This window comes from Pseudolactococcus yaeyamensis (assembly GCF_054658615.1).
The window spans coordinates 1-57,671 of record NZ_BAAGGP010000004.1 but is presented as its reverse complement, the minus strand read 5'-3'; the positions used below and the strand labels follow the sequence as shown (position 1 = coordinate 57,671).

Sequence of the window (57,671 nt, the reverse complement as noted above, 5' to 3'; positions counted from 1 at the left end):
TAATCGAATTTGATATTTTTCGCTGCAAAACCCACCCCAAGCTCAGTAATGCCGATTTCACCAGCACGTGTCAAGGGGGTATCAGACCAACCTTGGGCACGGCCGATTGTATTAAACATGGTCTTGCCATGTCTGACTAAATAGATATTTACCATCTCTGTTCACTCCATTTTTAAAAACATTTGTTTGTTTTCTTGATTGATAGCTGGCTGAATCGCTAGGCAAAATCACACGGCACAAAAACCGTCTGACTATTCTTATGTAAGCGCTCATCAAAATCATTTATAATCATTTTAACAAAAAAAAGCAGATTTCTCTACTTCTAATCAACACTTGGTATGTATTTTCTCCTATCTGATAATATTTGAACTAAAATCACAACCCTATATTATATCCAGAAAAGATTAATAAAATCGAAATGATTTGAAATCAAAGTCAGATCCTGGTAAAAAAACGAAAGCAATCTCTTGCTTACCAAACAGCTTAGGGATAGTAAATTCTTGCCACGCTAAATCGGTGGTTTCTAAAAATTCGATAAATGTTTTTTGTGTGTTGCCATTTTCTTGATAACTCAATTGAATTGTGTTTTTTCTACTAATTGAACTACCTTGAATTTGGAGTTTATTGACACCATTCTCACCAAAGTCCATATCTTTAAACTGAATCGTGACATTATTGCCTATTTCTGTAATTATGTCTTTATGCTCTTGATAAGAATCACCATAAATCAAATCGTAGTCTGTAATATTAAGCTCACTCAGCGCTTTATTTAACAAATTAAACTCAAATGCTTTCACATGAACTTTTTGCTTAAAAATGAATGAAATAGTTTGCAGTCCTCGAAATCGTTTCGGTAAAACAAATAGTTGTTCTTGATAGGTATTCCAAATACTTCCCTTATCATAAGTTACCACACTTATCTGTTCACTTGTTTCTTCGTAGGGATAACCTTGCCAAATTTCAATCTCAAAGGGATTATTCTCAAGCGGAAATAAAGACAACATTAATTCATTTGATCCAAAATCACCGAAATTAACCTTGTCAAATACAACATAGCTTGTTTCTCCTCGTAATGTTGCGATGCCCCGTTCATTGCCATTAGTTAATGCTACATTACTCCTAGACACAAGTCCACCTGAAATCGTTTGATACGGATTTAAAACCAATTCTACCATACCCTCTATCTGAAACGATTTTTGCGTATAAAGTTGAATCTTCTCACCATGATTCTTAACACCAGCCCTAAGATAAAATGTCCCATTTGCAATTGGTGTGACTTCAATTTCAGTATTACTAAGTTTAACCATTTTTGCAATTTGCGTCTCAATACCTTTGACATCTGTCAATCGCCAAAAAATTTCTTGCGCATCTGCATTGCTAGGATAAGTTATCGCCTTTATTTTGAGTATGTTCTGTTCACTTGTCAATCGTTCAAGTTTTGATAAGTTGTGTAACTCAATTTTTCTGATTGGCATTTCTGGCTCATATTTCGAGGGGGGATTTTGCTCGTATGCGTTTGCTAAGCCTTGTTCAGTATCTCCATTTATTGCTTTCAAACATAAATGACTATCTGGCATACCTTTTGAACTTACTGTAACTTTTATATCACCGATTTGGTTCGTTGCTGCAATAATAGCAAGCAATTTACCACTAAACAAACGCTTACTTGTCCCTTTATACTCATCAAAATCAGTTGAATCACCATTATCTAACCCAATTAATCTTCCTGCCCCTTGAACATCTACACATACTCTATTGTTTGCGTTGGAGACAGCCGTTCCTTGAATATCCTTGGCTTGTATTTCGATAAAAATTAAGTCTTTCGAACGAGCAGTAAGGGTTGACTGACTAGCTGTCAGTGAAAGTTCACTTGCATCACTAAAACTTCTTATGATTTTTTCTTGCAAAATATGTCCCTGATTATCCAAAGCTCTCGCCATCAACTTCCCTTTTTGGTAAGGTATCTTAAAATTTTGAATATAAGTCTCACCTTGTTCTAAGTTAATATCTCTTTCAGCAATCAGTTTGTCATTCAAATAAAGTTGCATTTTCGGTGCATTGGTAACAACACGTATGTCAATCTCATCATCATCTGAAAAATCCCAATAGGGGAAAATATGAATCATCGGCCTTTCTTTATAGTCTGTCCACATGGCTTGAATTATGAAGAAAGCATCTTTGGGAAAACCTGCTGTATCCACTTGTCCAAAATAAGCATTTTTCGTATGATAAGGCGTTGGCTCTCCAATGTAATCCATTCCTGTCCATAAGAACTGCCCCATAGAATATGGCGTATTTCGGTCATTTGTCAAAGCCCACTCAATACTTTTAGCTCCCCAACTCGTCGCACTATTGCCTAAAGAAGAACACTGAAAATCATCATCTGTCAATACGCTTTGTTCCAATGGAAAATGATAGATACCACGACTTGCCACAGTTGCGAGTGTTTCGCTCCCATAAATCAACCAATCTGGATATTTTTCATGATGTTGTGCATACAACTGCTCACCGTAATTATAGCCAACAAGTTTTAATCTGTCAGCCGCCTCTTGTGTTTTTTCCCATAATAGATAATTGGAGCATATCGTGATTTTTGCATTTTGATAAGGGTCAAATTGTTGGACTAAATCAGCTAAATAAGTCAAGGTTACTAGTCCGTCGTTTCTGCCATGTGTATCATAAATTTCATTTCCAATTGACCACATGACAACACTCGGATGATTTCTATCTCGACTAATCCAACTTTTGACATCTTTACTAACATTTGCTTCAAAATATCTTGCATAATCAAAAGTTGTTTTTTTATGTTTCCAAACATCTGTCAATTCAGATTGGACAAGAAAACCCATCTCATCTGCCAACTCAAGCAATTCTTCAGCTGCTGGATTATGAGCTGTTCGAATGGCGTTAGCACCCATTTCTTTCATCAATTTCAAGTTTCTTTTTTGTGCCGTCCGATTAAAGGCAGCCCCCAAAGCACCTAAATCATGATGTAAACAGACACCTTTAAATTTCACTGGTTTGTCATTAAGTAAGAAGCCTTTTTGGACATCAAACAGAATCGTTCGAAAACCAATTTTTGTCACATGTATATCAACACCGTCTGCTGTTACCAAAACCGTTTTAAGCATATATAAATTTGGACTGTCAAGTGTCCAAACTTCTGGAGAAACTACTTTTGCTTTGATCTCACTTATAGACGACAATTTTTTTGTTGTTTTTGAAAGTAAGTTTTCTTCTTCACCCTTTATCAGATAATGACTCAACTCACCTTCTATGTTAGTTTCACTTAGCGACAAGCTCGTTTGAATTTCTAGTTCCCACTCATCTTGCTTGATTTTTTCAGAATGACAATAAATACCATCCGTTTCAATAAATGTATTTGGACGTTGGATTAACCAGCAATTTCGATAAATACCAGCACCACTGTACCATCTTGTATTAGGTGATTGATTTCGAACCCGAACCAAAATCTCGTTTTCTTCCTTTAATAGATGAGATAAGTCAACTTCAAAAGCCGTATAGCCATATCGCCAATTTCCAGCTAAAACACCATTAACATAAACTTCTGAATCTTGATACACACCGTCAAAACGCAAGGTCACCGTTTCATCTTTAGGATGCCATTCAAAAATTTTTCTATACCACCCCTCGCTGTTTCTATATAAATTATGCACATCTGAAATGAGCCAGTCATGAGGTACATCAACCTGTTGCCACCTGATTTGACTTTCCTGTACTTGTTTATAGTCAAATATCTCCAAAAGTGGTTGCTCTGTAAAAAACCAATCATCATTAAATTTTAATTTCATACCTGTTCCCTATTTCTTTTACAAATGAAAAATGACCACTACATTCAAATTTTCTTCTAAAATAGTTGAGAATAAAGTGAATTTATTGAGTAATCATTTTCAAACATTATCTGACTTATTTACCTTTGAATTTGTGGTTTCTTGATATCATTTGCCTAAATTATATGTTTTTTTCAAATGTTCCAGTTTACCTTTTATGCCATTATATAAAGTGTCAGCTCCTTCATCTACTGACATACCTTTTAGTTCAATACTTTCTAAAACATCACCCAAAATTGACTGAATTGCAGAATCTTCAAAGAAGATAGTTTCGTTTAAAACGTCTACATTTTGCGAATAGTCATAAGCTTCTTTTACAGCACCTTGAATCGCATTTTTTTCAACCAACACTTCTGCTGCTTTTTTAGAGGCAGGTACACCACGACTCACCCCTAAAATTTCATTCGCTTTACTGCCGTTTAAGAAATCGTTCAAGAATTCTCCTGCTGCCTCTGGATTTTTTTCAAATTGACTGATACTAAATAGGAATGTTGCTTTAGCAATTGAATAAGTACCTTTAGCGTCAGGATTTTTCAACATATCAGCCACCAATAATTCCTGACCTGTCTCTTTTAATGACTGCTCATTCGCCATAACGCCACCAGTCCACTCCAAAACACCAGCATATTCACCTTTGATAAATTTTGTGGTATTGGCAAGAGAGGCTGGCTCTGAACCAACATTTTCTAAATAATCTTTTCGACTGTTAAAGGCACCAACATTGACCATATCCATGTACCAAGCAATGGCTTCTTTATAATCAGCCTTACTATAATTCATATTCCCCTTATCATCAAACTCTGTTTTACCTGTTTTTTGTTGCAAATAAATGCCCGTCGCTAAGTGAGGTTGCGGCACAGCTAATGGAAATGAGCCATCGGGGAATTTTTTAGCTGCTTCCTTTAAATCATCCCATGTTTTAGGAATAGCTACACCATTTTTTTCAAATGCTGTTTTATTAAATAAGACAGCTACAACATTTTTCCCTAGCGGAATACCATTTTGAACACCAGCAAATTCGCCCAGTTTCAAGAACTCTTTATCATATCCAGATAAATCAAGTGACTTAATTTTGCTCAAATCATAGAAACCTTTTCCATCTGTTGAAAATCGTGCAACTTGATTTCTATCTAATTGGATAATATCTGGTGTCGTTTGTTCCCCTCCTGCAAGCATAGTTGTTACTTTCTCTTCCAACGATCCAAATCCAACATATTCGCCTTTAACTTTAATCGTTGGATTTTCAGCTTCAAAATTCTTTATCATCTTTAATGTCGCTTGATTTCTATCATCATTTCCCCACCACCAAAAACGCAGAGTTGTTGTAGCATCTTGATTACTTTTTGAAGTACTTTTTTTGCCCAAATTTGAGCAAGCAGCTAAACTAGCCCCAACTATTAAAATTACAGCTAATCTTATACAGTTTTTCATCGTTTTTCTCATGTTCTTCTCCTCGTCCTTTTACAACTTGTCTTGTCATTTCGCAGTTGAAATATGTTACGTTTTTTGATAGTATTATGACTAATAAAATATTTCTTATCAATCAAATGCATAATTTAAAATTGATATACCCTATCAGATAAAATAAGAAAGCGCTTTCTTATTTTTATTGTAATAGAAGTTTTTGAAAAAAGATATAAAAAAACGATTCTTTTATATCAAAAAACGAAACTATTATTTTTTGATTTAAAACGCTTAATTTTAAATAAATTACTAGTTAAACTAAGGAAAATAATATGAGATATTACAACTTACCGAATGAAAAATTACCTTTTGGCTTTGAACACATTGGGAATCATTGGCAACAACCACCGATTTCAAGGCCTCAAGGTCATCCTAAGTACCATTGGTTACATACTGAAAGTGGACAAGGAATTTTTTCAATTAAAAATGAAAAAACATTTATACTCCAAAAAAATCAAGGCATTTTGATGCGACCTTTTCTATCCCATCATTACGAACCACATGACAAGACCTCTTGGATAACTTCTTTCGTAACTTTTAATGGCTTTTTATCAGATAGTTTAGATAAAATATTAGGTACTAGTGACTATATTATTTTTGAAGAACCCTTAATTTCCGAATTACAAGACATAATAGATGAATTTCTAGATACTTTTGACTTGATTCATGCCAATGAGTTACTCTATTCAGAAAAGTGTTACCATTTTTTATTAAAATTGGGTCAAAGTCATCTTGATACACTTCAGATAGAAGATAGAAATCATGACTATATCAAACAAGTTTTGGAATATATCCATACACATGAATTTTCAGAATTCACAGTGGAAACATTGGCAAAGGAACTTTTCGTCTCTCCTCAATATTTATCGAAGATTTTTCATAGATTTACAGGGAAATCCACGATTAAATTTTTGACAGATCTCAAAATTGATAAAGCCAAAAAAATTCTGACACTACAGCCCAACCTATCCATCACAGAGTTGGCTAATACATTAGGATTTTCTTCCAGTAGTCATTTTATTGCTACATTTAAAAAATATACAACTATCACACCTAAAGCCTTTCGCCAGTTATTTTTTGGTGACAATCATGGCAATAAATTGGAAGATTGAATTTACTAGAATGTTTAAAAGAGACTGGAAAAATTCCTCAAATTTAATAGCTTATAGTCAATTCTAAAATAGAAAAACTGTATGAAATCAACGTTTTGAAAATGAATTTCATACAGTTTTTTAGTTTTAATGCCTTTGTCACATCCTCAATGATTTAATGTTACCTTTTCATCAAATCTTAGTTTTTAAAACTATGAATCGGTGCTGGAATATGACCACCACGCGCGATGAAGGCTGCGGAAGATTCTTTGTGAACTGGCATGACAGGCGCTGTCCCAAGTAAACCACCAAACTCAATCTGCTCGCCGACTTTACCTTTAGGAATGACCCGAACAGCTGTCGTCTTCATGTTAATCACGCCAATCGCAGCTTCATCTGCAATCATAGCCGAAATCGTCGTCGCAGGTGTATCTCCTGGCACAGCGATCATGTCCAATCCGACACTACAAATCGCAGTCATGGCTTCAAGTTTTTCAAGATTGAGCACGCCAGCATTAACCGCCGCAATCATGCCTTCATCTTCGGAAACTGGGATGAAGGCGCCTGAGAGACCACCGACTTGGTTACAGGCCATGACACCACCTTTTTTAACTTGGTCATTGAGCAAAGCAAGTGCCGCAGTCGTCCCATGTGTCCCGACCATTTCGAGACCCATTTCTTCTAGGATACGCGCGACAGAATCGCCAACGGCAGGTGTCGGCGCAAGCGATAAATCGACGATGCCAAACTCTACGCCTAAGCGTTCAGATGCCATTTTTCCGACCAGTTGTCCCATGCGTGTGACTTTGAAAGCCGTTTTCTTAACCACTTCAGCGACAACATCAAAGGACTCACCCCGAACTTTTTCAAGGGCACGTTTCACGACACCGGGACCTGAAACCCCAACGTTGATGACCACATCTGCTTCGCCAACACCGTGGAAAGCGCCCGCCATGAAAGGATTGTCCTCAACAGCATTGGCAAAGACAACAAGTTTCGCACAGCTCATATCGTCTAGTTTGGCAGCTTCTACAATGATTTCTCCGATGTCACGGACAGCATCCATATTAATTCCGGTTTTCGTAGAGCCAACATTGACTGAGCTACAAACATAGTCAGTCGCTGCGAGGGCCTTAGGTAAGGAATTAATCAAAATTTTATCGCCTTTTTGATAGCCTTTTTGGGCAAGTGCTGTGAACCCACCGATAAAGTCAATACCGATTTCCTTGGCTGCACGATCAAGTGCCAAGGCAAACGGTGTGTAATCAGTCGCATCAGTTGCGGCACCGATAATTGCGATTGGTGTTACGCTAACGCGTTTATTGATAATCGGAATACCGAGTTCGTCGCCAATTTCATCGCCAATTTTAACGAGATTTTTTGCCTTGCTTGTAATTTTTTGATAAATTTTTTCACAGGCCCGATCACTATCGCTATCAATACAATCCAGAAGGGAAATCCCCATTGTAATCGTCCGAATATCGAGATTTTCTTCTTCAATCATGCGAATTGTTTCAAGAATTTGATTTTGTTTCACTTCATTAACCTTTCTGCCTTTCTGAGATTTCAAACATTTAATACGACTGAAAATTAAAGTTGGTGCATGGCCTCAAAAATGGCTTCATTCATGATTTTAATATCAACTTTTAAACTTTCGCCTAGTGATTCAAGATTTGTCTTCACTTCTGGGAAACGCTCCGTTGCTTCAATTTCAACCACCATGTTCATGGTAAAAAAGCCGTCCATGATCGTTTGTGAAATGTCGATGATGTTCACATCAAGTTCTGTCAAACGTGTTGATACCCCTGCTACGATACCTGTTTTGTCTTTTCCGATAACTGTCACAATTGCGCGCATTAGATTCTCCTTTTAAGCTAGTGAGACGACTATTTGGGTAGGCGGAAAATTTCCATTCAGCCAATCAAGTAGTCAATACTCTGTTCCTATCTATTTTTTGATATAATAGTTAGTAATATTATATCACAAAATCGCCATAATTTTTAGAAAATTTTGTCTTTTAGGCTTTTAGGATAGAGGAAAACAATGACCTTCAAAATATTTCTTAATTTCACGCGCATTCAGACCTTACCTGCTGCGCTTTTATCACCGATTGCCGGTGTCATTTTCGCACTTTATACCTTCAATAGCTTTCATTTTCTACCAACGCTGCTATTTTTCATCGGTCTGATTGCCATTAATTTATTTGTTAGCGCTTGGAATAATCTCATGGATTACAAAAAAGCGCTCGACCCAGACTACAAATCTCACGAAAATATCCTGTCAACACGCAACATTGCACCTAGTCTGGCATTCAAAATTTGTTTAACGCTACTTGCTATTGACCTGATTGTTGGCATTGCTGTTGTCCTAACGACCAATATCGCGATTTTACCCATTGGCGCGCTATGTTTCATTATCGCCATTTTCTACACGTTCGGTCCTTTTGCCTTCTCTCGTTTCCCGCTGGGTGAGGTGCTTGCTGGCTTTGCTGAAGGCCTATGTGGTTTCTTCTTCGGCCTCTACATCAACGCTTTCGATACTAATTTCTTCACGGCTCATTTTCAGCAATGGTTGCTGATTTTCAACATCAATTTCGCGACGCTCATACCCATTGGCCTGGTGGGGATGATGTGCTTCTGTATGAATTTCAACGTCATGTTGGCTGATAACATCTGCGATTTGGCGCAAGATGAAAAAAATGGTCGTTTGACTCTGCCGCATTTTATTGGTGTTCATAACGCTTTGAAATTATTTGTTAGTATGTACGGCTTGGCTTGTATCGCTGTTTTGACAGGCGTGTTGACTGGTGTCCTACCGAAGACAGTTCTGCTCATGAGTTTGGTGTCACCTTTGATTATCCGAAATGTCAATCAATTCCTGAACAAACAGGATAAAAGAGAAACTTTCATCCTGTCTGTTCATAATTTGATGCTTTACAATGGTGCCTTGGCGATTACGATTGCTCTAGGATTGATTTGGGGATAAAATATTTTAGTGAAAAGCATTTGTTTGGTGACATGCTTTTTATTTTGGTTTGCATTTCATTTGTAGATTAATTTTTTGGGAATTACGTTAAAAATCAACTTGTAAGTGAAATTTGATAGAAAATAAGACTAAAATCAATTTGTAAGTGAAATTTGATTAAAAATCATGCTATAATGAACTTATAAATGAAATTGGAGGTAGACAGAATGATTTCTAGACCAAAATACTTAAGTAAAATTGTTCCCTTTATCGATATAGAATTAATAAAAGTCATCTCAGGTGTTAGACGTTCTGGTAAATCTTTCTTACTTGAAGCGATTCGTGATCATATTCTCGCTCAAAATCCAGAACATCATATTATTGAGATAAATTTTGAAAAACTAGAATTTGAACCACTTCTTGACTACCACGCCTTAAATAACTATCTAACTGATAAAATAGACGCTGCATCGCCCAAAAAATCTTACATATTTTTGGATGAAATTCAAGAAGTAACTGGCTTTGAAAAAGTCATCAATTCATTGCGGGCGACATATTGCGAGCAAGTTGACATTTTCGTAACTGGTAGTAATGCCAAACTACTCTCTAGCGAGCTATCTACCCTGATTGCTGGCAGATACGTTGAATTCGATGTCTATCCCTTTACTTTTGATGAATATCTAAGTGCTAAAAAACTTCACTATCCCGAAATTTCAAATACAGAAGCTTTCATGACCTACATTAATGATGGTGGCATGCCATTTATCGTGGCTCAAAATCTTTTGCCAGAACAACGGGATAATTATTTATCTGATGTTTATAACTCAATTATTTTGAAAGACGTCATTGAACGCAATCAAATTCGTGATGCTGACTTACTCAAACGAATTTATCGTTTTGCCATTGGCAATGTCGGTAGAGTATTTTCTTCGCTTTCTGTTGTCAAATTCCTAAAAAACGAGCACATCAACACTTCAGTCGCAACAGTTAATAATTATATTGATGCTGGTGTAGATGCTTATTTCTATATCCCTGTTCGTAAATTTAACATGGAAGGTAAGAAATTACTCAAGACACAAGAAAAAATCTATACTGTTGATCACGGTTTAAGACAAGCTATTTTAGGACGAAATGAACAGGATATTGATCTTATTCTTGAGAATATTGTATTGCTTGAACTGAAATCTCGCGGTTATCAAGTGACTGTTGGCAGTTCAAATCATCTTGAAATTGATTTTATTGCCGAAAAAGTCGTGAATCATCAGATGGAGAAACTCTATATCCAAGTCAGCTATCTGCTTGCCAGTGCTGAAACTGCTAAGCGTGAGTTTGCATCTTTAGAAGCTATCTCTGATAGTTTTCCTAAGTATGTTTTGTCGCTCGATCCGCTACTGCGTGGTAATGATAAGGGGGTTCGGCATTTGAATTTGGTGGATTGGTTGTTGGGGGAATAAAATAAAATCGCGTGAAATTCCATTTTCTCAAATGTTAATTTCACGCGATTTTTATATTGTTGCATTTAGGCTAGAATTTGAATTTTATCTCAGGCTCTTTTCACTATCTAAAACTTTGAGAGCCTGTTGAGACATATACCACATTAAAACAGGTGGAATTGCATTTCCAATCTGTATGTATGCTTGATGATCACTAACTGGAAACTTGAAATTATCCGGAAAAGACTGTATTCTCGCTGCTTCGCGTACTGTAAATCTTCTATAAAGTTCCTTTTCTTTATCAACGAGTAAAACAGGGTCTCTTGAATTCAGACTTACTTTTGCTAAATGCGAAGTTAATGTCAAGCTAGGTTCGTTTAAGTCCTGAGCTAATCCACGCTTCATATTATTCTTGGCATTTTTAAGTCCTTGAACTGCACGTTCGCTAAAGTAGTATTTTTTATCGTCTATTGCTAACTCATCTATAACTTTTGACAACGGAATCCAAGGCTTTCCAAAGAGCCCACCTTCAGAGTGAGTTGCTTCTGGAAATACAAACTCCGTTTCAACATCATTCCGAACACCAACAATAAATAACCGATGTCTTTTTTGTGGTACACCATAATCAGCTGCATTTAGTATGGTGTATTGTACACGATAACCTAGTGCTTCAAATTCTTTAACTATTTTTTTTAAAATCTCACCTTTTTGTAACAGTGCTAAGCCCTTGACATTTTCCCCAATGACTACTTTAGGTTTTACCTGTTCAACTAGTCTTAACATCTGTTTATATAATTGAGCGCGGTCATCATAAGGATCTTTAGTAGGATTAACTGTGCTAAATGATTGACAAGGAAATCCCCCTAAAATGATATCAGCTTTGTACCCTGTTAAGTCCAGTTCTTTAATATCAATATTTTGAGCGAGAGGTCCAAAGTTTTCTCTTAATGTCTCAACTGCAAATTTGTTTATATCAGAAATATGAGTGAATTCAATATTATTTTTTTTATAGTTTTTACCTAAATATTTAAAACCGCCTCTAAATCCGAGGTCTCCACCCCCACCTCCAGCAAAAAGTGATATTGCTTTATACTTCTTATTCAAACTCTCTCCTATCATCTATTGCTAAACCATTAAATTCAAGTCGATAATTTACTGGAAAAACTGAAATGCTTTCTTCTTTGAATTTTTTGAATGGATTTTTAATTATAATCATCATTGGACCATCTTGGGTGAAATATACTCTGTATATTTCATACGATTTTCCCCACTGTTGAGCAGCAACCCATTCGTTACGAGTAATATTTAATATATCTTGCCACTCATTGTCTTCAATGTTAGGCTTTGTTACTCGTTTAGTAGATTTTACTTCTATATATTTTACGAACTCAGGACTATCTGATTCGTTTGCAAAAATTGATTGAATGTCGTATCCAAGTCCCTTAGTTTTTCCGAACATATGGATTTTATTTGTTAATCGTTTGTTAAACTCGCTGACCCGATCAAGTTCATATTGATATACAAGCTTTTCTCCCTCATCTCCCAACTCAATAGTAGTTAACTTTCGGAGATAATTGAATACAGAAGAATCATTTGTTGGAATTTTATACTCTAAAGCACTTATAGTTGTTGTAAAATCAATATCATTAGGTGTAAGTGATTGATAAAATATATCCCAATCATGGTAAAACTTAATTTTAGAATCAGAATCTGAAAGATTATATTTGTAAGGATCGACACCAAGAATCATTGAATATTCACTGAATTTTAAGAGGAGGTTCTTTTCCAAAAGATTTGGATAAATATCCCCACCGCTTCGTTTTATTAAGTTTGCAAGTTCAAGATAATTAAGCTGTTCCCTAATATGTTGCGTAAATCTACTTCCAGATTCTAGTCTTTTACTTATAGCATTAAATCTATCACAAATAATTGTATCTATAACTTCTGTTGATGTAGCAATACCTTGTAAGACATCCAGGTTATTAAGGATATAGTATCCAATTTCATTCTGAGTTAATACAACTTTCCGCTCGTTTGCTTCTAGTAGAACTTTCACAACAAAACATAGCGGACGAATTTTGATTTTGTTCTCTACATTTCTTTGTAATGTTTGAAGTTTATCCATACCATTTGGAAATTGTAATTTAAAGCACATTTCTTTGAAAAAAGAAGGTTGGTCTCCATCTTCTAAAAATTTTTTACCCCTATCAGAAAAATAAATAACTCCGTTCTTATTGTAAAATAAACCAAAAAGCTTTCCGGCAATCTCTGTACGATGATTATCTAAAGTTTTTTTAGAATTAATTGTAAGAACTCTTTTTAATCGTTCATTAAATTGAACTTTAAATACATCCTTTTCGATAGGAGCTATTTCATTGATTATCTGTGCATATGCAGGTAACAGGTCGTCTAATGAATTTATTGCTTTTCCACGAATGATTGTACAGCGATATTGATTTTCAGAATTATAAGTCATCTAAACACCTCTTTACTTCACCAGCTAAACTCTTAGCTAATAAGGGCGGAACAGCATTTCCTACTTGCTTTAACTGGCTAGTTTTACCACCGTAAAAAATGAATGTATCCGGAAATGATTGAAGACGAGCAGACTCTCTTACAGTCGGAACACGATTAAATTTATAGTGGAAGTGATGGTTATGTCCAGTGTCAATTGTCATACTAGGTTTGCTGCTATCTATTCTTGTCCAAGCAATGTTAACTTTTCTGGTCTGTTGTAGTTCGATAGGAAGACTTTTATAGTTGCCACCATCAGGAACTAGAGATATAATCCGTTGAGTTCGTTCAGTGTGTGCAGTTATTACATGATTATAGACACCCAAAGATGATTTTCGAATACTCTTTTGATATTCAGACTGTGGTTCATAAGGATAAAGAGAACCATTTTTGAGTGAAATTTCTGGTAAGTCTGAAATTGCTTCAAGACTGGTGACTGGAGAGGTGATACTTGTTTTTACTGGGTATACAAAATTTTTAATACCTTTTTGAGTTCCAACAAAAAAGACACGTTTTCTATTTTGAGGTACTCCATAGTCGCTAGCAAGTAAAACTTGGTATTGAACATTATACCCTATAGCTGAAAATTCTTCAATTATAGTATCTTTAACTAGCCCATTCGCCATTGCCAATAAATTTGGAACATTTTCCATTAAAAAGACCTTAGGTCTAAAATACTCTACTGCAGAAACAAATCCTTGATATAATTTATTTCTTGAATCATCTGGATTTCTTTTTCCAGAAATTGAAAAACCTTGACAAGGAGGGCCACCGATGATTACATCGAAATTATTTCCCGCTTTTTCTTCAATTTGTTCAGGTGAAAAATTACCTAAATCTAACTCTATAGCTAGGGAATTTGAATGATTTTTTTCAAAAGTATTTAGTGCATCTTTCCAACTATCTATACCAGCAACGATTTCAAATCCTACTTGTTCAAATCCAGAGGATAAGCCCCCGCATCCACAAAATAGATCTAAGACTCTATTATTCATACAGTTATTACTTCCAATCAGTTAACTTTTTTCGTACATATTATTATATCAAAATATATTATTATTATTTCCTTGAACATCTTAAATCATAAATTGTAATATCTATGAGTATCAAAAAAATGATTCTTCCAATTTTTTAACTCACCCCTCAAAACCCTCATACTCACCAATCAAAGCCTCAGCACATTTCAAGCCGTCAATGGCAGCTGAAACAATCCCACCTGCAAAGCCTGCACCTTCACCACTTGGATAAATACCTTTAGTTGAGACAGATTGGAAACTGTCTTCATCTCGATTAATTCGCAACGGTGATGACGAGCGTGATTCAACGCCTGTCATTACGGCATCTGCCATGGCAAAGCCGTGGAGTTTCTTATCCAATCCTGTCAGAGCTTCTCTCAAGGCATCTGTAATATAATCTGGGAATAAGGCTGACAAATCCGTTGGCTTAACGCCTAAAGAATAGCTTGGTGTGACACTTGCCATTGCAGTTGATGGTTGTTTCTTAAGGAAATCCCCGACTAATTGGGCTGGTGCTTGATAGGTGCTACCGCCTAACTCGAAGGCTTTCTGCTCTAACTCTCTTTGGAAGGCAATGCCTGCCAGAGGATGATCGCTACCAAAATCTTCCGGGAAGACTTGGACTAAAAGCCCGCTATTGGCATTGTTTTGATTCCTTGCGTGTTCACTCATACCATTGGTCACGAGGTGGCCTGCCTCAGATGCTGATGCGACGACAAGACCACCTGGACACATGCAAAAAGTATAAACGCCTCGACCGTTGCTGGCCTTGTAGGTCAAGCGATATTCCGCAGCGCCAAGTCTGGGATGCCCAGCGAATTCTTTATACTGGGCGCGATTGACGACTTCTTGCGGGTGCTCCACGCGAACACCAACCGCAAAGGGTTTAGCCGTCATCTTCACGCCATCTGCATAGAGCTCACTAAACGTATCGCGCGCGCTATGCCCAATCGCCAAAATCGCCTGTTCAGCCAAAATTTCTTCCCCCGTCGTCAGAACCAAGCCTTGCAGCTGACCGTCCGAAATCTTGAAATTTTTAACCTGCGTATTAAACCGCACCTCGCCACCCAGCGCGATAATCTCCTTGCGGATATTTTTCACGATATCACGCAACAAATCCGTTCCAACATGCGGATGCGCCTTGTAGAGAATCTCCTCCGGCGCGCCAGCATTGACGAACTCCGTCAGCACCTTGCGACCACGCAAATCTTTGACACGGCTGGTCAACTTCCCATCCGAAAACGTCCCTGCGCCACCCTCGCCAAACTGCACGTTCGACTGAGGATTCAACTCTCCTTTGGTCCAAAATGCGTCTATGGATTTAACACGGTCATCGACGGCTTCGCCGCGTTCCAGAACGAGTGGCTTGTAGCCCATTTGCGCAAGGAGGAGTGCAGCATACATACCAGCCGGTCCAAAACCGATAACGACTGGTCGGTGTGACATTTTCTTAGTCCCAATTTTGGGATTTTTGTAAGTCAAATCCGGTGAGGGTGCCACATTTTTATACTTGCCGGTCAAAAATTTGCTTTCGTCTTTGAGCTTTACATCTACCGTATAGATAAAGTTGATTTCGCCACGTTTTCTAGCATCAATCGATTCCTTGTAAATTCTAAAATCCAAAATGTCAGTCGGGCGAATTTTCAATTTTTTAGCCACTTGATTTTTAACCGCTGACAGCTCGTCATGGATTGAAATTTTGATTTGTGTAATTCTTAGCATAGGTCTCCGTTATTTGCTTAATTCGAAAGTCATGACCACTGGATTGTGGTCACTTGATTTAAAGTCATTTTGAGTGGTTTTGATGTTCAAGCTCTTGATATTTTCCGATACCAGAAAGCCATCAATCACGCCCAATGTGGAATGGTCGCCATAAGCTGTCCCATTGCTGCGGACTGAAGGCGCATTTGTCGGTGCAACAACCCGCATATTTTTGGACAATTTATCCGTCGGAAAAGGTTTCATCCAAGTCAGCTCGGGATGTGCCTTGCCCGATAAGACATGGTTATAGTCCCCACCGCAGATGACATAATCTCCCGCATCCGCGTGTGCTTTCATGTTATCGAAAAGCTTGGTCAACTGCCCAGATTGAATGACTTCATCTTTGATAAAAGCTGATAAATGGACATTATAGATAAAAAGTTTCTTGCCATTTTGCACAGCCACTTCATTGACACTAAAGGCACGGTCAAGGTCGAAAAATTTATTGAAATTCGTCTCTATCGGTAGGCGATAACGTGTAGCTTCCATTATCTGACCTTTGGATAAGGTCAGCAGACCTGACTTGGCCTTGCCAATCGGCTGGGTAACAGGGTAAAACAAATAGGCTGAATGATAATTATTAGCAAAACTACTATCATAATCTGGATTTTTCTCAGTGAAAAAGTCAGGTTGATTGACTTTAAAGGAACGGTCGCCCTCGTAGTCCACTTCTTGCAGATTGATAAAGTCTGGATTTTCAGTCGTCAACAGCCGATTATCCTCTGTCAAATTTGCTAGGACATCTGCCTTTGAGCGTGCACGGACTTCCTTACCACCGTCCATGAAAAAGGTATAATCAGCGGGATAAGCACCATAACCAATGTTAAAGGTCATGATTTTGTAGGGCTGATTAGCCAAAATATGTTTTGCGTGTTGCGCTTTTTTAATGGGCAAGGTCTGCTTGTCAGGTAGGCGATTATATTGCAGATAGACATAAGCAATGTAGCTACCGACGATTAAAATCAGTAGCATAAGCAAGCCTAAAATAATTTTTATCATGTTTCTCATCTCTTTATTGTATCAAAAAAACGCTAAATTCGCGCTTTTTTTAATATTTTCTAAATCGTTGATAGCGGGCTTCAACCAGCTCGTCAGTTGTCAAATTAAACAAGCTATCGAGTTCTGTGATTAAAGCTGCTTTCAAGATGTCAATGGTGTTCTCTTCTGGAATAACCTTGTCAATCACACCGTTGTCAAGCAAATCTTTAGAGGTAATCTTCAAAAGCTCAGCCGCCTCAGGCGCACGTGATGAATCTTTCCAGAGAATCGTTGCAAAACCTTCTGGCGACAAAATGCTATACATGGCGTTTTCTAACATCCAAACACGATCCGCAACTGCCAAAGCCAGCGCCCCACCAGAGCCACCCTCGCCATTGATAATAGCAATAATCGGCACTTTAAGATCACTCATCTCTAGCAAATTGCGCGCAATCGCTTCGCCCTGACCACGTTCTTCTGCGCCAGATCCGGGAAAGGCACCTGCCGTATTAATAAAAGTGATGACTGGCCGACCAAATTTTTCAGCCTGCTTCATCAAGCGCAAAGCCTTGCGATAACCTTCCGGATGCGGTTGACCGAAATTCCGATCAAGATTATCCTGCAAACTCTTGCCCTTTTGAATCCCGACAATGGTGACAGGGCGTCCAGCAAGACTGGCAATGCCGCCAAGGATAGCCCCGTCATCTCTGAAATTGCGGTCACCGTGAAATTCAATAAAGTCATCGAAAATCTGTGTCGCATAGTCAAGCGTCGTCAAACGATCTTGACTTCGAGCTAACTGGACAATTTTATTTGCACTATCAGTCATTTTAAATCCATTCCTTTCATGAATTGTTCTACCTTACTTAAGTTCTGCTAAATGATATTGAAAAAACTGAGAACAAACATAAGCACCGTTAAACCAAGAAAAACAAAATTTGAAATACCTTTTTGACCTTTTGTCAGACTCCAATTCCAAATCAAACCAAAAATAATACCACCAACAAAACAATTGAAAAACGAAATAATTTGATTATCACGTAATACCGGTTTGTCCCGAAATAAAGAGGGGAAAATCCATAGCGCATAGATAATTGAAAAAACTAGCATCGCTAACATTACAATTAGGTATAACTGCCAGAAAAATAAAGGCATTCTACTAACAACTCTGTTTAAGACAACACCAATGACACTCAGAGGAATATTCGTTTTCCATACTGTCAAGGCGGGCGCTTTCACTTCTTCATTCATTCCCTATTCTCCATATAAGTCAATTACCATTTTACACGCTCTTGTTAAATCATACCGAAACCTCTAGTAAAGCAAGCACGAGCATCAATATGACATAAATGATATTTGAAATACCTTTTTCTCCTTGCGTCAAGCTAGTATTCCAAACCCAAAATTCAAAAACGAAATCACTTTAGAAACACGAAAGACTGGCTTATCACTAAATAAAGAAGGAAAGATCCACAAGGCATAAATAATTGAAAAAACAATGCTTACAATGAGGTTTATTTGCCAATGAAATATCGTCAATTTAATCATAATTCGGTTCAATATAAACCCAACCACACTTGCACCAACACTCATTTTCCATACTGCCAAAGTGGGCACTTTCACTTCTTCAGTCATCTCAATTCCCTTTAGTATGCCATTTCAAAATCTGACCGATTGTCGTCGCCAGTTCTGTGCGTTTGACAATCTTATCAACAAACCCATGGGATTGCAAAAATTCAGCCTTTTGGAAATCATCTGGTAAATTTTCGCGCACCGTTTGCTCAATCACACGTCGACCAGCAAAACCAATAAGCGTCTGTGGCTCAGCTAAGATAATATCCCCTAGCATGGCAAAAGATGCCGTCACACCACCCGTTGTGGGGTCAGTCAAGACTGTCAGGTATAACAAGCCCGCATTAGAATGGCGCTTAACGGCTGCAGATATTTTAGCCATTTGCATCAGGCTCAAAATCCCCTCTTGCATGCGCGCGCCACCAGAGGCTGCAAAAATGACAACGGGTAATTTTTCAGTTGTCGCGTATTCAAACAAGCGAGTAATTTTCTCACCAACAACCATGCCCATCGATGCCATGATAAAGTTGGCATCCATGATGGCAAGAGCTATTTTTTGATCTTTAATCATGGCAGTACCAGTCAAGACAGCTTCATCAAGTTCTGTTTTAGCTTTAACAGCTGCTAATTTATCCAGATAACCCGGAAAATTAAGTGGGTCAGTCGTTTCAATGCCTATAAACAATTCAGAAAATGTCTCTGCATCAACGACAAGGTTCAAGCGTTCCTGAGCTGAAATTCTAAAATTATAGCAACAAAACGGGCAAACTTTCTCTTGTCCTAAATCCTTAGTATAAATCATGTGCTTACAACTCGGACATTTGGCGAAAAGTTCATCTGGTACTTCTGGTGTACTATTCTGCTCATTAAGACGCGATCGGTTAGGATTGATGCGAATGTATTTACTTTTTTTCTTAAATAAAGCCATAGTCTTCTATCAATCCTCTTTTTTTAAGTAATTAGGTAAAAATGTTTCACCCAGAAAAGCTGTGTCGTAATCACCTGCAATGACATGACGGTCAGAAATCAAATCGAGTTGGAATTCAGCATTGGTCTTAACGCCTTCAACTTCAAGCTCAAAAAGCGCACGTTGCATTTTCATCAAGGCTTCGAAACGGTTCTCGCCATGAACAATGATTTTCGCAATCATGCTATCATAATATGGTGGAATCGTATAGCCTTGATACATGGCAGAGTCAACCCGTAAGCCAACGCCACCAGAGGGCAAATACAAGTCCGTAATTTTACCCGGACTTGGCGCAAAATTGAACTTAGGATTTTCAGCGTTAATCCGACACTCAATGGCGTGACCTGTGATTTTGATGTCCTCTTGCGTGATATCAAGTACTTCACCTGCTGCAATCTTGATTTGGTTCTTAACGATATCAACATTGGTCACAAATTCAGTAACTGGGTGCTCTACCTGAATCCGTGTATTCATTTCCATGAAATAGAACTCGCCAGTTGATTCATCTAATAAGAATTCAATCGTCCCAGCATTTTCATAACCTACGTGTTTGGCAGCAGCCACTGCCGCAGCACCAATTTTGTCACGTAAGGTATGGCCAATTGCAATTGACGGTGCTTCTTCAAGCACTTTTTGGTTGTTACGTTGCAATGAGCAATCTCGCTCACCCAAATGGACAACATGACCTTGCTCATCAGCTAAAATTTGAACCTCGATATGGCGTGCAGGATAAATCACGCGCTCCATATACATAGCACCATTGCCAAAAGCAGCTTGGGCTTCAGCTTGAGCAGATGAAAAGTTCGGTAGTAATTCTTCTTGCGAATTAACTTTACGAATCCCTTTACCACCACCACCAGCAGATGCTTTAAGCATCACCGGATAGCCAATTTTTTGTGCGACTTCAAGGGCTTGCGTAGCATCATAAACTTCACCATCAGAACCTGGAATGACTGGCACATTGGCAGCAATCATTTGCGCACGCGCATTGATTTTATCGCCCATTGTATCCATGACTTGAGCAGATGGCCCGATAAATTTAACGCCAACTTCTTCACAAAGATTGGCAAATTTTGAGTTTTCACTCAAAAAGCCAAAGCCCGGATGAATAGCTTCTGCTTGTAAAGTCACGGCAGCCGAAATAATCTGGTGCATATTAAGATAAGAATCGGCCGCTTTAGCAGAACCAATACAAACCGCTTCATCTGCTAACAGAGTATGCAAGGCTTCACGGTCAGCCTCAGAATAAACAGCGACAGTTTGAATACCTAATTCGCGTGCCGCACGGATAATCCGTACCGCAATTTCACCACGATTGGCGATTAATATTTTTTTAAACATATCATTTCTCTTTTTATTATGGCTGATTTAATCAGTGTTTGAATGGTCGTAGTGTGCCTTACGAAAAGTTTGGTGCGCAACATCCAAAAAAATACGAAAAGGTTCACCCGCTTCATATTCCCATAGGACAATAGTTTCAGGTGAAATTTCAACGACACGATTTGATGCCATATGTGAATAGGCATCAAATGACCCTTGATGTTTTTCTTGAAATAGAGCACGAAATTTTTCATGTGTCAACACTTGCCCAGACTGAATTTGCGCCTTGCCTTGAATGTTAATATTAATAAAATTCAAAGCAACAGCTGAATTATTTTCAATCTGAACATATTTTTCAAGTTTCTTACTCGTTTGAAAGGCAATTTTGTCGTCATAAACAACACAACTAACCATTCTTGTCATCGGCACATTTTGATTAGCAGTCGCAAGGACACCGACACCTTTTTTAGCAATGTGTGTCATGACCTTAGCGTAATAGTCTTGGAAATTACCCATCTTACTCTTTACTCTCCAATTGCGAAGGTCAAAGTGCCTTTAGCTGCCAACTTACCGTCAACCGTTGCTTTTGCTTCGACAACTGCGATTGGTCCACGGCGTTTGATGAATTTAGCATTCAAAATCAACTGATCTCCTGGGACCACTTGTTTCTTGAATTTCACACCATCCATGCCGGCGTAAAAGACCAATTTACCCTTGTTTTCAGGTTTAGACAATTCCAAAACACCAGCAGCTTGTGCCAAGGCCTCCATAATCAGGACACCCGGCATAACTGGATAGTCAGGAAAATGACCGTTGAAAAAAGGTTCATTAATGGTCACATTTTTAAGCGCCGTAATCTCGTCATCAGAGTGCTCAATCACGCGGTCAACCAATAACATCGGATAACGATGTGGCAAGGCTTCTTTAATCTGATTAATATCAATCATTTGATGCGTACCAGTTCCTCTCCGTACTCGACCATGGCCTCAGCTTGAACCAAAATTTCAGTCACGACACCATCACGCGGCGCAGGAATCTCATTCATGACTTTCATCGCCTCAATAATCAGCAAAGTCTGACCTTTTTTAACTGTGTCTCCGACAGCGACAAAGTCCGATTTGTCAGGTGCCGGCTTAAGATAAGCCACACCCACTAAAGGACTTGTTACGACATCGCCTTCGGCAATGGTAGCAGATGATGCTTCAGGTGCTGAAACGGCTACAGGTACAGGCACTTCAGCGCTCTGAGTTGCCATCACTTCTGTTGCAACAAGAGGTGCTGTACCATTATTCTTAGAAAATGCCAAGGTAAACTCATTAGTTGCGTAAGAAAATTCACGTAAAGATGAGCCATCAAATTGGCTGATTAAATCTTTAACTTCATTAATTTGAATCGACATATGTGTTATTCACCCTCCCATTTTTTAAGGGCAATAACGGCATTATGACCACCGAAACCGAGTGAGTTTGAGATGGCATATTTGATGTCGTGTTTTTTCCCTTGACCCAAGACGACATTGATAACTGATGTATTGTCATCCAATTCAGTCGTACCAGCGTTAACTGGTGCGTATTGGTTGAGGATGGCTTGTAGGGTCGCAACGGCTTCGATACCGCCAGCGCCACCAAGGGCGTGACCTGTCAAGGCTTTAGTTGACGAAACCAAAACATTTTCATCATCACCGAAGACCGTATGAATGGCAAGTGCTTCGCCTTTTTCATTAGCTTGCGTTGATGTCCCATGTGCATTGATGTAGCCGACTTCACTTGGTTGGATACCTGCTTCATCAAGCGCAAGTTGCATGGCTTTAGCAGCACCAGAACCGTCAGGAAGTGGTGTCGTCATATGGTGCGCATCATTTGTTGAGCCATAACCCACAATTTCAGCCAAGATATTAGCGCCGCGCGCCTGTGCGTGTTCTAAACTTTCAAGTACCAAAATACCAGAACCTTCACCCAATACAAAGCCAGAACGGTCTTTGTCAAAAGGAATTGAGGCACGTTTAGGGTCTGTTTCAGTTGTCAAGGCTGTCAAGTTTGCAAAACCAGCGACACCAAATTCACAAATCGCTGCCTCAGTACCACCCGCTAGCATGATATCCGCATAACCATGTTTGATTTCACGGAAAGCCGAACCAATGGCGTTTGTACCTGCTGCGCAGGCTGTCACTTCTGAACGGCTCACACCATTTGCTTTGACGCGCAAGGCCACATTACCTGTCGCCATATTCGCGATTGAAAGTGGGACGAAAAGTGGTGCCACACGTTTTGGACCACGTGTCGCAAGACGCGCACCCTGTTCTTGAATGACTGGTAAACCACCGATACCAGACCCGATAATCGCACCAAAACGATCATGGTTAAAGGTTGTATCTTCTGGTTCAATGCCAGCCATATGCAAGGCTTCAAGTGCTGTATAAATAGCATAGAGACTAAAAGTATCCATGCGTTTTTTATCTTTGTGCACGAAGTATTTATCAAAAGGAAAATCTTTAACCTCGCCAGCAACGCTAATCCCAGTCGCTGTCGCATCAAATTTTTTGATGGTATCAATTCCGCTGTTACCAGCTTCAAGATTTGCCCAAAATGCTTCTGGGGTGTTACCAATCGGCGATGTAATGCCATAACCTGTAATAACGACACGATTTGTCATGTGACTTACTCCTCATTTATATGTAGATAAGCACTCCGGATGCGGGTATTAAATAGCCGTATTCCAAAGCCCTTTTTATGCTTAAATTTATTGCATAACCATGCCACCGTCAATGGCAATGGTTTGACCTGTGATGTATTCTTGCGTCGCGACAAACAAAGCAGCCGTTGCGATTTCCTCTACACTACCAAAACGTTTCATCGGAATTTGTGCTTTCATCGCATCTTTCACTTTATCAGATAAGACAGCGGTCATATCACTTTCGATAAAACCTGGGGCAATGGCATTGACCCGAATATTACGGCTTGCGACTTCGCGCGCAACGGATTTGGTCAGGCCAATTAACCCTGCTTTTGAGGCAGCGTAGTTGGCTTGTCCGATATTACCAATTAAACCAACAACAGAGGTCATATTGATAATCGCACCTTGGCGTGCTTTTGTCATTGGTTTCAAGACAGCCTGTGTCATGTTAAAAGCCCCCGTCAGGTTAATTTTAAGCACGCGCTCAAAATCATCTGCTGTCATTTTTAACATCAATTTATCTGCTGTGATACCTGCATTATTAATCAAGACATCAACACTACCAAGTGCCTCTGTCGCTTCTTGAATCATGCGTTTCGCATCTTCAGCCTCACTGACATCGCCAGAAACACCGACAACTTGCACATCATACTGGTCAAATTCGCCAATCAGTTCTGAAGAAATCTCAGAACGACCGTTGAGCACGAGATTTGCACCATGTGCGGCAAAGTGGTGGGCGATAGCAAGACCAATCCCACGTGTTGAGCCTGTGATAAAGACATTTTTATTTGTAATTTCCACTATTTATTTCTCCAAAATTGCCTGTAATGTTGCTAAATCTTCGATATGTGTAATACCGACTGTCTTATCAATTTTCTTCACAAAACCTGATAAAATTTTACCTGGTCCGATTTCGATAAAGTCTGTCACGCCCATGTTAATCATCGTTTCAACAGACTCGTAAAACTTAACGGGTTCCATGACTTGACGCGTCAGCAGTGTTTTGATATCCTCAAAAGCCATAACTTGTGCCGTTGTGTTAGAAATCAATGGTTTGTCAAAAGGTTTGAAGGCCACTGTTTCAAGTGCAACTGCGAGTTTTTCAGATGTTGGTTGAAGCAAGGCTGTATGGAAAGGACCTGAAACCTTCAGAGGAATCATCCGTTTCACACCTGCAGCTGTTAAGAGTTCTACCGCTGCATCAACCGCTGCGACTTCGCCACCGATGACGATTTGTCCCGGCGTGTTGTAGTTAGCAGGACTCACAATCCCCTTACTCTTGACTGAGGCTTGTTGACAAGCCGTCTCAATCACGTCAGCCGCTGTATTCATGACTGCAACCATTTTACCCGAACCTGTCGGTGCTGCTTCTGCCATGTACTGACCGCGTTTTGCGATAAGTTTCACGGCGTCGGCAAATGGTAAGCTGCCACTTGCGACAAGTGCTGAATACTCACCCAAGGAAAGGCCTGCAACCACATCATAAGCGATATGGTGCGCTTCTAGTAAGCGTAAAATGGCGACAGAGGTCGTCAAAATCGCTGGCTGTGTATATTTGGTTTCACCTAATTTGTCGGCATCGGCATCAATCAGCTCACGTAAATCGTAGCCAAGAATTTCAGACGCTTCATCATAAGTTGCTTTGACACTATCAAAATTGTCATATAAATCGCGTGCCATACCTAATTTTTGGGCACCTTGTCCCGCAAATAAAAGCCCCGTTTTTGTCATGCTAGTCTCCAATAAATACTATATTTTAATCCAACCATTTCGCAGCCGCTTTAATTTCTGCTTGGAAGCCATTGTACAAGTCCAAAATAATTTCTTCAACGGTTTCTTCTTTACGAATAAGACCGGCGATTTGACCTGCCATGACTGACCCATTGTCAACGTCTCCATGAATCACCGAGGCTGGTAATTTTCCAGCGCCCATTTCTTCAAAGACACTCAAATCAGGGTTGACTTGTTTGAAGGCGGCCATTTCTGCTGCATCAAAGTCTTTTGTCAACTGATTTTTAATGGCGCGAACGGCATGACCAAAATGACTAGCCGAAACGACCGTCGAAATATCTTTGGCTTTCAAAACTTTATCTTTATAGTTTTGGTGGGCATTTGACTCTTTGGCTACGATAAAACGTGTACCGACTTGGACTGCCTCAGCCCCCAACATAAAGCCTGCTGCCATCCCTTTTCCGTCAGCGATACCACCTGCCGCAATAACAGGCAAATCAACAGCGTCAGAGACCTGACGAACAAGCGTCATCGTCGTTAATTGACCGATATGACCACCTGCTTCCATACCTTCAGCGACAATGGCATCTACGCCAATCCGTGACATTGATTTGGCTTGAGCGACGCTTGCTACGACAGGAATGACAATCATGCCTGCTGCTTTGAAGCGCTCCATGTATTTTTTAGGAGAGCCTGCGCCAGTTGTCACGACTTTAACGCCTTCTTCGATGACTAGGTCTACAATGTCATCCACAAAAGGCGAGTGCAACATAATATTCACGGCAAATGGTTTGTCCGTAATTTCTCGGATACGTTGGATATGACCTTTGACCACATCTTTAGGGGCATTGCCACCACCGATGATGCCAAAGCCACCTGCTTTTGAAACAGCACCAGCTAAGTCGCCATCCGCGATCCAAGCCATACCACCTTGGAAGATTGGATAGTCAATATTCAATAGTTCAGTAATTTTAGTTTTCATCTTATTATTTGTATTTGTTCTTAGTTTTCAAAGTAGTTTGATAATCAAACTATAGGGATAAAAATTTTGAGAACGTGTGACACGCTCTCAGAATTTTTATGGATTATTCAGCGATTTTAGCCTCTACGAATTTGACCAAGTCACCAACAGTGTTAAGGCCATCTTCAGTTTCGATTGCGATATCGTATTCATCTTCAATTTCGTTGATGATTTGGAAGATGTCAAGTGAATCAGCATCAAGTGATTCAAATGATGTTTCAAGCGTGATTTCGCTTGCGTCTTTACCGAGTTCTTCAACGATAATTTCTTGAACTTTTTCAAATACTGCCATGATTAAATCTCCAATTTTCTATATTATTAATGAGCGATGGGAAACGTCACGCCTAAGCGAACGTCACCCTTGCAATAAGATTACCTAAATTTTAACAACAAGTGTGCCCCATGTCAAGCCACCACCAAAACCAGTTAAAACAAGTTTTTGTGAGCTGCCTAATTTAATGGTACCAGCATCAACCGCTTCAGATAAAAGAATTGGAATACTGGCTGCACTTGTGTTACCGTATTCCTGCATATTTTGCAAGAATTTACAACGCTCAGTTTTGATTTTGCGTGCCATTTTATCTAAGATTCTTGAATTAGCCTGATGTAAAAGTAGATAATCAATATCATCTGGATTTAATTCGGCTTTTTCAAGACTTTCTAAAATATTTTTAGGCACATCTCGGACGGCAAAATCAAAAATCGCACGACCATCCATTTTCAAAAACAAGTCATCTTCTGACTCTGATTTTGAAAATGGTGAGTTAGCATGTGTTAGATTACTAGTCAAACTCATACCACGATTACCGTCAGATTTCAAAGACTCTGCTAAAATTAACGGCGTATCTGATGATGCTTGGAGTAAAACACCTCCTGCACCATCACCGAACAAAACGCTTGTCGAACGGTCTGACCAGTCGACGACTTTTGACAAGACTTCAGCACCGATGACAATGCCATTACGATAAGCACCACTCGCAATCAACTTGTCAGCAACCGATAAGGCATAGACAAAACCACTACATGCTGCTGTTAAATCAAAAGCAAAGGCTTTAATTGCCCCTATTTTAGCCTGAACAAGGCTAGCAGTACTAGGCATATTACCATCAGGTGAAACTGTTGCGACGATGATAAAGTCAAGGTCTTCGGATGCTAGTGATGCTTTTTCAAGCAATTGTTGCGCAACATTAGCGGCTAAATCGGATGTATTTTCATCTTGAACGATATGGCGTTGTCGAATCCCTGTTCGGGATACAATCCATTCATCAGACGTTGCCATGATGTGGCTTAAATCATCATTTGTCACGACTTGCTTCGGTGCATAGTGTGCAGTTGCCGTTACTTTGGCAAAAGTCATTTAATTTCCTCCAAAAATGTGTGAAGATTTTCCAGACCTGTTTGTAAAATTTTCACGGCATCATCTGGTAGGTCTGCAACAAAGCGTTTGACCATTTCACGGTGAAACTTACGATGCAAGCGATAGAGCAAGCGACCGCGACCAGATAAGGACACATTGACCACACGCCGATCATGTTCACTGCGGTAACGCTTAACATAACCTTTCTTCTCCAGTCGATTAAGCGACACGGTAACCGTGCCTACCGTCAACATCAAATCTTTAGCAATATCACTTGGTGTCGTCATCTTAGCTTCACCAATGCTGTCAATCGTATGCATCTCCTTAATAGACACATCTGAGAAACGAGATGTCCGTAAGGTTGCCTCCTCAATAATCAAAACATTGTTGAAAATATGAGTGAGATATTTATTTATTTTTGTATAATCTACCACCAACCATAGTCCCTTTCACGAATATCGTTTTGATTGTCAAGTTGTTTGACTATCAAATTATATCAGGATATGTTTTGACTGTCAAGATAAATTTTTTTTGAATAAATAGTTTGACAATCAAGCAAGTTTTGTTAAAATAAGTTATATGGTTTAGATTATCTAGTTATCGAAACCATGAAAAAATATAATGATGATTATATCTATAAGAGGAAGAATAATGAAACTACCAGAACTTAAAATAGGCGACTTGACAGCGAAAATCCCTGTCATTCAAGGTGGTATGGGGATCGGTATTTCCCTAAATAGATTGGCAGGAACTGTTGCTGCTGAGGGCGGGATTGGTATCTTGTCAACTGCTCAAATTGGTTTCCAAGAAGACAAATTTCAACGCGCTTCTGTTAGAACTAACCTGCAAACCATCAAAAAACAATTGGATAAAGCACGTAGCTTTGCTAAAGGTGGGATTCTTGGTTTCAACGTCATGGTGGCGAGTTTTCGTTATGATGATATTGTCAGAGCGACAGTTGAGGCTGGTGCTGATGTGATTATCTCTGGCGCTGGTTTACCAATGAACTTACCTGACTTGGTTGGTGATGCTAAAACAAAGATTGCACCGATTGTCTCATCTGTTAAGGCTGCCAAACTCATCTTACGAAATTGGGCTAAAAAATATAACAGAACGGCTGACTTTGTCGTGATTGAAGGCCCTAAAGCTGGCGGTCACCTCGGTTTTAAAGCGGATCAAATTGACGAAGCGATTCTCGGCATGGACGACGAGGTTGTTAAAATCATCGCACACGTTAAAGAATACGAAGAAAAATTTGATATGAAAATCCCTGTGATTTTCGCTGGTGGGGTTTGGGATCGTTCAGACATTGACCATTATATGGGGCTTGGGTGTTCTGGTGTTCAAATGGCAACGCGTTTCATTGGAACTCAGGAATGTGATGCACCAGATGACTTTAAAGACCGTTTCTTAAAAGCTACCGAAGATGATATTCATTTGACAACATCTCCTGTCGGCTTACCGGGTCGAGCTATCGATAATCAATTCACTGAAACCATTACCAAAAATGTTGCGGCCTACAAGGCGCAAGAAGCGCCTAAAACGCCGATTATTCCGATTGCTGGCTGTTTGAATTGCTTGCAGCACAAGCTGTGTGACCGCAAGACAATTCCTTACTGTATTAGTGAAGCTTTGCTCAATTCTGTCGAGCATAACACGGACATGGGCTTGATTTTCTCTGGAACTAACGGTTACCGGATTAATGAAATCACGACGGTTAAAGCGATTTTTGATGAGATTGCTGTGTAAATGATAACCCGACAAGTTTGTTCGCAGACTTGTCTTCTTTGCCCTTTGTCTAAAGCCTGAAAATTTGCTAAAATAAGAACAACACTAATCTACACAAAATTATAGAAGAATAGATGGAGATACTCATGCCAACTTTACAAGCCACTTTCTACGGTCACACTTATGCCAATCCGTTTATGAACGCTTCAGGCGTGCATTGTATGACGACGACAGAACTCGATGCGCTCGCAAACTCAGCAGCGGGTTCCTTTGTGACCAAGTCTGCGACGGCAGAGGCGCGCGAGGGTAACCCTGAGCCACGCTATGTCAATGTTGACCTCGGTAGTATCAATTCAATGGGATTGCCAAATCTAGGCTTGGATTACTATCTTGATGATGCGATTAAGCGTCAAGCCAGTCATCCAGACCAACCTTTTGTGATGAGCGTAGCCTCTTATCAAGGCTTCGATGAATACGTGGCCAACATGCGCAAAATTCAAGAGAGTGACTATACTGGACTGGTCGAGTTGAATTTGTCTTGTCCTAATGTCCCCGGTAAGCCACAAATGGCTTATGATTTTGAAGATACGGATAGACTTTTGACTGAAATCTTTGCCTTCTACACCAAACCTTTTGGGGTGAAATTACCGCCTTATTTTGACATCATGCACTTTGATAAAATTGCGGCTGTCCTCAATCAGTTTGACCTTAAATTTGTCAATTGTATCAATTCTATCGGTAATGGCTTGTATATTGATGAAGCCACTGATACAGTGGTCATTAAACCTAAAGGTGGCTTTGGTGGTATCGGTGGCGAATATGTCAAACCAACTGCTCTTGCCAATGTACGTGCTTTGAAACAACGCTTAAATCCAAGCATCGAAATCATCGGAACTGGTGGCATATTGACTGGGCGTGATGCCTATGAACATTTGCTTTGTGGGACCTCTATGCTCCAAGTTGGGACGCAGCTTGAAAAAGAAGGCCTTGGGGTTTTTGACCGTTTAAATAAGGAATTGTTAGATATTTTAGAAGCGAAAGGCTATGCGTCGATTGCTGAATTTAAAGGGAAACTTGGAACTTTGGATTAAGTATTATAAAATAACTTGGGGGCTTAGATAAACATCCTCCAAAAAATAGGTTATGAATGGCTTTCCGTATGAGTTGGAGTCATTCATAGCCTATTTTTTTATTTTATGATAACTTATCAAGTAATATGAGTAATCAAATATTTTGGGGAAACAATGCCAAATTGGTAAAAAATCGTTGATTTTGCGGAAAATTGGTATTCTTTCAAAAATAAAATAAGACTGAGGACTTTTGTCCCAGCCTTATTTTATTTTGTCTGAACTTTACGTTTCAGAGCTATTTTCTTCTATAGATTAAATATGAATTGGCACACCGTCAGCCAGCTCACTCGTGTCCATAATTGCCTCCCCAAGTGTTGGATGAGGGTGGACGGTCATTGAGATGTCTTCTGTTGTCAGACCATTTTCAATGGCAAGGGCAAACTCACTAATCAAGTCACTGGCACCGGGGCCAGCGATTTGAGCGCCAATTACGACGCGTGTTGCTTTATCACTCAAAATTCGGATAAAGCCTTTCGTCGCATTCATCGTAATGGCACGACCATTAGCTGCAAATGGGAATTTGCTGACCATGAAGTCTAAGTTTTTCTCCTTAGCTGTATCAATGGTTTCACCCATTGTCGCCAATTCTGGATCACAGTAAGCAACTGCAGGAATTGAAATCGCACAGTTTCTCATATCTTCGCCAGCAACGTTTGCTGCAGCGACTTTAGCTTCATAGCTAGCTTTGTGCGCAAGCATTGGGCCTTCAACGATATCACCGATGGCATAAATGTGCGGTACGCTTGTTTGTTGACGGTCATTAACCATGATTTGTCCACGATCTGTCAATTTAACGTCAGTTGTATTCAAACCAAGTTCATCTGTATTGGGTTTTCTGCCGACTGAAACGAGACAGTAGTCTGCTTCAATTTCAACTTCTTGACCGTCAACTTCGTAAGTGATTTTCACAGAGCTGTCATCTTGAAGCGCTGCTTTTGCTTTAGCATTGGTAATGATTTCAACACCTTTTTCTTTAAAGTCGTCAACAACAAAGCTATACATTTCTTTATCAAAACCATTTAAGATATGTGGTAAACCTTCTAAAATCGTTACTTTTGAACCAAGGTTGGCATAAGCACCTGCTAACTCACTACCGATGACACCCCCACCGATGACAACGAGGTGTTTTGGTACTTCAGGCAAGCTAAGCGCACCAGTCGAGTTGACCACGCGCCCTTTAAAAGCAAAGCCCGGAATTTCAATCGGACGACTACCTGTCGCGATGATACATTTTTCAAATTCCAAAAGATGACTATCATCTTCTGAAATGACATTCACGACTTGATTGTCATTGAAACGGGCTTCGCCACGGATAATGTCAATTTTATGTTTTTTCAAAAGCATGGCAACACCACCTGTTAAAGTATTGACAACTTTTTCATTTTTCCATTTTTGTGTTGCTGCCCAGTCCAAAGTGGCGCCTTTAGATTGCACACCCATGATGCTATCGGTTTGATGATTCTGGCTATAATAAGCGTGACCGGCATTAATCAGCGCTTTAGATGGAATACAGCCGATATTGAGACAGACACCGCCAATGGCATCACGTTCAATAATCGTCACTTTCTGCCCCAATTCAGCAGCCCGAATGGCTGCGACATAGCCGCCAGGTCCACTTCCGATAACGATTGTTTCAACACTTGTTGCTTGACTTCCTACAACCATTTCATTAAACCTCCATCAGCATATATGCTGGATCATGCAGCATTTTGTTCAAGTCATTCATGGCATTTTGTGCCAACATACCGTCGATGAGACGGTGGTCGAATGACAAGGATAATTTCATCATGTTGCCAACGACGATTTCGCCTTCTTCATTAACGATTGGCTCTTTGGCAATGGTACCCAAGCCTAGGATTGCTGCTTCATTAACATTGATAACAGGGGTAAACCAGTTCCCTCTTGCGCTACCGATGTTTGAAATGGTAATCGTTGAACCTGATGCGACGTCTGGTGTTAATTTGCCGTCATGCGCACGTTCTGCCAATTCTGCGATTTCTTTGGCAATGGCAAGGATTGATTTTTGATCCGCATGTTTAACAACTGGTACAAACAAACCGTTTGGTGTGTCAACTGCAATCCCAACATGGATACCCTCTGGGTAAACGATTTCTGATTGCGCCATGTCTACATGGGCATTCAAATCAGGGAAACGTTTCACTAATGATGCCAAAGCTTTGGCAACATAGGCCATGTAAGTCAATTTAACATCTTGTTGCAAAGCCACATCTTTAAATGTCGCACGGTGTGCCATCAATTTAGAGACTTCAACTTGCTCAAACAAGGTCACGTGTGGCACATTTTGTTTTTGACTTGTCATGTTACGCGCAATCGCTTTTCTGATTGGCGTCATTGGCACGCGACCTGCTTTTTCAGCTGGTGCGCTGGCTGGTGCTGCTTCAGATTCGACTGGCGCAATAGGTGCACCAGTACCGTTCAAGGCATTCTTCACATCATCTAAAGTCAAGTTGCCGTGACGACCTGTTGCCGCAACGGTAGTCAAATCAATATTATTTTGACGTGCAAAACGACGAACTGTTGGCATGGCACGGACTTTACCCGCAATGACTGGTGCTGTCTTGCCTTCAACTGGCGCTGCTGCTTCTTGAACAACTGCTTCGTTGATTGCCGCAATTGGGGCAGGTACAGCTGGTGCTACTTCTGCTACGGGTTCGCTTGCTGCTGGTGCCGGTGCTGCATCCCCTGCAACGGAACCAGAGCCATCGCCATCAAATTCAATCAGCGGTGCGCCAACTTCAACGACTGTTCCCGCTTCAACGAATAATTTCGTAATTTTACCACTGTAAGGTGACAAAATTTCTTGTAGCAATTTATCATTTTGAATTTCTGCTATGGCATCATCTACCTTAATCGTATCGCCAACTTTTACTAACCAGCTAGCAATCTCCCCTTCGTGCATGCCCTCGCCAACGTCTGGCATCCGAAAAATTTCTGTCATTTTACTACTCCCTTTTTACTCGTAAGATAAAACAGTCTTAACTGAGTTAATCACATCATCAACTTGTGGCAACCAGTCATTTTCAGCTGCACCGAATGGATACACACTGTCTGGTGCTGAAATGCGACCGATTGGCGCTTCTAAGCTCATGATGAAACGCTCAGAAATTTCTGCCATCACAGCACTGCCAATCCCCGCTTGACGTTGTGCTTCTTGCGCCACAACAACACGGCCAGTTTTCTCAACTGATTTGCCGATTGTTTCGATGTCCAACGGGCTTACTGTCCGCAAGTCGATAACTTCAGCATTAATCCCTTCTTTTTCAAGCATTTCCGCTGCTTTCAAACAAACTGGTACCAAACCACCATAGGTAATAATGGAGATGTCTTCACCTTCTTTAGCAACTGCTGCTTTATCTAAAGGTGTTGTGTAATAGCCCTCTGGCACTTCGCCTTTGATTGAACGATAAAGTTTGAGGTTTTCTAGGTAAACGACTGGGTCATTAGATTCAATCGCTGATAGCAAGAGACCTTTCGCATCTGCTGGGTTACTTGGCATGACAACACGTAAGCCTGGTGTTTGCGCCATCAAGCCTTCCAAGTTATCCGCGTGCATTTCTGGTGTATGTGTGCCACCACCATAAGGCGCACGGACAACAATTGGAAACTCACGAGTACCGTGGAAACGGAAACGATTTCGTGCCATTTGACCTGAGAGTGAATCCATGACTTCGAAAATGAAACCGAAGAATTGGATTTCCATAATTGGGCGGAAGTTTTGTGTTGTCAAACCAATAGCCAAACCACCGATGGCACTTTCAGCCAAGGGTGTGTCAAAGACACGTTCGTCTCCATACTTTTGATTTAAACCATCGGTTGCTCGGAAAACACCACCATTTTTACCGACGTCTTCGCCGAAAATGAGGACATTTTCATCGTGTTCAAGTGCTAAGTCTAACGCTTCTGTAATCGCTGCGATATAAGTTTTGACTGCCATTTATTTGCCCGCCTCTCTGAATTTTTCGATTTGTTCTGCTTGTACAAAACCGGGTTGCTCAAAAGTAGTTGCGATAAATTCTGACACTTTTTGTTTTTGAACGTTATCCGCTTTTTTCACAGCGTCGTCAATTTCTGCATTCACTTCTTCTTTGTAGTCTGATTCAATCGCTTCGTTCCAGAGATTTTTGTTTTCTAGAAAAATACGCATGCGGATGAGTGGCTCAAGTTTTTGCCATTCTTCGATAGATTCTTTTGTCCGGTAACGCAAAGGATCATCCCCACTCATCGAATGTGGCTCAAGACGGTCTGTCATCGTTTCAATCAGAACAGGACCATTGCCAGCGACTGTCCATTCACGCGCTTTTTTAGCCGCAAGGTAGCAGGCAATGGCATCCATGCCGTCAACGACGATACTTGGCAGCCCTGCACTCCAGCCTTTAGAGGCTAAGTGTGTTGCTGCTGTTTGCACTTTACGTGGTGTTGAAATGGCATAGCCATTATTTTGAATGATGAAAACAGCATTTGCTTTAAAAGCACCCGCAATATTCATGCCCTCGTAGGTGTCGCCTTGTGATGAACCACCGTCACCTGTATAGGTATAGGCACAAGCGTCCAGTTGGCGTTTTTTCATGCCAAGACCAATACCCGCTGCCTCCACGAACTGGGCGCCGATGATGATTTGTGGGAACCAAGTGTTAACCCCCTCCATCAAGTTTCCTTCGTGATGACCACGGCTCCAGAGAAAGGCTTTGTAAATCGGAAAACCTTTATGAATCATTTGGGGAATATCACGGTAACCTGGCATCAAGTAATCCGCATCATTAAAGGCGAAACTTGTCGCTGTTTGACTGGCTTCTTGCCCGCGTGTTGGCGCCACAAAGCCTAGACGACCTTGTTTAGCTAGTTTGACACTGCGTTCATTGAGAACCAATTGTTTCATCATGCGTTTCATGAGTTCAACCAATTTGTCATCTGATAATTCAGCTGCTTCAAAGCCAGCTTGGTCGATGATGTTGCCGTCCTTATCCAAGACGCTTAGTTCTTTAAAGCTATCATCTTGTACTTGCAATTGTTGTTCAAAATTTAAAATATCTAATGCTTGACTTGTCATATTTTGCCTCCTTTAAATTGTCAATCGGTAATGAGTGACAGCACTTCGTCATTTGAAATCGTACCAAAGTATTTCTTATCTTGATTTTGAACCAAAATATCTCGAATGGTTGCTTCTTCAAATGGTAAACCGATAAGTTGTGGAATCAATCTCTCGATATCTTCTACACCCAAGAAATCACCGCCAAAGTGAATATCTTGAATCATTCCTTGAACAATGTCTGCTTTAATGTCTAAGATACCACCTGCAAATTTTTCATGTGCATGGTAGTTAAAAGCAGGACTCTCACCGTAGTTCCATTCCCAAGTTGAGAATTTTTCTTTTTCTAGCGTTTTGATTTCGTTTAATTGTGTTTCAGTTAATTGAATCGGTTGGTCTTGACCATTGCGGCTCAATTCATCTGTCAATGCTGCTTGAAAATCTTCTAATGTTAAGTCTGGCGCGTATTGTTTGATACTGCCGACACGACTTCTAACACTTTTAACAGCTTTCGAAATGAATTTTTCATCGCTCACATTCAAGACACGCACCATGGTTTCAACATCCACATCAAACATGAGTGTGCCATGATGCATTAAGTAACCGTCTTGATAACGTTGCGCATTGCCGCTGATTTTTTTACCGTCTAAGACCAAGTCGTTACGACCGGTAATCTCGACTGGAATGCCTAATTTGTGAAGGGCATCTACAACCGGTTGAACGAATACTTTCCAATCCACATCTTCTGGCCGTGCAACCGGAATGATAAAGGTGAAATTTAAATTCCCCAAATCATGATAAACAGCACCTCCGCCTGTAACACGGCGAATGACTTCGATGTCTTTTTCTTTGACAACGGCTTCGTTGACTTCTTCATAGGTATTTTGATGTTTGCCAACGATGACTGCATTATTATTTTGCCATAAAGAAAAAACAGGTGCCTCAGGTTTTAAATGAGTCAGCAACCATTCGTCCATCGCGATATTGAATGGTGCAGTCCTGTTTTTATTTATGAAATATCGCATTAACTAATCCCCCTTTTTTTGATTTCAAATATAACCATACCGATAAATTGAAATCGCTTTCCATCTTCTATTATTCATTGTTTTCAATCATTTTTCAACTAATTTGACTGGAAATTACACAAACTTTTTGTTTATAATAGAGGGACAAGAAAAAATAAGGCGGAAATCGAATTGAATTTTACCACAAGTGATGAAGTAACCTTTGAATTTTCAAGTATTGGCGAGGGGACGCCGATTATTTTTATCGCGGGCTATTCAGGGCATGAATACAGTTGGTCGGCCCAGACTGATTTTTTCAGTCAAAATGGCTTTCGTTGTCTACATCTGGATAAACGTGGTCACGGCAAAAATGCGGCTGTAATGTCTGGGCTGCGGATCAGTCGCCTTGCCAAAGACATCAAAGAAATGGTTGATTTGCTGCAACTGGCAAGCTATCACATCATCAGTCATTCCATGGGGTGTGGGGTTGCTTTTGAGTACATCAGTTTATTTGGCGACGAGCACGTTGATAGCGTGACCTTTATTGATAGCAGTCCTAAACCTATCAATACTCCAGACTGGCAGCTGGGTATGACCGGCTTGACTTGGCAGACACTTACTGAGGCCAATACGACTTTGGCGAGTCTCTCATTGATTAAAAAGAAAATCGACACAGATTTATTGCGCAAGATGATGCGAGGCAATCAAGTCTTTAAATTTGAGCAAACCGAGCCTTTATTGCTTGACCTACTAACTAAGGATTACCGAGACGTGCTCAAGCAAACCACACGCCCGATTTTATTTATTTCAGGCGAGCTATCGCCACTTTTCCCAACGCAATTAATGGCTTATTACGTCGAAACTGCTAAGCACGCGCAAAGTTTTCTAGCTAAAGGTGCAGGCCACTTACCTTACGCTGAAAGCCCAGATGAAACGAATCACGTCCTCTTGACCTTCTTGCAGGAAAATGGTGGCAGTGACTTTTAAGGTTTATTAAAACACAAAAAACAGCCATGATGACATGACTGCTTAGAAAACATCTAATATCACATAATTATAGTATAATTGACTTGCAGGCAATTATTTTCGTGTGTTCGCATTCAAAAGTTAACGTTTCTTTCCATCACAATTTCAGTGCTCCCTAGCTACTTGATTAACTGTTTTGAATTTAAGTGATGAGGTGTCTAGATGACATCAATGACTTGACAATAACTTTGGATTGTTTGACCACTTTGATAATCGCTTGTTTTTTGCGCCTTCAAATCCGTCATAAACAATTCTTTCATTTTTTTCAATTGTCCACATCATCGTTGTCTTCCTTTCATCACATGGTTTAAGCCTTGTTATCACTGCCCACAACTTTAATTTTAGCTGCGACCAGATCACAAACCTCTTTCATACCAGCTTGACCGTATTTCTTAGGGTCAATGACCTTATCATCAGTCAGGTTAGCCCGGGCACCTTTCGTATAGGCAATACGTAAGTCTGTCGCATAATTGACTTTACAAATCCCCCGCTTAATCGCTTCCCTAACTTGTTCATCTGGTACACCAGACGTACCGTGTAAAACAAGCGGAATTGAAACAACCTGACGAATTTCGCTAAGACGTGCCATATCAATCTTTGGTTCACCTTTATAGATGCCATGAATCGTGCCAACTGCAATAGCCAGAAAATCTACATCTGTTTGTGCCACAAATTCTTTCGCCTCAGCAGGTTCAGTATAGGGATTATTCGTACCACCATCTAGCTTATCTTCTTTACCGCCAACTTTGCCAAGTTCTGCTTCTACCGGAATATCATTTGGATGACAAGCATCAACAACACGTCGACTAACAGCTACATTTTCATCAAATGGCAAGTGGCTGCCATCAATCATAATAGACGTATAACCTGCATGCAGTGCTTGCATGGCAAGCTCAAAACTTGAGCCATGGTCTAAATGAATCGCAACTGGTACTTTCGCCTTATCTGCAATCGCTTTCACATTGGCAAAATACAACTCCAAAGTCGCGTATTCAACCGTTCCCGGTGTCGTCTGCAAGATAATTGGCGAGTTCAAACTCTCAGCCGCCTTCACAGCTGCCATCGCCATTTCCATATTCTCAATGTTGAAAGCACCGATGGCATAGTGCCCAGCCTGAGCTTTCAGAATCATTTCTTTACTCGTTACTAACATGCCCTATTCTCCTCCTTTTTGAATAATACGGTTTTATATTACTCACCTTTTAGCTCATACATGAGCTTGAGTGCAGTAGAGTTTTTTTCAACCATCTTTTCAAAAGGAATATCTTTATCTTCCAATTGATAAAGACCAGTTATCAATGGTTCAACTTGAATTTGTTTAGTAGCCATGTATTGCAAACCGGCCTCCCATTCATATCCTGGAAATGGTGCAGTATAACTCATCCATGCCCCTGTTATTTCAAGTTCTCCACGTAAAATTTTTTCAAATGTTTCTGGAGGTAATACTACATCCCGAGTTGATGTACCAACGTAAACGACAGCACCTCTTTTTTCAACAATGTCAAGTGCCTGACGTTGTGTAACAGAACTACCAGCAGTCTCAATCACTACTCTTGGTTTACGATTTATTTTAAAATACGCTTCAAGCGATTCGTTTAAAGGATTTAAAACAACATCTGCACCCACTTTTTTAGCAAGCTCCAACTTGTTATCATTAATATCAACAACTGTAATGGTGCCAACACCTCTTGCACGCAAAGCAAGTAATGTCAATAAACCGATTGTCCCCGCCCCTAAGACGACTACCTCATCACCTGAAAAAAGTTTAACTCTATCAATGCCATGTATGGCAACGGTCAACGGTTCTAGCATCGCAGCTTCTTTCAAACTGAGTTCATCTGGTACCTTGACAACATTCTTTGCAGGAACAGCTATAAACTCCGCCATCGCACCTTGTTCTCGACTCCCAATAAAACTATACCGTTCCGCCATCGCTGGTTCACCTTTTAGATAACCTGGTGTTGTTTCATCTGGTATCAGAGGTGCTACTGCCACGCGCTCTCCAATTGATAACTCTTCAACACCTGCACCAACTTCAACGATTTTTCCAGAAAATTCATGTCCTAATACTTGGGGAAAAGCATGAACACCACCCTCAAAATACCTAGGTAAATCTGAACCACAAATCCCGACATAAGCGACTTCAATCAAAACTTTTCCTTCTGTTGCTTTAGGAATAGGAATATCTCGTAGTTCAAATTTCTTTACACCTGTTACAGTCAATGCTTTCATTTTTCAACCTTTCTGAATTTATGTGTTCAAGCTTCATTATCAACGTAAATCGTTCCTCTTTTATATTTAATAAATGTATAAGCAAATGCTGCAACATATAAGACTAAGATAACAAGGAAACCAAGTCCTGTTTCAAGCGTCACCCCCTTTGCCATCAAATAGGTTAATGGACTACCTGCTTGGTCAAGAGAAGAGACACGCTCACCACCAGCCTTCAAAATCCCTACATTTTCTCCAAGCGCTGTTTGTAATGAAATCATCTGATTCGAAATCCAAATGGTAATAAACATAATCACAGAGCCGGAAATCAAAGTCCGAAAAATATTGCCTTTGTGAACACCTGTCGCAATAGCGATAAAGAAACCAATTGTTGCCAAATCTCCAAATGGTAGTACTTGGTTTCCAGGTACAATAACAGCAATCAAAATCGTAAGTGGGACAAACAAGAGAGAGGCTGCAATAACTTGTGAATCTCCAAGTAAAAGCGCTGGATCCAAACCAATTTTAAGGTTACTACCTTTAAATTTCTTATCCAAGATTGATTTAGCCGCTTCAGAAATCGGTAATAAACCTTGCATAATTAATTTGACAACCATTGGCATCAATAGCATAACTGCTGCCAATTGAACGCCGAGTTGTAGAGATTTACCAACTGGATATTTTGCCAAAAGACCAATAATAACACCTAGTACCGCACCAACAATAGTCGGTTGCCCTAATACACCCAAACGTTTTTCAATCGTTTCTTCTGTAATTTCGATTTTATTAAGACCTGGAATTTTGTTAATCAAGTCATCAATTGGAACAGCAAAGACCCCCATATAGGCACTCGTACCGTGTGGAATTGAAATCCCTTCCAGTCCAAAATAATCATCTGTAACTTGACCAAACATATCTCCAAGTTTATAAGCAATCACCGCATGAATTGCAACTGCCCCCATCCCAATATAAATATTACCAGTTGCAATTTGAACAATCGCACCTGTAAATGCCATGTGCCAAATATTCCAAATATCAATATTAATCACACGTGTTAATTTGAAAGCCACCATAATTAGATTGACTGCAACGGCAATCGGTATGGCAATTAATCCTAAATCCGATGCCCAAGCCATCGGTGATGTTCCTGGCCACCCCAAATCGACAACTTTCAATCCTAAATTAAAATTTTCCGCCATGGCTTCTGCGGCTGGTCCTAAGCTATCACGTAGCAGACCAACCACCAAACCAATACCTACAAACCCAATACCAATCGTAATGCCTGATTGAAGAGATTTTCCTATCCCTTGCTTCAAACATAACGCCAATACGAAAATGATAATCGGTAACATAACACTTGCACCCAAGTCAACAAGGGCTTGCACAGCATCCAGTAATAAATTCATTCCAATTCCTCCATTTTTAAATAACTTAAGTTATTTTATAGATTACTTAATTGCCTCAAAAACAATTAAGCTTAGCAAATTAGTTTTTAATAACCGATAAAATCTTTTCTTCTAGAGCCTCGACACCCACACCACTGATAAATGCTGTACCTTGAATCACTGGTACACCAAGATCTTTTTTATAACGACCTGTTGTCACAATTAAATCAGCACCATCTTTTTTAGCTTCAAGCTCTCCAATTTGATGTTGGACAACTTCTGCATCAATGCCATGTTTTTTTGCCAACTCACGAATTAAATTTGCTGCAATTGTTGAAGTCGCCACCGCACCACCACATGCAACGATAATTTTTTTCATTTGATCTCCTCTTTCGATTATTTATTAAGATAAATTTATCTCACAATGCACATTAACTCATTTTCAACGATTTCATACATTTGGTCTTGCGACTCAGCATGCAACATACCATTTACAAAGTTAGGGTTTTGAATGCCAGTAATCACTTTCTGCAACACATCTAAATGTTTTTTCCCATTACCAATGGCTAACAAGATAATCAACTTGACAGCAATTTTATCATCTTCGTCTCCACCCATTTCATTAAACGCAATGGGCTCATGTAATGTTACAAAAACCAATCGGTCTTCAATAACTAAAGCACCATCTGTATGAGGAATCGCAACGCCTCCTGTAACAGGTAAGCCAGTTGGGAAATTTGCTTCACGTAATTTAAGCGCATCGGAAAACCCCGCTTTGACAATACCTGTTTCCTCTAAAAGATGGCTAATCTCGACAAAGAAAGCATCTTGATTTTCAACTTTCAATTGGCAGAACATTAAATTTTTATCAATCATTTTATTTCCTCTTAAATTCACGATACAATCGAAAGTTTAAAGAAGCTATTTACTCTTCTATCACAGTTATTGGATAGTAGAGTGACACATCATTTAATAAAACTTCCTTTTCCTCCACAAGACCTGGCTTTTTATCTGTCACAATCGCATCAATATCTGAGAATTCTGCCATTTTACTAAAAGCACATTTCCCAAACTTACTACTATCAACTAGTAACACACTAGTTTCAGAATGACGAAGCATTGTTTTAGAATTAGTTGTTTCACCAAAATGATGATCAGTTATACCTACCTCAGCAGATATACCCGCACAACCAAAGAAACCAATTGTCACAAAAATATTTTTCATGTTATTTTCGGCAATTTCACCATACAAAGAACCTTCATTTCTTCTAACGACACCGCCCGGAATAATCAGATCAATTGTTTCATTCCGAAGTAATAGATTAAGGATTGGGATAGAATTTGTTACAACCGTGATATTTTTCATACGCACAATTTCTTCAGCCAAAGCGTATATGGTTGTGCCATAGTCTAAATATATGGTATCCCCTTCCTCAATCATTTCAACTGCTTGTTTGGCAATCACACGTTTTTCATCTGAGAACTCCTCACGTCTTTTTTCATAAGCAGTTTCCTTGATTTTATTAGCTAAAACTGCACCGCCATGTGTTTTTCTAACAAGTCCTTCCTCTTCAAGCTCATATATATCCTTGCGCAAAGTTTCTCTTGTAACGCTGAGTTGTTCTGCTATCTGATTGAACTTTAGAGTATGATACTCTTTCAAGTAGTTGATGATAAATTCTTTTCTTTTAATCGCATTCATCTTATAATCTATCTCCTATTTTGGGAATTATTATTCATAATATATCAAACGTTTACATCATTATTCTACTATACCCTAGGATAGAAATCAAAATATTTTGCGTTTTTTTGGCATTTTCAAAAAATAATTTGCGCTGAGTCATTATCGCAAATTATTTTAAATTGAGATAGCTTTTTCTGTGTAATATTTTTTAATATCCTCCACTCTTTTATAATTTGTAAGCCCTTACACCTTATATTTTATATCACCTTAATCTGAAAGTCAATAGATATTTTGCATTTTTTTGCTTTTTCTTTTTTTTTTTTTGCTTTTTGATTTTTTTTGCAAAAAAAGCGCTTGATTTTTTATACGTATCATTGTATAATATTTTTTGAAAACATTCACATGATTATCTACTAATTCAAGTACTGCTAAAACATTAAACTAAGGAGATTCTCAATGATTCATCTAATTTGTCCTAATCCTGCAATTGATCGCACTTTGCTTTTCCACCATTTTGCAAAATCAATACCAAATCGTCCTTACGAACTCAGAGAATTTGCCGGTGGTAAAAGTTTCAATGTCGCCTATGCCATGACTTTTGAATCCCCTTCTGTTTCATTCGTTGTACATACTATTTTAGGTGGTCGTAATGGTAACTATCTCAAAGCACTTGCTGCTGACAATAATATTCCCCTAGACGCTTTAGAAATACCAGAAAACACACGAATTTGCAATATCGTAGTTGATACAACAAAGCGTGATGTTTACCCCATTTATGAAAATAGTTTTTCTCTCAATTCATCTCTTTTAAATCAGTTCACAGAACAACTTGAAACATCAATTCAAAACGGTGATACTGTGGTCTTCTCGGGTTCTCTTATGAAAGGCATGCCCGATGATTACATTTACCACTTACAGGAAAAATTTAAAAATTTTGCCGTGACTTTTTTCATTGATACAAGCGGCGCTGCTTTACGAAAAGCCTATCAAGGCAAACCCCAGGCCATTAAAATTAATGATGAAGAAATCTTAGACCTATTTCCAAATGCTAAACTTGAAAAAATTTCAGACTATATTAACTTATTAAAGTCGTCATCAACTGCCGATATCCCATATTTCATCATTACTTTGGGTGCTAAGGGCATATTAGCAAAGATGAAAAATGACATCTATTTTCTATCTCTTGATAAAGTAGATACCAAAAACCCTATCGCATCAGGTGATTTTTTCCTTGGAGGCTTGGTGAAATACATCAGCCTCGGGGAAGAACCTTTGATAATCTTAAAAAAAGCCATCAGTTACGCCACTGCCAATGTTCTAAACTGGTATCCTGAACTAAAAACTGAGCAAATACAGCAAATTTATAACGCTATCAAGGTAGAAAAATTTTAATTTAAAGAAAGTGCGATGATGAAGATGACCAAAGTGACTTTTCCTTTTACAGCAGCAACACCATTTGAAGAATTACAGAACTACTACAATGATTTATTGAAAAAAATTGATGTGGATTCCCCCAGAAATCGGATTATCATCCAGGCTAAATTAATTACAACCAAAATAGATGCTCCAGAATTTCAATCTTTCAGTCCAGACTGTCGTGAAGTTTGTCGGAAAATAAAAGCACTTAGTGAAGCGAGTCAAATTATTATTTAATTGAAAAACGTTCTCTACTTAAAAAATCATCTCACAATTTAACATGAGATGATTTTTTGTAATCATTGGTTCAATAACTGATAGAAATACTTTACAAATTAACCCCTACATTTTCAAGCAACTCAGCAATACCAGTTGGTTTTGTCCCACCGGCCATGGCCATATCTGGTTTACCACCGCCGCGACCATCGATAAATGGCGCAAGTGCTTTAATAGCGCTAGATTGGCTCGCAACTAACAAATTCGCTTTCTCTTCTAATAGCCTTCTTTATCCAGCTCATCCTGAACTAATTGGCGAAGTTCATCTACGTCAGGTAGATATAACTGATATTCTGATACGAACAAGTTGACATCCATGCCATGTGTTGCATACTTAACGACCGTATCATTTTTATTTGCACCTAATATAATACCAATAGGTTCGTTGTCATCTTCATTATTAACATCAAGCGCAAAATATCCCAAATAGAGATTCATTTGACCAATATCTTCATGTCTAACTTCTCCTACTTTAAGATCAATAATCACATAGCGTTTCAAAATGACATGATAAAAAACCAAATCAGCATAAAAATTTATATTATCAATCGTTAAGCGATATTGACTACCGATAAACGCAAAACCTTTCCCAAGCTCTAACAAAAATTCTTGTAAATGATTTAAAAGAGCTTTTTCAAGCGTACTTTCTCTTACTTTATCCATTATAGGAAGATTTAGGAACTCTAAAACATAATGATTACGCACAATATCTTCTGGGGTAGAGACCTCATTACCTTTTTCTGAGAGCTCTAAAATACCTCTTTTATCCTTTGATAAAGCAATACGTGCAAACAAAGCTGAGTTTTTTTGACGATGTAACTCACGGTAACTCCAATTATTCTTTTTAGTTTCTACAATATAAAAATTACGTTCTAGCTCATCATCAATAGATAAAATTTCAATAATATGGCTCCAAGTCAATTGTTCAGGCACTGCCTTGATTTTTGGGAAACGCAAATAAAATAATCTCATATTAGCAATATTTGATCTTGAAAATCCCTTACCTAGTTTCGTGGTTAGATCTTTCGAAAGACCACTTAATAAGTTATCACCATATTTTGACCTTACTTCACCATTTTGTTCAAACTCAACAATATATTTTCCAACTTCCCAATTTAAAGTTAAAAGTTGTAAATTTAATGCTTTTATTGCTTTTTCTTTATTTTGATTGACAACACTAGAAATACTATCTATCAAAATTTGATATTCGGTATCATGTCTTAGCTCAGATAATTTACCCATTCTATCTCCTACTTTAAATTATCCAGGCATGCCTGGATAATCAGGATTCTGATTAAAAAATATCACAATTTAATCATTTACTACTAACTCATATCTGTATCATTTTCTGTTCTTTTAAAAAACTCTGAAATGCCCATATCTGAAAATAATTTGTTTTTTAAAATCGTTTCTTCTCTTTTCAAGATTTGAAATTGTTCTTGAAGTTTTAATTTTTTATTTTGAAATTTTTGAATTGATATTTTTTGTTCTTCCAGTGTTATAAGTGGTACCTGTAAATTGGACAGTCTCTTAAATGAAATTTGTTGAACAGTTGCACCTTCCATCATCATTTCTAATTGTGCCATGCCGATTGGACTTTTCAAATATTCTAATAACCACTCAGAGGATATTTTAGAACTATTGACACGTATCCTAACCAAATTTGAATTAAAAAGAAGATTATCTATTTTTTTATCAACCAAAATTACTTTAATAACAACACCTCGAACAGATAATAAAATATCTCCAGGTTTAACTTCATATTTTTCAATATGAGTTATATTTGAGGGGGTTATTCTAGATAGTGATGTTTCATTGATTGTCTCTTCTACGATATCAGAAATTCGAACTACCCTATAAGCGCCCTCAACAGATTCCTCTTTTGATATTAAATTATAACCACGGGAGATATTTGCTATATTTCCCAAAATAACGGGAGACATTTGTTTAAATTTTTCAAAATCAAATACCAAAGTACCATAACCATTAATCACCATTTTATTAGAAAAAACGTAACGAGAAGGCAAAATAACCGTATCTTTAATATCTGATGCTGAAACATATTTCGAAAATCCAGAAATTTCTTTACCTGATAAATAAGCATCAATAATTTTATCAAAATGCTCATTCAACAATTGTTTATAGTTTTCTGATCGTCTGCTGACTTTAAAATCTGTTGCATTTACCATTAAAATCTTTTTAACACGTTGAATTGTTTTATTTTTATTGATGATTAATATAGAGGTTGCAACATTAGCAAAAGGCAAAAGCATTCCTTCTGGCAGTTCTATAACCGCTTCAATTAAATCGCTATTAATCACCTCCCCTCTTATCGTAATGATAGCTTTCCCTTCACGAAATAAGGAACCATTCGGAACTAGAAAAACAGCTTTCCCTCTAGAATTTAATGCAGCAATACCATTACTAATAAATGCCCAATCAGCAGCGTTTCGTGGTGGTATACCATATTCAAAGCGATTAAATTTATCGAGAGTTAAATCATGTTGATTTGTCATACCAAATGGTGATGGTGGTACTGTGATAACTTTATCAAATGTTTCAAGTTGATCTGTCACTTTGTCAGTATATAGCGGATTTTCAAGAACATCATCACAATAGGCTATAAATTTATCTGCTCCTAAAATAAGTACTGAAAGTTTTAAGATTATGAACGTAATGTAATCCTCCTCTTGTGCAACGATTTCTTGATTTGGATTTGCTGAAATCAACTGTCTGATCACACTACCAAGTCCAGCAGTTGGATCAAGAATTTTATCCGAAACCTTAACCTCAGCTAAATCAATCATCAATTTGCTCAAATGGTTCGGAGTTGTATACTCACCTCGATAGTTAGAATAATTATCCATTAAGTCAATAATTGCCGCGCTATCAAATGACTTTCTATCAATGTCATCTATCAGATTTTTAAATGTCTCTAACGATATCTTATCTACTTGATTCAATTCATTCTTAAGCTCGATTTCCAAGCCTAGCTCACTAATCTCTTTCAGTAAAGTATCTATGTCTTCTTGCATATCCTTTTTCTTTAAATCCGTTATTACTTCAGGCTTTAGTACTTTTACGACAGCAATTATAACAGTTAGTAAAGCTATAACTTTCTGTTCTACCGTATCTTTTGATTTATTTACAATATGCCGATTAATATTTCTTTGCATCATTTACCCCCTTATAATATATTCTTAAACCTAGTATAACATAAGTTAGTATTATTAATACTTTTTATTCTTCATCTTTATTTTTGACTTCTGAAGCAAAAATTGTTACTGCTGCTAGTATTAATTGTATAATATCTTTATCATTCTGCTCTTTATCTTTCCAAACATTTACACTCACATTTCCCTTGAAATTATCGCCATTGTTCACATTCACACCCGATTCTTTCGTCGTCATCATAAAGATGATAACAAGTAACAGCAGGAATATATTACTATTTTTCATAATGTCTCTTTTCTTTTTTATTTTTGTATTATACATAGTTTAGCACATGATTCATTAACTGTCAACAGTATATTTAATACTAAACTAATATACTGCTATCTAATTATAGTCGTTTTACTTTATCTAAAATATCACCTATCAAAATATTTTTATTCGATTATTCTGACTCAATAGGCTTTACATAGTCCTATCGCGACTATAAAACATGTTATCAAGTAGTCATGTGAATATCAAAAAAACAGTCTCTTGACTGTTTTTAGTATAAACAATACTGCTTTCAACTACTTCACATAATAACTTACAAATTAACTCCAACATTTTCAAGCAGCTCAGCAATACCAGCTGGTTTGGTCCCACCGGCCATGGCCATATCTGGTTTACCACCACCGCGACCATCGATAAATGGCGCAAGTGCTTTAACCACATTTCCTGCTTTAATATCGCTTGATTGGCTCGCAACTAAAAGATTGGCTTTTTCGCCAATTTGAGCAGCAAGTACCAAAACGTCAGAGCTATTTTTTTGTTTCCAAATATCTGCTAGATTACGCAAAGCGCCAGCATCAGTTGCAGTGACTTTAGCTGCGATAAAACTCACACCATTAACCGTTTGCACATTTTGGAAGATTTCATCAGACTGTGCTGATGCCATTTTAGCTGACAGACTTTCAACTTCCTTTTGAGCTGATTTGAGTTCAGCTTGCAAGTTTTCAACTTTAGCAACTGTTTGACTAGCCTGTGGTGATTTCACCAAGGCTTGCACGTCTTTCAAAATTGCTTCTTGTGCTTTGAAGGCTTCAAAGGCTTGTTGGCCCGTGACCGCCATGATCCGACGCGTCCCTGACCCAATCCCTTCTTCTTTGACAATCTTGAATAGGCCAATCTCGCTCGTGTTAGCAACGTGTGTGCCACCACAAAGCTCGACTGAATAGTCACCAATCGTTACAACACGGACAACCTTACCGTATTTTTCGCCAAAGAGCGCCATGGCACCCATTTCTTTAGCAGTTGCAACATCCGTTTCAACAGTCAGAACATCAATCGCATTCCAAATTTCTTCATTGACTTGACGTTCAATTTCTGCCAATTCATCGGCTGTCACTGCTGCGAAATGCGTGAAGTCAAAACGTAAAAAGTCAACTTCATTAAGCGAACCAGCCTGTGTCGCGTGCTCTCCCAAGATATTGTGCAGGGCAGCATGGAGCAAGTGAGTGGCTGTATGATTTTTAATCACACTGTTGCGACGTTTTTGGTCGATCGCAAGCGTGTAAACTTCGCCCTCAAAAAATTCAGTCAAAATCTCAACCGTATGCAAAGGCTGACCGTTCGGCGCTTTCTGCACATCCGTCACGTTCGCGACCACATCACCTACCGCATCCAGAATCACACCGTGGTCAGCAACTTGACCACCCATTTCAGCGTAAAACGGTGTTTCAGCAAAGACCACTTGGGCTGTTCCTTTAGCCGTTTTCACGCGCTGATCGTCTTGAACAATGGCAGTCAGTCTTGACGCAAGCGTTTTTTCTGTATAAGAGAAAGTTGATGCTTCCTCTAGGGCAGTTAGAACTTCTGACTGTTTATTCATCGAGCCACCTTTAACGACTGCGGCACGCGCACGGTCTTGTTGGGCTTTCATGGCTGCTTCGAAGCCAGCATGGTCAATGGTAAAGCCAGCATCTTCTGCCAACTCCTCTGTCAATTCAACTGGAAAACCGTAAGTATCGTAGAGTTTGAAGATATCAGCACCGTCAAGTGTTGTTTGGTTTGCTGCTTTTAGCTTGCTGATGACTTCGTCAAAGAGTTTGCTACCCGCATCAATCGTCCGCGCAAAAGTTTCTTCTTCACGTTTGACAATTTTTTCGATGAAGTCACGTTTTTCCAAAACTTCTGGATAGTAAGATTGCATGATGTCGCCAACGATTTTAACGAGCTTATACAAGAAAGTATCTGTAATGCCAAGTTTACGTCCATGCATGACAGCACGACGCAGGAGACGACGCAAGACATAACCACGACCTTCATTACCTGGCAAAGCCCCATCACCAATAGCAAATGAAAGTGAGCGGATATGGTCAGCGATGACCTTAAAGCTCATGTTATCCCCATAAGGATCGTAAGTTTTACCAGACAATTGCTCAATTTGACGGATGATTGGCATGAACAAGTCTGTCTCAAAGTTAGTATGCGCCCCTTGGATGACCGCAACCATCCGTTCAAGTCCCATACCCGTATCAATATTTTTATGCGGTAGTTCTTTATATTCACTACGTGGCACACTTGGATCTGCGTTAAATTGACTCAGAACAATATTCCAGATTTCAATATACCGGTCATTTTCGATGTCTTCAGTCAGTAATTTAATCCCGATATTTTCAGGGTCGAAGTCTTCCCCACGGTCGAAGAAAATCTCAGTGTCCGGACCACTTGGGCCAGCACCAATTTCCCAGAAGTTATCTTCGATTGGAATCAAATGGTCAGGTGACACCCCAACTTCAATCCAACGGTTATAAGAATCTTGGTCTGCTGGATAATAAGTCATGTAAAGTTTATCGACTGGGAAACTGTACCACTCAGGACTTGTCAATAATTCAAAGCCCCATTCAATCGCCTCTTTACGGAAATAATCACCGATTGAAAAGTTACCTAACATTTCAAACATAGTGTGGTGACGTGCAGTCTTACCAACATTTTCAATATCGTTGGTCCGAATAGCTTTTTGCGCATTGGTAATCCGCGGATTTTCAGGAATGACCGAACCATCGAAATATTTTTTAAGTGTCGCAACACCTGAGTTAATCCAAAGTAGCGTTGGATCATTGACTGGAACTAAACTAACAGACGGTTCAATTGTATGTCCTTTAGACTTAAAGAAATCAAGGAACATTTGACGTACTTCTTGTGAGGTCATTTTTTTCATGTGAGGTTATATTTTCTTTCTATTTTTAATTGCTAGAGGATGCCGATGAGGCGGCAGCTTGCTGTGCTTTAACATAATCAATGGCGATAACTAAAGAAATGACAGCATCCGCATATTTGTCATCATAGACATCTATATGATAAGTTGAGTTAATTTTAAACCATTCTTGTGAAATTTGTGCCACTGGCACACTGTTATGTCGAAGTTCAAAATCCATATCCCAGAAATTCCCTTGAATTTCCAGACCAAAATGTTCAATTCGATAACGAGGTTTAAAAATTGTAAACTCTTTTCTAATCTGGAAATGAGTGTCATCAGCCAAAGTCACATCGAATTTAGGGAAAATCTGAAACATCACTTTTTTAATGTGAGACACTAATGTCCCATCAGGTTTTGTAATGGTAAACTGTTTTGGGATTTTCATAAAGCTCCCTTGAACATGATAAGCCAAGTTACCTGCATTATCCATAATCTTAAATTTACCACCAAGCGACAAAAAATTTTGTTTGATTTGATACTGAACCATCTCGACACCTCCCAAAGAATGTGATATTTTTAACAATAAATCAAGAAAATACTCCACCGTAAGCAAGGGGCGCTTAAACGCGGTACCACCCTCATTCACGACAAAGTATCGTCTCAATTGTTTGATAGAGCAGGAAACTCTGCTATAAGCACTTCTCAAGTATGACAGCTCTCACCACCGCTGTCTCTCTATATCACTTGATTATTTTATTTCGATTTAGACGATGATGAGCTACTTGTTACTGCTGCCTCATAAGATGAAAAGATATTTGAAAACTCAGTTGGTTTTACTTTAACGTTATAGTCTTTCAAGTAACCTGCAATGATACCATTAACAAATGTCGCATCGTTTTGCTTGTTTGTTGTGATGATTTCTTTGAGTTCTTTCTTATATTTTTTCCAGTCAGTCCCTTTATCAGCGTTTTTAATCATTTTCACAACATAAAAAGATTTTGTACCTGTTTGAGCGTTGCTGACAGTGATTGGTTCGGCAGATACTTCGCCATCCTTTAACTTGAAGGCTGCTGTTTTAACTTCTTCTGGAATTTGCGTATTTGCTGAGTCGAATTTCACATCACTCTTCTTCTCTTTAGCAGTTTTATCAAAGGTAGCTGCATCATTTTTAGCATCTTCGACTAATTTTTTAGCAGCATCTTCTGTCGTCTCTGACAAGATATAAGCCTCAACTGTTGGATGGAAGGTTTCAAATGCTGCTTTATATTCCTCATCTGTGAATTTGATTTTGCTCGTCACAACTGCTTTTAATAAAAGTTGCGAACGGATAGAATCTTTATAAGAGCTTTCCGTGTAGCCTGCCTGTTGTAAAGCGCCTGCAAAATTAGTACCAAGTGATGCTTTCTGAGCATCAAACTCTTTGTTTACCTCTTTTTCAGAAACTTTTTTACCAAATTCTTTTTCAAAAATTTTCTTAAAAGTCATGTTTTGCAACAAGGTTGCTGTCCCTGTTGAGGGGTACTCTCTTGCTTCTTTATACAAATCTGACACGCGGATGGTGTCCCCTTTCATCGTGACGATGTCAGAGTTTGTACCATCTTTACTACAAGCTGCAAGTGTCACAACAGCAAAGCCTGTTACTACAACTAAACCAATTTTTTTAAAATTCAAAATAATTTTACCTTTCATATCCTGATTCATTTTTGTTAAGGGTCAAGCCTTAACGATCTCTACAATTATACCATACTTTCTGATAAAAACCTTAAATTAGACTAAATCGGGTTGCCATAAATATCATATTGAGGTTCAGAAGCTTCTTCACCATACGTTGTACTTGATGTACTTTCTTCTAGCGCTTTTTCTGCAGAAGCTTCTTCACCATCAGTCAGCAAGGTTTTCTCTGTTGTTTTACCATTTACTGTTGTCGTTACCGTTGGCAATGTTGCATTTGGTGCATAACCACCATAATAATTTTCAAAGGTAACAATATTAGGCGAAAGACTTTTTACAACTGGCTGACCAAGTGACAGTCGCAAAGCATTTTGAACACTCAATAGGTTATCAGCTGGCATGACCTGATAAGAAATCCCATCAATCATTTCACCAATACCCTGCAATTTAATTGAGCGTATTTTTTGGAAAGCATCTTTGTAGCCTAACAAACTCTTCAAAGAATTACCATTCACAGCAAAATCTGTTTTCATATTACCAGAAATGGCTGTCAAAATTTTCTCGTATTTGGTAATTGAATCCAAACTTAAAATTTTACCCATAATTTGGGTGATGACTTCACGTTGGCGCACTTGACGCCCGATATCACCTTCTGGATCCTGATGACGCATCCGAGCGTATACCAAGGCTTGATCGCCATCAATATGCTGTTTACCCGGTTCAACTGTCGCTGTATAATCAGGTTCAGTTTCTTCGATTGAAATCGTTTCGCCTAATTGATTATCCACTTCAATCCCACCGACAGCATCAACGAGATCTTTCAAACCATTCATATTAATCATGGCATATTTATCAATGTCTAAGCCGATTTGTTGTTGAATCGTTGACACTGCGGTCACTGCACCACCATCGGCATAGGCGGCATTTAATTTGCTATTCTCGACAACATCACCATCTTTGTCAATGATACTCGTTAGCATATCCCGTTCCAAGGAAACCATGGTCGTTGTGCTCGTTTGAGGATTGATTGTCATCACAATCATCGTATCCGACTGACCTGACCACAAATCTGCACGTGTACTATCGCCCGTGTCAACCCCCATCAATAAAATCGTCAAGGGTTGGGTTGCTTTAATAATCTCATCTGATTTTTTACTTGAACTCAGACCTAAGTCAGAAAAAGTCGTTTTGAAAGCATCTTCTGCTTTATTTAAGACAATCGTACCATAAGCAAAAATAAGACCTGCAAACACTAACACTGTCGTCAAAAAACCAAGCAATAACTTCTTCCAAAGTCGCATCTTAGGCTTGCCATTTTTCTTTAGCTTCCTATTCTGGCTTTTTTTAGATCCATGCTTGGCTTCATCATTAATTCTCTGGCTTCTTTTCATTACTCCATTTTACCAAAAAAACTGGGGACAAACCCCTATTCGTTTAAAATGTTACAAACTTGTAACCTTAATCAAAAAATCTTACCATTTCTAATACATCAATCAGCTTTCCTAACTCATCTCTAGCCCCGAATTTCCGAGTTGATTCTGTCTCAAAACTATGTTTTTGATAAAGGTGAATAGCTCTGTCATTTCGTTTCTGAACTTGAAGTTCCAAGCGCTTAATGACACCAATTTCTTGAACAAACGATAACATGTCAGCCATTAAAATATGGCCAATGCCATAACCTTGAAACTTTCGACTAACAGCGATAAATAAATCACCGATATGTCGAATACGTTCATGAAAATCCGCTGTTAAACTGATAACACCAGCAATTTCATCATCTATTAAGGCTAATAGGTAAGCATTATTATCTTTTTCAGCGATTTGTACCAGATACTCTGACATTTGTGCTTCTGTCAGCAAGATCCCCACTTCATCAAGGGTTAAAAAATGTGATTCCTTGCCGACTTGATTTAAAAAATCAATTAATTTTTGAGCATCTTTAGGCTCTGCTTCTCTTACGATAATTTCAGTCATACATCTCCTTTGGCAAGCAACTAGTCTTAGACTAAATAAGTCTCATAATGTTGACCATGTGCGACAAGCGTCACTTCTCGTTCATCGTCTTGGTAGTCAAAAATAATCTCCAGATACTCAGTCGGCAAATCTTGCGCTAGGAGATTGCCCCACTCAATCACAGTGACACCATTACCAAATAAATAATCATCTAGATCAATCGAATCTGGATCATCGCCAATCCGATAAACATCCATGTGATACAGGGGGAGGCGTCCTTCATATTCCCGAACAATGGTATAGGTCGGACTTTTTATCATCTGATGAATAGCTAAACCGAGGCCGAGGCCCTTGGTAAAAGTCGTTTTACCAACGCCTAATTCTCCCGTCAAGACGATAATATCGCCTGCTTGTAATTTTCTGCCTAAGCTTTCAGCAAACGCCAGCATTTGTTTTTCATTTACTTTCATAGGTTTATTATATCAAAAAAAATCAGCCTCTCGACTGATTTTTTTATAATTGGTTTATTTCGCGAATGCTTTCAACCATTAGGAAGAAGCCTGCTAGGAGCACTAGTCCTTGTATGATGCTCGTTTTATTTTGAATAATAAGTGAGATGACAATCGTAACAGCTAAAACTGTTCCGATAATGCCAACAAAAAGGTTTAAGCTTTTTTTTATCTCATCTGGTGCCAGGAAAAGGTAACACAAGACAAAGAGTGCTAATACGACTAAATAAAACATCTTATCCTCTCTTATATCTATCGGTCTATTGACGGCTTATCCTTTTTTCTTTTTGTTTGCTTTTTCGCGTTCTGCTTTATTCAAGATTTGTTTACGTAAACGAATTGATTCTGGTGTGATTTCGAGGTATTCGTCGTCAGCCATGAATTCAATTGATTCTTCCAAAGTGAGGATACGTGGTGTTTTAATGACGTTAGTTTGGTCTTTATTGGCAGAACGTACGTTTGTCATTTGTTTTGCTTTTGTTACGTTAACTGTCAAGTCATTTTCACGAGAATGTTCCCCGATGATCATGCCTTCATAAACTTCTGTTCCTGGATTAACAAAGATTGTACCACGTTCTTCAACACCCATGATTGCATAAGTCGTTGTTTTACCAGTGTCGATAGAGACAAGGGCACCACGGCTACGGCCACCGATTTGTTCATGAATCATTGGCATATATTGATCGAAAGTATGGTTCATGATACCGTAACCACGTGTCATTGACAAGAATTCAGTAGAGAATCCGATCAAACCACGAGCTGGTACAAGGAAGATTAAACGAACTTGACCGTTACCAGTGTTAATCATATCAAGCATGTTACCTTTACGTTCAGAAAGGGCTTGGATGATTGAACCTTGATATTCCTCAGGTGTATCGATTTGGACGCGTTCAAACGGTTCTGAGCGAACGCCATCGATTTCACGTTCGATAACTTCAGGACGTGATACTTGAAGCTCATAACCTTCACGGCGCATTGTTTCGATTAAGATAGACAAATGCAATTCACCACGACCAGATACGATCCAACGGTCAGGTGAATCAGTCGGGTCAATACGAAGTGATACGTCAGTTTGCAATTCTGATTGCAGACGTTCTTCAACTTTACGTGATGTTACCCATTTACCTTCACGACCGGCAAAAGGTGAGTTATTGACAAGGAAAGTCATTTGCAAAGTTGGTTCATCGATGTGAAGAATTGGTAGTGGATCAATATGATCAGAAGGTGTTACTGTCTCACCAACAAAGATGTCATCCATACCAGATACAGCAATCAAGTCACCAGCTTTTGCTTCTTGAATTTCAATACGGTCAAGACCGAAGAAACCAAATAATTTAGTGACACGGAAGTTTTGTTTTGTACCATCAAGTTTTGAAAGCGTGACGCTATCACCAACTTTAATCGTACCACGGAAAACACGTCCGATACCGATACGACCAACGAAATCATTGTAATCAAGTAGTGAAACTTGGAATTGCAATGGCTCATCAGAGTTATCAACTGGTGCAGGAATATGGTCGATGATTGTTTCAAACAGAGGTTCCATTGTGTGGGCTTGTGTGTCAAGTTCGTCAGAAAGACTTGATGTCCCGTTGATGGCAGATGCATAAACAACAGGGAATTCAAGTTGATCTTCATCAGCACCCAGTTCAATCAAAAGTTCCAAGACTTCATCGACAACTTCTTCAGGACGAGCTGATGGTTTATCGATTTTATTGACAACGACGATGGGGGTCAGCCCTTGATCCAAGGCTTTTTTCAACACGAAACGTGTTTGAGGCATTGTCCCTTCGTAAGCATCAACAACAAGCACAACGCCGTCAACCATTTTCATGATCCGTTCAACTTCGCCACCGAAGTCTGCGTGACCGGGTGTGTCCAAGATGTTGATGTGTTTGTCTTTATATTTAACGGCTGTATTTTTAGCAAGAATGGTAATGCCACGTTCTTTTTCAAGATCGTTTGAGTCCATGGCACGATCGTCAAGATGTGCACGGGCGCTTAATGTGTCAGATTGCTTTAAAAGTTCATCCACAAGTGTTGTTTTACCATGGTCAACATGGGCGATGATTGCGACATTACGAATGTCTTCGCGTAATTTAGTCAAGATTTATACCTCATAATTTGAGATCAGGTCTAAAAATCCTATTGCGACTGTCTTACGCTGCCACTTGAACATTTTTTAGAGATGATCTTTATTCTATTTCAACTTTATAAGTATAACATATTTTTGGTGAAATGCAAGATGAACGCCTACGAGGACACGACAAACGCATGACTCTCTCTCTCCCAATCTCAAAATAGGAAGCGTGTTTTTAAAAATAACAGCTCTCACATTGAAAACAACTGTGCCAAATAATCTGAAAAAGTCATTGATAACGAAAAACGTTTGAGACGAATGCTCATCTTCTTTTTACGCATTTCCAAATCCTTCAAAACGGCTAGTGCCAATTTGCGAATATTACTGTGATTTAACGCTGCTGTTTTGTCTAATGTTTTATTTGCATCCTCTCCAAAACTAACATCCAAATGCCAATGCATACTCTCAATCGCCCAATGTTCTCGA

Annotated in this window: 55 protein-coding genes and 2 pseudogenes (1 of these 57 running past the window's edge); 8 read left to right on the top strand and 49 right to left on the bottom strand. The window is 39.0% G+C overall.

What is annotated here, in order from left to right; all coding sequences use genetic code 11:
• From ACYQ21_RS01765 to ACYQ21_RS01755, 3 genes are all read right to left on the bottom strand, one after another.
• A protein-coding gene (locus ACYQ21_RS01765; protein ID WP_460054513.1) for a histidine phosphatase family protein crosses the window boundary here: on the bottom strand, positions 1–155 show its start. The gene continues 535 nt to the left of window position 1, outside the view; 155 of the gene's 690 nt are visible here — the first part of the coding sequence; the start codon lies at positions 153–155; its stop codon lies off the left edge, out of view.
• A gap of 249 nt (positions 156–404) precedes the next feature.
• Entirely contained in the window at positions 405–3,812 is a 3,408-nt protein-coding gene (locus ACYQ21_RS01760; protein WP_460054511.1) for a glycoside hydrolase family 2 TIM barrel-domain containing protein, read from the bottom strand.
• 147 nt (positions 3,813–3,959) lie between these two features.
• Complete coding sequence (locus ACYQ21_RS01755) at positions 3,960–5,294, bottom strand: ABC transporter substrate-binding protein (RefSeq protein WP_460054510.1); 1,335 nt, start codon at positions 5,292–5,294, stop codon at positions 3,960–3,962.
• A gap of 293 nt (positions 5,295–5,587) precedes the next feature.
• Between ACYQ21_RS01755 and ACYQ21_RS01750 the strand changes: the two genes are divergently transcribed.
• A complete protein-coding gene (locus tag ACYQ21_RS01750) occupies positions 5,588–6,427 on the top strand; it encodes a helix-turn-helix domain-containing protein (RefSeq protein WP_460054508.1) in 840 nt (279 codons plus the stop codon).
• Between the two features lie 178 nt (positions 6,428–6,605).
• Here ACYQ21_RS01750 and ACYQ21_RS01745 read toward each other — a convergent pair whose 3' ends face one another.
• Both ACYQ21_RS01745 and ACYQ21_RS01740 read right to left on the bottom strand, forming a co-directional pair.
• Complete coding sequence (locus ACYQ21_RS01745; RefSeq protein WP_460054505.1) at positions 6,606–7,943, bottom strand: DUF711 family protein; 1,338 nt, start codon at positions 7,941–7,943, stop codon at positions 6,606–6,608.
• A 53-nt stretch (positions 7,944–7,996) separates the two neighbouring features.
• Positions 7,997–8,263, bottom strand: a complete 267-nt coding sequence (locus tag ACYQ21_RS01740; RefSeq protein WP_460054503.1) for an ACT domain-containing protein — start codon at positions 8,261–8,263, stop codon at positions 7,997–7,999.
• A 186-nt stretch (positions 8,264–8,449) separates the two neighbouring features.
• Between ACYQ21_RS01740 and ACYQ21_RS01735 the strand changes: the two genes are divergently transcribed.
• Together ACYQ21_RS01735 and ACYQ21_RS01730 are read left to right on the top strand one after the other, a co-directional pair.
• Positions 8,450–9,391: a UbiA family prenyltransferase gene (locus ACYQ21_RS01735; RefSeq protein WP_460054501.1), complete on the top strand. Its 942-nt coding sequence runs from the start codon at positions 8,450–8,452 to the stop codon at positions 9,389–9,391.
• A gap of 206 nt (positions 9,392–9,597) precedes the next feature.
• Positions 9,598–10,824, top strand: a complete 1,227-nt coding sequence (locus tag ACYQ21_RS01730) for an ATP-binding protein (RefSeq protein ID WP_460054500.1) — start codon at positions 9,598–9,600, stop codon at positions 10,822–10,824.
• Between the two features lie 84 nt (positions 10,825–10,908).
• Here ACYQ21_RS01730 and ACYQ21_RS01725 read toward each other — a convergent pair whose 3' ends face one another.
• The 20 genes from ACYQ21_RS01725 to fabT form a co-directional block, all read right to left on the bottom strand.
• The gene (locus ACYQ21_RS01725) at positions 10,909–11,907 is read right to left on the bottom strand and encodes a DNA cytosine methyltransferase (RefSeq protein WP_460054498.1); all 999 of its coding nucleotides are present in this window, start codon (positions 11,905–11,907) and stop codon (positions 10,909–10,911) included.
• Positions 11,900–13,279, bottom strand: coding sequence for a protein NO VEIN domain-containing protein (locus tag ACYQ21_RS01720; RefSeq protein ID WP_460054495.1), 1,380 nt, complete (start codon positions 13,277–13,279; stop codon positions 11,900–11,902). Before ACYQ21_RS01720 ends, ACYQ21_RS01725 begins: the two co-directional genes overlap by 8 nt.
• Complete coding sequence (locus tag ACYQ21_RS01715) at positions 13,269–14,312, bottom strand: DNA cytosine methyltransferase (RefSeq protein ID WP_460054493.1); 1,044 nt, start codon at positions 14,310–14,312, stop codon at positions 13,269–13,271. The genes ACYQ21_RS01720 and ACYQ21_RS01715 overlap by 11 nt, the downstream gene beginning before the upstream one ends.
• Positions 14,313–14,453: 141 nt before the next feature.
• Positions 14,454–16,055 carry an NAD(P)/FAD-dependent oxidoreductase gene (locus ACYQ21_RS01710; RefSeq protein ID WP_460054492.1) on the bottom strand — a complete coding sequence of 534 codons (1,602 nt, stop codon included), beginning with the start codon at positions 16,053–16,055 and terminating at the stop codon, positions 14,454–14,456.
• Between the two features lie 9 nt (positions 16,056–16,064).
• Positions 16,065–17,093: an endonuclease/exonuclease/phosphatase family protein gene (locus ACYQ21_RS01705; protein WP_460054491.1), complete on the bottom strand. Its 1,029-nt coding sequence runs from the start codon at positions 17,091–17,093 to the stop codon at positions 16,065–16,067.
• A 49-nt stretch (positions 17,094–17,142) separates the two neighbouring features.
• A complete protein-coding gene (locus ACYQ21_RS01700) occupies positions 17,143–17,901 on the bottom strand; it encodes an acetyl-CoA carboxylase carboxyl transferase subunit alpha (protein ID WP_460054489.1) in 759 nt (252 codons plus the stop codon).
• 47 nt (positions 17,902–17,948) lie between these two features.
• Positions 17,949–18,323, bottom strand: a complete 375-nt coding sequence (locus tag ACYQ21_RS01695) for a hypothetical protein (protein WP_460054488.1) — start codon at positions 18,321–18,323, stop codon at positions 17,949–17,951.
• A gap of 129 nt (positions 18,324–18,452) precedes the next feature.
• Positions 18,453–18,707, bottom strand: a complete 255-nt coding sequence (locus tag ACYQ21_RS01690) for a hypothetical protein (protein WP_460054486.1) — start codon at positions 18,705–18,707, stop codon at positions 18,453–18,455.
• Between the two features lies 1 nt (position 18,708).
• Positions 18,709–19,572 (bottom strand): acetyl-CoA carboxylase, carboxyltransferase subunit beta, encoded by an 864-nt coding sequence (gene accD / locus ACYQ21_RS01685; protein WP_460054483.1) that lies wholly within the window; start codon positions 19,570–19,572, stop codon positions 18,709–18,711.
• 9 nt (positions 19,573–19,581) lie between these two features.
• The gene (gene accC / locus ACYQ21_RS01680; RefSeq protein WP_460054482.1) at positions 19,582–20,952 is read right to left on the bottom strand and encodes an acetyl-CoA carboxylase biotin carboxylase subunit; all 1,371 of its coding nucleotides are present in this window, start codon (positions 20,950–20,952) and stop codon (positions 19,582–19,584) included.
• Between the two features lie 27 nt (positions 20,953–20,979).
• Entirely contained in the window at positions 20,980–21,447 is a 468-nt protein-coding gene (locus ACYQ21_RS01675) for a pyridoxamine 5'-phosphate oxidase family protein (RefSeq protein WP_460054480.1), read from the bottom strand.
• A gap of 8 nt (positions 21,448–21,455) precedes the next feature.
• Positions 21,456–21,878: a 3-hydroxyacyl-ACP dehydratase FabZ gene (gene fabZ / locus ACYQ21_RS01670; RefSeq protein ID WP_460054479.1), complete on the bottom strand. Its 423-nt coding sequence runs from the start codon at positions 21,876–21,878 to the stop codon at positions 21,456–21,458.
• Positions 21,875–22,324, bottom strand: a complete 450-nt coding sequence (gene accB, locus ACYQ21_RS01665) for an acetyl-CoA carboxylase biotin carboxyl carrier protein (RefSeq protein WP_460054557.1) — start codon at positions 22,322–22,324, stop codon at positions 21,875–21,877. The genes fabZ and accB overlap by 4 nt, the downstream gene beginning before the upstream one ends.
• An 11-nt stretch (positions 22,325–22,335) precedes the next feature.
• On the bottom strand, positions 22,336–23,583 hold the full coding sequence (gene fabF, locus ACYQ21_RS01660) for a beta-ketoacyl-ACP synthase II (protein ID WP_460054476.1): 1,248 nt from the start codon (positions 23,581–23,583) through the stop codon (positions 22,336–22,338).
• Positions 23,584–23,670: 87 nt separating this feature from the next.
• Positions 23,671–24,405, bottom strand: coding sequence for a 3-oxoacyl-[acyl-carrier-protein] reductase (fabG, locus tag ACYQ21_RS01655; RefSeq protein WP_460054475.1), 735 nt, complete (start codon positions 24,403–24,405; stop codon positions 23,671–23,673).
• Between the two features lie 3 nt (positions 24,406–24,408).
• Positions 24,409–25,335, bottom strand: a complete 927-nt coding sequence (fabD, locus tag ACYQ21_RS01650) for an ACP S-malonyltransferase (RefSeq protein WP_460054474.1) — start codon at positions 25,333–25,335, stop codon at positions 24,409–24,411.
• Between the two features lie 25 nt (positions 25,336–25,360).
• Complete coding sequence (gene fabK, locus ACYQ21_RS01645) at positions 25,361–26,317, bottom strand: enoyl-[acyl-carrier-protein] reductase FabK (RefSeq protein WP_460054471.1); 957 nt, start codon at positions 26,315–26,317, stop codon at positions 25,361–25,363.
• Positions 26,318–26,420: 103 nt separating this feature from the next.
• Complete coding sequence (locus ACYQ21_RS01640; RefSeq protein WP_460054468.1) at positions 26,421–26,648, bottom strand: acyl carrier protein; 228 nt, start codon at positions 26,646–26,648, stop codon at positions 26,421–26,423.
• An 84-nt stretch (positions 26,649–26,732) separates the two neighbouring features.
• Positions 26,733–27,713 (bottom strand): beta-ketoacyl-ACP synthase III, encoded by a 981-nt coding sequence (locus ACYQ21_RS01635; protein ID WP_460054465.1) that lies wholly within the window; start codon positions 27,711–27,713, stop codon positions 26,733–26,735.
• A complete protein-coding gene (fabT, locus tag ACYQ21_RS01630) occupies positions 27,710–28,150 on the bottom strand; it encodes a fatty acid biosynthesis transcriptional regulator FabT (protein WP_460054463.1) in 441 nt (146 codons plus the stop codon). The genes ACYQ21_RS01635 and fabT overlap by 4 nt, the downstream gene beginning before the upstream one ends.
• 214 nt (positions 28,151–28,364) lie before the next feature.
• Here fabT and ACYQ21_RS01625 point away from each other — a divergent pair, with 214 nt between their 5' ends.
• Positions 28,365–29,462: an NAD(P)H-dependent flavin oxidoreductase gene (locus tag ACYQ21_RS01625; protein ID WP_460054461.1), complete on the top strand. Its 1,098-nt coding sequence runs from the start codon at positions 28,365–28,367 to the stop codon at positions 29,460–29,462.
• 125 nt (positions 29,463–29,587) lie between these two features.
• Entirely contained in the window at positions 29,588–30,532 is a 945-nt protein-coding gene (locus tag ACYQ21_RS01620; protein WP_460054459.1) for a dihydroorotate oxidase, read from the top strand.
• Between the two features lie 291 nt (positions 30,533–30,823).
• On the opposite strand, the gene lpdA is transcribed toward ACYQ21_RS01620, so the two are convergent.
• Genes lpdA through ACYQ21_RS01595 form a run of 5 tightly spaced genes read right to left on the bottom strand, consistent with a single transcriptional unit; the run spans position 30,824 to position 36,643 of the window.
• Positions 30,824–32,236, bottom strand: coding sequence for a dihydrolipoyl dehydrogenase (gene lpdA / locus ACYQ21_RS01615; protein WP_460054456.1), 1,413 nt, complete (start codon positions 32,234–32,236; stop codon positions 30,824–30,826).
• Between the two features lie 4 nt (positions 32,237–32,240).
• On the bottom strand, positions 32,241–33,530 hold the full coding sequence (locus ACYQ21_RS01610) for a dihydrolipoamide acetyltransferase family protein (protein ID WP_460054455.1): 1,290 nt from the start codon (positions 33,528–33,530) through the stop codon (positions 32,241–32,243).
• A gap of 15 nt (positions 33,531–33,545) precedes the next feature.
• Positions 33,546–34,526: an alpha-ketoacid dehydrogenase subunit beta gene (locus ACYQ21_RS01605; protein ID WP_460054452.1), complete on the bottom strand. Its 981-nt coding sequence runs from the start codon at positions 34,524–34,526 to the stop codon at positions 33,546–33,548.
• Positions 34,527–35,639, bottom strand: a complete 1,113-nt coding sequence (locus tag ACYQ21_RS01600) for a thiamine pyrophosphate-dependent enzyme (RefSeq protein WP_460054451.1) — start codon at positions 35,637–35,639, stop codon at positions 34,527–34,529. It abuts the gene before it with no gap.
• Between the two features lie 20 nt (positions 35,640–35,659).
• On the bottom strand, positions 35,660–36,643 hold the full coding sequence (locus tag ACYQ21_RS01595) for a lipoate--protein ligase (RefSeq protein WP_460054449.1): 984 nt from the start codon (positions 36,641–36,643) through the stop codon (positions 35,660–35,662).
• A gap of 171 nt (positions 36,644–36,814) precedes the next feature.
• Between ACYQ21_RS01595 and ACYQ21_RS01590 the strand changes: the two genes are divergently transcribed.
• Complete coding sequence (locus ACYQ21_RS01590) at positions 36,815–37,609, top strand: alpha/beta fold hydrolase (protein WP_460054446.1); 795 nt, start codon at positions 36,815–36,817, stop codon at positions 37,607–37,609.
• Positions 37,610–37,955: 346 nt separating this feature from the next.
• Here the strand turns inward: ACYQ21_RS01590 and ACYQ21_RS01585 are convergent, their stop codons facing one another.
• From ACYQ21_RS01585 to ACYQ21_RS01560, 6 genes are all read right to left on the bottom strand, one after another.
• On the bottom strand, positions 37,956–38,801 hold the full coding sequence (locus ACYQ21_RS01585) for a class II fructose-bisphosphate aldolase (RefSeq protein ID WP_460054443.1): 846 nt from the start codon (positions 38,799–38,801) through the stop codon (positions 37,956–37,958).
• A 38-nt stretch (positions 38,802–38,839) separates the two neighbouring features.
• Positions 38,840–39,880: a galactitol-1-phosphate 5-dehydrogenase gene (locus tag ACYQ21_RS01580; protein WP_460054442.1), complete on the bottom strand. Its 1,041-nt coding sequence runs from the start codon at positions 39,878–39,880 to the stop codon at positions 38,840–38,842.
• A 26-nt stretch (positions 39,881–39,906) separates the two neighbouring features.
• Complete coding sequence (locus ACYQ21_RS01575; RefSeq protein ID WP_460054439.1) at positions 39,907–41,265, bottom strand: PTS galactitol transporter subunit IIC; 1,359 nt, start codon at positions 41,263–41,265, stop codon at positions 39,907–39,909.
• Positions 41,266–41,344: 79 nt separating this feature from the next.
• A complete protein-coding gene (gene gatB / locus ACYQ21_RS01570; protein WP_460054438.1) occupies positions 41,345–41,623 on the bottom strand; it encodes a PTS galactitol transporter subunit IIB in 279 nt (92 codons plus the stop codon).
• A gap of 35 nt (positions 41,624–41,658) precedes the next feature.
• Positions 41,659–42,120 (bottom strand): PTS sugar transporter subunit IIA, encoded by a 462-nt coding sequence (locus ACYQ21_RS01565; RefSeq protein WP_460054436.1) that lies wholly within the window; start codon positions 42,118–42,120, stop codon positions 41,659–41,661.
• A gap of 49 nt (positions 42,121–42,169) precedes the next feature.
• A complete protein-coding gene (locus ACYQ21_RS01560; protein WP_460054433.1) occupies positions 42,170–42,946 on the bottom strand; it encodes a DeoR/GlpR family DNA-binding transcription regulator in 777 nt (258 codons plus the stop codon).
• A gap of 438 nt (positions 42,947–43,384) precedes the next feature.
• Here ACYQ21_RS01560 and ACYQ21_RS01555 point away from each other — a divergent pair, with 438 nt between their 5' ends.
• Both ACYQ21_RS01555 and ACYQ21_RS01550 read left to right on the top strand, forming a co-directional pair.
• A complete protein-coding gene (locus ACYQ21_RS01555; RefSeq protein ID WP_460054432.1) occupies positions 43,385–44,320 on the top strand; it encodes a 1-phosphofructokinase family hexose kinase in 936 nt (311 codons plus the stop codon).
• 18 nt (positions 44,321–44,338) lie between these two features.
• Positions 44,339–44,581 (top strand): hypothetical protein, encoded by a 243-nt coding sequence (locus ACYQ21_RS01550; protein WP_460054430.1) that lies wholly within the window; start codon positions 44,339–44,341, stop codon positions 44,579–44,581.
• Between the two features lie 91 nt (positions 44,582–44,672).
• On the opposite strand, the pseudogene ACYQ21_RS01545 reads toward ACYQ21_RS01550, so the two are convergent.
• From ACYQ21_RS01545 to ACYQ21_RS01485, 13 genes and pseudogenes are all read right to left on the bottom strand, one after another.
• Positions 44,673–44,834 (bottom strand): annotated as a pseudogene (locus ACYQ21_RS01545) (DHHA1 domain-containing protein); the annotation flags it as partial.
• Positions 44,835–44,836: 2 nt separating this feature from the next.
• Positions 44,837–45,862 (bottom strand): PDDEXK nuclease domain-containing protein, encoded by a 1,026-nt coding sequence (locus tag ACYQ21_RS01540; RefSeq protein WP_460054428.1) that lies wholly within the window; start codon positions 45,860–45,862, stop codon positions 44,837–44,839.
• A gap of 83 nt (positions 45,863–45,945) precedes the next feature.
• Positions 45,946–47,799, bottom strand: a complete 1,854-nt coding sequence (locus ACYQ21_RS01535) for an N-6 DNA methylase (protein WP_460054426.1) — start codon at positions 47,797–47,799, stop codon at positions 45,946–45,948.
• A 61-nt stretch (positions 47,800–47,860) separates the two neighbouring features.
• Entirely contained in the window at positions 47,861–48,031 is a 171-nt protein-coding gene (locus tag ACYQ21_RS01530; RefSeq protein ID WP_460054423.1) for a hypothetical protein, read from the bottom strand.
• Positions 48,032–48,377: 346 nt separating this feature from the next.
• Positions 48,378–50,993, bottom strand: a complete 2,616-nt coding sequence (gene alaS / locus ACYQ21_RS01525) for an alanine--tRNA ligase (protein ID WP_460054421.1) — start codon at positions 50,991–50,993, stop codon at positions 48,378–48,380.
• Positions 50,994–51,018: 25 nt separating this feature from the next.
• Positions 51,019–51,519: an LURP-one-related/scramblase family protein gene (locus ACYQ21_RS01520; protein ID WP_460054419.1), complete on the bottom strand. Its 501-nt coding sequence runs from the start codon at positions 51,517–51,519 to the stop codon at positions 51,019–51,021.
• 206 nt (positions 51,520–51,725) lie between these two features.
• A complete protein-coding gene (locus ACYQ21_RS01515) occupies positions 51,726–52,643 on the bottom strand; it encodes a peptidylprolyl isomerase PrsA (RefSeq protein WP_460054418.1) in 918 nt (305 codons plus the stop codon).
• Positions 52,644–52,744: 101 nt separating this feature from the next.
• Complete coding sequence (locus tag ACYQ21_RS01510) at positions 52,745–54,034, bottom strand: LCP family protein (protein WP_460054416.1); 1,290 nt, start codon at positions 54,032–54,034, stop codon at positions 52,745–52,747.
• Between the two features lie 67 nt (positions 54,035–54,101).
• On the bottom strand, positions 54,102–54,617 hold the full coding sequence (locus ACYQ21_RS01505; protein ID WP_460054414.1) for an N-acetyltransferase family protein: 516 nt from the start codon (positions 54,615–54,617) through the stop codon (positions 54,102–54,104).
• A 26-nt stretch (positions 54,618–54,643) separates the two neighbouring features.
• The gene (gene tsaE, locus ACYQ21_RS01500) at positions 54,644–55,066 is read right to left on the bottom strand and encodes a tRNA (adenosine(37)-N6)-threonylcarbamoyltransferase complex ATPase subunit type 1 TsaE (RefSeq protein ID WP_460054413.1); all 423 of its coding nucleotides are present in this window, start codon (positions 55,064–55,066) and stop codon (positions 54,644–54,646) included.
• A 43-nt stretch (positions 55,067–55,109) separates the two neighbouring features.
• Complete coding sequence (locus ACYQ21_RS01495) at positions 55,110–55,340, bottom strand: DUF3165 family protein (protein ID WP_442450551.1); 231 nt, start codon at positions 55,338–55,340, stop codon at positions 55,110–55,112.
• Positions 55,341–55,376: 36 nt separating this feature from the next.
• A complete protein-coding gene (gene typA, locus ACYQ21_RS01490) occupies positions 55,377–57,212 on the bottom strand; it encodes a translational GTPase TypA (protein ID WP_460054411.1) in 1,836 nt (611 codons plus the stop codon).
• 224 nt (positions 57,213–57,436) lie between these two features.
• Positions 57,437–57,671: pseudogene (locus ACYQ21_RS01485) on the bottom strand (ISAs1 family transposase); the annotation flags it as partial.

Coding starts and splice junctions, on each gene's coding strand:
- ACYQ21_RS01710 (WP_460054492.1), bottom strand. CDS start 16,055: ATGCTAAGAATTACACAAATCAAAATTTCAATCCATGACGAGCTGTCA.
- ACYQ21_RS01730 (WP_460054500.1), top strand. CDS start 9,598: ATGATTTCTAGACCAAAATACTTAAGTAAAATTGTTCCCTTTATCGAT.
- ACYQ21_RS01675 (WP_460054480.1), bottom strand. CDS start 21,447: ATGGGTAATTTCCAAGACTATTACGCTAAGGTCATGACACACATTGCT.
- ACYQ21_RS01560 (WP_460054433.1), bottom strand. CDS start 42,946: ATGAATGCGATTAAAAGAAAAGAATTTATCATCAACTACTTGAAAGAG.
- ACYQ21_RS01750 (WP_460054508.1), top strand. CDS start 5,588: ATGAGATATTACAACTTACCGAATGAAAAATTACCTTTTGGCTTTGAA.
- ACYQ21_RS01690 (WP_460054486.1), bottom strand. CDS start 18,707: ATGACTGAAGAAGTGAAAGTGCCCACTTTGGCAGTATGGAAAATGAGT.
- ACYQ21_RS01715 (WP_460054493.1), bottom strand. CDS start 14,312: ATGAATAATAGAGTCTTAGATCTATTTTGTGGATGCGGGGGCTTATCC.
- ACYQ21_RS01735 (WP_460054501.1), top strand. CDS start 8,450: ATGACCTTCAAAATATTTCTTAATTTCACGCGCATTCAGACCTTACCT.
- ACYQ21_RS01510 (WP_460054416.1), bottom strand. CDS start 54,034: ATGAAAAGAAGCCAGAGAATTAATGATGAAGCCAAGCATGGATCTAAA.
- ACYQ21_RS01595 (WP_460054449.1), bottom strand. CDS start 36,643: ATGCGATATTTCATAAATAAAAACAGGACTGCACCATTCAATATCGCG.
- ACYQ21_RS01705 (WP_460054491.1), bottom strand. CDS start 17,093: ATGATAAAAATTATTTTAGGCTTGCTTATGCTACTGATTTTAATCGTC.
- ACYQ21_RS01520 (WP_460054419.1), bottom strand. CDS start 51,519: ATGGTTCAGTATCAAATCAAACAAAATTTTTTGTCGCTTGGTGGTAAA.
- ACYQ21_RS01495 (WP_442450551.1), bottom strand. CDS start 55,340: ATGTTTTATTTAGTCGTATTAGCACTCTTTGTCTTGTGTTACCTTTTC.
- ACYQ21_RS01580 (WP_460054442.1), bottom strand. CDS start 39,880: ATGAAAGCATTGACTGTAACAGGTGTAAAGAAATTTGAACTACGAGAT.
- ACYQ21_RS01540 (WP_460054428.1), bottom strand. CDS start 45,862: ATGGGTAAATTATCTGAGCTAAGACATGATACCGAATATCAAATTTTG.
- fabZ (WP_460054479.1), bottom strand. CDS start 21,878: ATGATTGATATTAATCAGATTAAAGAAGCCTTGCCACATCGTTATCCG.
- accD (WP_460054483.1), bottom strand. CDS start 19,572: ATGGCTTTATTTAAGAAAAAAAGTAAATACATTCGCATCAATCCTAAC.
- ACYQ21_RS01640 (WP_460054468.1), bottom strand. CDS start 26,648: ATGGCAGTATTTGAAAAAGTTCAAGAAATTATCGTTGAAGAACTCGGT.
- tsaE (WP_460054413.1), bottom strand. CDS start 55,066: ATGAAAGTAAATGAAAAACAAATGCTGGCGTTTGCTGAAAGCTTAGGC.
- accC (WP_460054482.1), bottom strand. CDS start 20,952: ATGTTTAAAAAAATATTAATCGCCAATCGTGGTGAAATTGCGGTACGG.
- gatB (WP_460054438.1), bottom strand. CDS start 41,623: ATGAAAAAAATTATCGTTGCATGTGGTGGTGCGGTGGCGACTTCAACA.
- alaS (WP_460054421.1), bottom strand. CDS start 50,993: ATGAAAAAAATGACCTCACAAGAAGTACGTCAAATGTTCCTTGATTTC.
- ACYQ21_RS01635 (WP_460054465.1), bottom strand. CDS start 27,713: ATGACTTTTGCCAAAGTAACGGCAACTGCACACTATGCACCGAAGCAA.
- ACYQ21_RS01505 (WP_460054414.1), bottom strand. CDS start 54,617: ATGACTGAAATTATCGTAAGAGAAGCAGAGCCTAAAGATGCTCAAAAA.
- ACYQ21_RS01755 (WP_460054510.1), bottom strand. CDS start 5,294: ATGAGAAAAACGATGAAAAACTGTATAAGATTAGCTGTAATTTTAATA.
- ACYQ21_RS01535 (WP_460054426.1), bottom strand. CDS start 47,799: ATGATGCAAAGAAATATTAATCGGCATATTGTAAATAAATCAAAAGAT.
- ACYQ21_RS01700 (WP_460054489.1), bottom strand. CDS start 17,901: ATGACTGATAGTGCAAATAAAATTGTCCAGTTAGCTCGAAGTCAAGAT.
- ACYQ21_RS01695 (WP_460054488.1), bottom strand. CDS start 18,323: ATGAATGAAGAAGTGAAAGCGCCCGCCTTGACAGTATGGAAAACGAAT.
- fabD (WP_460054474.1), bottom strand. CDS start 25,335: ATGACAAAAACGGGGCTTTTATTTGCGGGACAAGGTGCCCAAAAATTA.
- ACYQ21_RS01620 (WP_460054459.1), top strand. CDS start 29,588: ATGCCAACTTTACAAGCCACTTTCTACGGTCACACTTATGCCAATCCG.
- ACYQ21_RS01530 (WP_460054423.1), bottom strand. CDS start 48,031: ATGACGACGAAAGAATCGGGTGTGAATGTGAACAATGGCGATAATTTC.
- ACYQ21_RS01565 (WP_460054436.1), bottom strand. CDS start 42,120: ATGATTGATAAAAATTTAATGTTCTGCCAATTGAAAGTTGAAAATCAA.
- ACYQ21_RS01585 (WP_460054443.1), bottom strand. CDS start 38,801: ATGTTAGTAACGAGTAAAGAAATGATTCTGAAAGCTCAGGCTGGGCAC.
- ACYQ21_RS01740 (WP_460054503.1), bottom strand. CDS start 8,263: ATGCGCGCAATTGTGACAGTTATCGGAAAAGACAAAACAGGTATCGTA.
- ACYQ21_RS01605 (WP_460054452.1), bottom strand. CDS start 34,526: ATGGCAGTCAAAACTTATATCGCAGCGATTACAGAAGCGTTAGACTTA.
- ACYQ21_RS01760 (WP_460054511.1), bottom strand. CDS start 3,812: ATGAAATTAAAATTTAATGATGATTGGTTTTTTACAGAGCAACCACTT.
- ACYQ21_RS01600 (WP_460054451.1), bottom strand. CDS start 35,639: ATGACAAGTCAAGCATTAGATATTTTAAATTTTGAACAACAATTGCAA.
- ACYQ21_RS01610 (WP_460054455.1), bottom strand. CDS start 33,530: ATGACAGAAATTTTTCGGATGCCAGACGTTGGCGAGGGCATGCACGAA.
- lpdA (WP_460054456.1), bottom strand. CDS start 32,236: ATGGTTGTAGGAAGTCAAGCAACAAGTGTTGAAACAATCGTTATCGGA.
- fabF (WP_460054476.1), bottom strand. CDS start 23,583: ATGACAAATCGTGTCGTTATTACAGGTTATGGCATTACATCGCCGATT.
- ACYQ21_RS01550 (WP_460054430.1), top strand. CDS start 44,339: ATGAAGATGACCAAAGTGACTTTTCCTTTTACAGCAGCAACACCATTT.
- ACYQ21_RS01575 (WP_460054439.1), bottom strand. CDS start 41,265: ATGAATTTATTACTGGATGCTGTGCAAGCCCTTGTTGACTTGGGTGCA.
- ACYQ21_RS01555 (WP_460054432.1), top strand. CDS start 43,385: ATGATTCATCTAATTTGTCCTAATCCTGCAATTGATCGCACTTTGCTT.
- fabK (WP_460054471.1), bottom strand. CDS start 26,317: ATGAAAACTAAAATTACTGAACTATTGAATATTGACTATCCAATCTTC.
- ACYQ21_RS01625 (WP_460054461.1), top strand. CDS start 28,365: ATGAAACTACCAGAACTTAAAATAGGCGACTTGACAGCGAAAATCCCT.
- ACYQ21_RS01720 (WP_460054495.1), bottom strand. CDS start 13,279: ATGACTTATAATTCTGAAAATCAATATCGCTGTACAATCATTCGTGGA.